Origin of the sequence: Streptomyces sp. Y20 (assembly GCF_043195475.1) — a bacterium.
Lineage (GTDB): Bacteria > Actinomycetota > Actinomycetes > Streptomycetales > Streptomycetaceae > Streptomyces.
Genome location: NZ_JBIDDP010000024.1, coordinates 1 through 52,157 on the forward strand (window position 1 = coordinate 1; position 52,157 = coordinate 52,157).

Sequence of the window (52,157 nt, forward strand, 5' to 3'; positions counted from 1 at the left end):
GTAGGCGGAGCCGGCACCCAGGAGCCCGACGCTCCCGAGCGCGACGACGAGGACGGCAGCCGTGCGAAGCTTGCGCATGTCATCTCCAGTGAATCGTGGGGGTGTGATCTGCGAACGATCGAGGCCGTGCGATCACCGAAGGACGTGATCCCGAACGGCCGGAAGGATCCAGCGGCGCGCCGGGAGAGAGTCCTCCCGACGTCGCGAGCGGACATCACCGGTCCCCGGCGCCGCGCCTCGGCCCGGCGCCGGGGACCATGTGTTGTCCGACGCCTCAGCGTCGTTCAGAGCCTCAGAAGGCGCTGTTGTTGCAGCCCTGGGTGGAGCCGATGTCGGTCGCCTGGGCGCCCGGGTTGCCCTCGCCGTTCAGCGCGTTGCCCAGCAGGCCGTTGAGGATGCCGACCTCGCCGAGGACGTCGACGTTCAGGTCGTGCGAGCGGCAGTTGCTGGTCTGCGTGACGCTGAAGTTGTCGCCGTGGTCGCCGCTCTTGCCGTCGCCCGCCTGGGCCGTGCCGCCCGCGAGGCCGATGGTGCCGAGCGCGGCGACGAGAACGGCAACGGTGCGAAGCTTGCGCATGTCATCTCCGATGAGTTAGTGGGTTCGGTCCGTGACAGACCGACTTCCTACAGTCACGGAGACTAGTACGAACCCATCCAAACCGGACAGCGACGCGCCGAGTGTGTTGATCGTGAAGCAGAAGCAACCGGGATCCGTATCGCCTGCGGACGCACTTCGCCGGCGCGCGATCCGCCGGCGGTCGGTGCCGGGCGTCGAGGCCGGCCGGCCGCTAACGCTGCTGCTGCGCGCCGGCGAGGGAGTTCGCCTGGCTGTTGGCCTGGGTGCAGTCGACGCCCTTGGTCTCGGACGCGGCGAGCAGGGCGATCGGGACGTTCGCGTCGAGCAGGGTCTGCGGGCTGCACTCCTGGTACGGACGGAACAGGTTGTACTGGTTCACCGGTCCGCCCTGCGCCGACTGCGGGGCCGGCGGAGAGAGTTGCGGAGAGAGCTGCGGGTTCAGCTGGGGGTTGATCTGCGGGGCCACCTCGGCGCCCCGCTGGGGCGCCGCCTGCGGCGTGGCCGCGGAGCCGTAGGCCTGCGTGGTCGCCTGGGAGGAGGCGGCCGAGTCGGCCTGGGCGTCCGACTGTGAAACGGGAGCCGGCGCCGTCCCGGTGTGGGCGGGGGTGACGGCGGAGCTGGGGCCGGCACCGACGGCGGACAGGCCGCCGGCTGCCGCGACGACGAGCGCGACCTTCTGAAGCTTGCGCATGGGATTCTCGGCCCTTCATTGACCTGTGCACGAAACCTGGCGAATTGCCGATGCTGCAACGCGGTTGTCGCTTCTTGCTGCCCTGCGACTGCGATGCCATCGCTCTCGGCCCGTGGGGAACGAGGTGAACGCGGACCCGGATACGGGCGCCCGGCCGCGGGTCACCCATTTGACGCAGGGGCGCGCGGGTCGCCACGCGCGCCGGTCGAGGCAAATGGGTGACGGGTATGCGGATGCCGTGACCACAGCGCGCGAGCCCTCGTTCCAACGGGGAGAAGGCAGCGACCGTTGACCTGTGGGTGAGGGAATGGGCTGCCGGTTCCGAAACACAGTCCGCGCGCTGCTCACGCATCACCGCTGCTGCCGTGCAGCGGCAGTACCCCACCGTCTGCACGCGTGACCGCACCGCATGCAATGTTTTCAGGTATCGAAGGGCCGAGGGTTTCATGCGCAAGCTTCACAAGGCCGCGCTCGTCGTAGCAGCGGCCAGCAGTCTCTCCGCCATCGGCGCCGGCGCCGGCTATGCCGACGCTCCGGTCGGATATGGCAGTCCCGCTCCGGCGCCGGCTCCCGAGCACCCGGCTCCGCAGGCCGCACCGCAGCAGCAGACCGCGCCGGCGTACGCGCAGCAGGCCGCGCCGCAGCAGGCCGCTCCGCAGCAGCAGACCGGCTATGCCGCCGCCTCGGCCTCGTCGCAGGGAGCGGGACAGGCCAGCACCACGCCGTACCCGCAGCAGGCCGCACCCCAGCAGCAGCCCGCACCGGCATACCCCCAGCAGGCCGCACCCCAGCAGCAGCCCGCGCCGGTGTACCCCCAGCAGGCCGCACCCGCGCAGCAGGCTGCCCCGCAGCAGGCCGCACCGCAGCAGCAGACCGGCTATGCCACCGCCTCGGCCTCGTCGCAGGGAGCGGCGCAGGCCAGCACCACGCCGTACCCGCAGCAGGCCGCACCCCAGCAGCAGCCCGCACCGGCATACCCCCAGCAGGCCGCACCCGCGCAGCAGCCCGCGCAGGTCATGCCGCAGGTCGCCCCGCAGGTCGCCCCCCAGGTCACCGTGCCGCAGGCGTTCGGCCCACAGCCCCCGATGTGGGTCGCCCCCCAGGTGAACCCGCAGGTGAACCCGCAGATCAACCCGCTCGTCAACCCGCAGGTCACACCCGAGAGCGTGCCGCAGGTGACGCCGGTCGGCCTCGGGCAGGTCGCGGCGCCTCCCGTGGGGCAGCTGGGACTTCCCCGACTCGGCTGACGCTTCCCTCGATCGTCCGCAATCCCCACTCGATCTGTTTCAACGGAGAACCCATGCGCAAGATGCACAAGGCAGTCCTCGTGGGCGCCATCCTCGGCAGCGTCGGCTCCCTCGCCGGCAGCACCGCCGCCTTCGCTCACGGTGAGCCGGGGCACGACCTCGACATCAACCAGGGCATCGAGTGCCGCTCGCACGACATGAACATCGAGGTGATCGGCGGCATCAGCGCCCTCACCGGCCTGGCGGGCAACCTGCTGAACGGTGAGGGCAACCCGGGCGCGCAGCAGAGCCATCTCGGTTCGAACATGGGCTGCAGCAACCAGGCGTTCTGACTTCGCCACCCTTCGCTCCGGGCACGCACAGATCATTCCGGCGACGCCCTCACCGCCCTCGTCCGCGGTGTGTGGCCTCGCCGGCGGTGCGTGCCCTTCGAGTTTCGCGGCGCCCGCGGGCGCCGGTCCGGGAACGGCAGCACGCCGGACCCGGGGGCGGCCGTAGCCCGAGCGGTCCGGACGCGCCAGCGGGCCCCGGGAGGGACCGCTCTCCCTGCGCCCGCCCGAAAGGAACGCGACTCCTCGACGACGCCGCGCCACCGGAGGTCACGCGGCGATCGGCCGCGCTGCCGGGCAACCGCCACGCCGGCCCCGCCCTCCTTCGGACATGGTTGAGCGCTGCGGGTCCGGGATGTCGCGACGGACCCGCAGCGCTCGTCGGCACCGGGGCACGCCCGGTGCCGGGTCAGCGGATGTGACCGGGGGTGTAGCGGCGGTACAGGATCGCACCCGCGACAATGAGCGCGGCGCTGCCGGCAAGAGCGGGGGCCGTGAGGTCCGCTCCGGTGTGGGCCAGCGAGGGCGCCGCGTGGCGCGGGATGTGCGGAGCGGGGTGCGCCCGGACGGCAGCCGGGGGCCTGGGGGCCCGCGGCTTGGGAACCGTGGAGTGCGAGGACCGGCTCGAGTGGTCGCCGGAGCCGTTGACCGACTCGTTGCCGAAGACCGCGTTGCCCACGCCGACCACGTTGACACTGTTGCCGGACACGTTCACCGGCAGGTGCACCGGGACCTGGAGGTCGTTGCCGGAGAGCAGCCCCGGCGAGTTCGCGGTGCTGCCGTGCGCCGACGCCCCTCCGGAAGCGGCCGATCCGTCGCGCTCGGTCCCGACGGCGGTGTGCGCCGCGGTGCCCTTCCTCGCACTCCGAGCCCGCGTCGAGTCGCTCTTCACGGCACCGTCGGCCTTCGCCGAGCCGCCGTTCACACAGGTGTTGCCCGCGGCCGGGTTGAGCAGCCCCACGACGTCCACGGTGTTCCCGCAGATGTTCACCGGCGCGTGCACAGGGACCTGGACGGAGTTGCCGGAGAGCACACCGGGGGAGCCGGCCGCCGTGGCGTTGGCGCCGGCTCCCTCGGCCGCGAACGCGGCGGACACCGGCAGGGCTACGGCCATCGCGCCGGACGCGGCCACGGCGATCACGCCGTATCGGGTAGTCCGTCTCATGAGTTTCCTGCCTTCCTGACATCATCACGGGCACTCACCCGCACCACAGCAAACGCGGATGGGCCCATCATGGTTATGCTGTGTGCCCCATCAATTACTCTCCGTCAAGTCCAGGTGAGCGACTCCCCGCCGGCCGACGGGTCCCCGCGAGGAGCGGCCGGCACACCCCTCCCGCGAGGGGATACCCCCCAGGGGTACACTGGCGGCATGGGGTGCTCGGGTACCCCACCTACCGCGCCACGCCTCGACGAGGAGTTACGACATGACCGCCCACACCGACACCCCGGGCTCCGTCACCAGCGTCTACCAGGTGACCGGCATGAGCTGTGGCCACTGCGAGGGCTCCGTCTCCGGTGAGATCTCCCAGATCCCCGGCGTCACCTCCGTGCAGGCCGTCGCGTCGACGGGCGAGGTGACCGTCGTCTCCGACGCCCCACTGGACGAGGAGGCCGTCCGCGCCGCCGTGGACGAGGCCGGCTTCGAGCTGGCCGGCAAGGCCTGAGAAAAGGTCCCCCTCTCCCCCGACCGGCCGCGCCGACCAGCTGATACTGGATCCGTTCGGTCGAGTCCGATGTCTGGAGTCCGGACATGACCAGCACCACCGCAGCGACAGCCATAACCACGGACGCGGCCCACGAGGTCGAGCTGCTCATCGGCGGCATGACCTGTGCTTCCTGTGCCGCCCGGGTGGAGAAGAAGCTCAACCGGATGGACGGCGTCAGCGCCACCGTCAACTTCGCCACCGAGAAGGCACGGGTCGCCTACGCCGACGGCGTCGAGGTCGCCGACCTCATCGCCACCGTGGAGAAGACCGGTTACACCGCCGAGGAGCCGCCGCCGCCGGACCCGGCACCCGAGGCCGCGGACGGGCCGAAGCCGCCCGGCCGGGACCCCGAACTCGGCCCCCTGCGGCACCGCCTGCTCGTCTGCGCGCTGCTCGCGGCGCCCGTCGTCCTGTTCGCCATGATCCCGGCATTCCAATTCGACAACTGGCAGTGGCTGTCGCTGACGCTGGCCGCGCCCGTGGTCGTCTGGGGCGCCGCCCCCTTCCACCGGGCCGCGTGGACCAACGCCCGGCACGGCGCCGCCACCATGGACACGCTCGTCTCGGTCGGCACGCTGGCCGCGTTCGGCTGGTCGCTGTGGGCGCTGTTCCTCGGTGACGCGGGCATGCCCGGGATGCACGACGAGTTCCGCCTCACCGTCTCCCGCACGGACGGCACCTCCACCATCTACCTGGAGGTAGCCGCCGGGGTCGTCGCGCTGATCCTGCTCGGCCGCTACCTGGAGGCCCGCTCCAAGCGGCGCGCCGGTGCCGCCCTGCGGGCCCTGATGGAGCTGGGTGCCAAGGAGGTGGCGGTCCTGCGGGACGGCCGCGAAGTGCGCGTACCGGTGTCCTCCCTGGCCGTCGGCGACCGGTTCGCCGTCCGGCCCGGCGAGAAGATCGCCACCGACGGCACGGTGGCGGAGGGCGTCTCCGCGGTGGACGCCTCCATGCTGACCGGCGAGTCGGTGCCGGTGGACGTCGGCCCCGGCGACCGGGTCACCGGCGGCACCGTCAACGCGGGCGGGCGGCTGGTCGTCGAGGCCACCCGGGTCGGCGCGGACACCCAGCTCGCCCGGATGGCGAAGCTGGTGGAGGACGCGCAGAACGGCAAGGCCGAGGTGCAGCGGCTCGCCGACCGGATCTCCGCGGTCTTCGTGCCCGTGGTCATCCTCCTCGCGCTCGGCACGTTCGGCGTGTGGCTCGGCGTCACCGGGGACACGGCCGCCGCGTTCACCGCCGCCGTCGCCGTCCTGATCATCGCCTGCCCGTGCGCACTGGGTCTGGCCACCCCGACCGCGCTGATGGTCGGCACCGGCCGCGGCGCCCAGCTCGGCATCCTGATCAAGGGACCCGAGGTGCTGGAGTCCACGCGCCGCGTCGACACGGTGGTCCTCGACAAGACCGGCACGGTCACCACCGGCCGGATGAGCCTCCAGGCGGTGTACGTCGCCGACGGCGAGGACGAGAAGGAGCTGCTGCGGCTCGCGGGCGCCCTGGAGCACGCCTCCGAACACCCGGTCGCGCGCGCGATCGCCGCGGGCGCCGAGGAACGCGCCGGCGCGCTTTCGGCGGCCGACCACTTCGAGAACGTGCCCGGACGGGGGGTACGCGGGCGCGTGGACGGCCGTGAGGTGGCCGTGGGCCGCCTCTACGACGACCTTCCCGAGGAGCTGGCCCGCGCGGCCCGCGAGGCCGAGCGGGAAGGCCGTACGGCCGTGGTGGCCGGCTGGGACGGGCGGGCACGCGGCGTACTCGCGGTGGCCGACACGGTCAAGGAGACCAGCGCCGAGGCGGTTCGCGCGCTGCGCGGGCTGGGACTCACGCCGGTGCTGCTCACCGGCGACAACCGGACGGTGGCCGAGGCCGTCGCCCGGACCGTCGGCATCGACTCCGCGGACGTCTACGCCGAGGTGCTGCCCGAGGACAAGGTGGACGTCGTACGGCGGCTCCAGCGCGAGGGCCGGTCCGTGGCGATGGTGGGCGACGGCGTGAACGACGCGGCGGCGCTCGCCACCGCCGACCTGGGCCTCGCCATGGGCACCGGCACCGACGCGGCGATCGAGGCCGGCGACCTGACCCTGGTGCGCGGGGACCTGCGGGTGGCCGCCGACGCGATCCGGCTCTCACGCAGGACGCTGGCCACCATCAAGGGCAACCTGGTGTGGGCCTTCGGCTACAACGTCGCCGCGCTGCCGCTGGCCGCCGCGGGACTGCTGAACCCGATGATCGCCGGTGCCGCGATGGCCTTCTCCTCGGTGTTCGTGGTGACCAACAGCCTGCGGCTGCGGACCTTCCGGTGAACCGGCTCGGCGGAACCGGCACAGATTGCCCGTGACCGAAACGGACATGCCCCTGGAGTCCGGCGCGCACCTCACATAAGCTCTTCACAAGGCTCGCGCATCTTCCTTACGCTTGGGACCCGATCGACGTATCGGGCCTCTTGCGCACCTAAAGGACATATGCAAGAGACGCACATCACAGTGATGCGAACGTAACCCTCGAAGGGCTTCGAAGGTCTAAGTTGGCGATGTCGGACCAGCGTCTTGGGGGGCGCTGACCGGCATCTGAGGATGTCTTGGGGGACTTCCTCAGAGTTGCGTTGCCGGGGCACGTACACCGGGGAGCTTTGAGCGGCCCTCCCAGCGTGCGTTGTCCCGGCAGACCGCACCGCATCACCGGAGCAGGACGGGCTGGGCCCGTCCTGCTCACAGACAGCGGTTCAGGCGCTGTCCTCTCCGAGCGCCCGGCCGGATCCCGTGGGGGGAATCCGCACCGGGACATGGGAAGGCGCCCTGGTCGTCGGCCCGTGGGGGGACCGGCGTCCTGGGGCGCCTTCCGTCTGTCTTACGGCTGTTCCCTCCCGCCGGTGACGCGGGGCCCGCCGGTCCGGCAGGCCCCGCCCGTCCGGTCGGTTCAGCGCTCCTCGACCGGCACGAAGTCGCGCTCGACGACACCCGTGTAGATCTGGCGCGGGCGGCCGATGCGGGAACCCGGCTCCTTGATCATCTCGGTCCACTGGGCGATCCAGCCCGGCAGGCGGCCGAGGGCGAACAGGACCGTGAACATCTCGGTCGGGAAGCCCATGGCCCGGTAGATCAGACCGGTGTAGAAGTCGACGTTCGGGTACAGCTTGCGCTCGACGAAGTAGTCGTCGGACAGCGCGTGCTCCTCGAGCTTCAGGGCGATGTCGAGCAGCTCGTCGTCCTTGCCCAGCGCGGAGAGCACGTCGTGGGCGGCGGCCTTGATGATGCGGGCGCGCGGGTCGAAGTTCTTGTAGACCCGGTGGCCGAAGCCCATCAGGCGGACGCCGTCCTCCTTGTTCTTCACCTTGCGGATGAAGGTGTCGACGTCGGAGCCGGAGTCGCGGATGCCCTCCAGCATCTCCAGCACGGACTGGTTGGCGCCACCGTGCAGCGGGCCCCACAGGGCGCTGATGCCCGCCGAGATCGAGGCGAACATGTTGGCCTGCGAGGAACCGACGAGGCGGACCGTGGAGGTCGAACAGTTCTGCTCGTGGTCGGCGTGCAGGATGAGCAGCTTGTCCAGCGCGGAGACCACGACCGGGTCCAGCTCGTAGTCGTCCGCCGGCACCGAGAAGGTCATGCGCAGGAAGTTCTCGACGTAGCCGAGGTCGTTGCGCGGGTAGACGAACGGGTGGCCGATCGACTTCTTGTACGCGTACGCCGCGATCGTCGGAAGCTTCGCGAGCAGCCGGATCGTGGAGAGGTCGCGCTGCTTCTCGTCGAACGGGTTGTGGCTGTCCTGGTAGAAGGTGGACAGCGCCGAGACGACCGAGGACAGCATCGCCATCGGGTGGGCGTCGCGCGGGAACCCCTTGTAGAAGTTCTTGACGTCCTCGTGCAGCAGGGTGTGCCGCGTGATGTCGTTCTTGAACGTCGTCAGCTCGTCGACGGTGGGCAGCTCGCCGTTGATCAGCAGGTACGCCACCTCGAGGAAGGTGGAGCGCTCGGCCAGCTGCTCGATGGGGTAGCCGCGGTAGCGGAGGATGCCCGCCTCGCCGTCGAGGTAGGTGATGGCGCTTTTATAGGCGGCCGTGTTGCCGTAACCGCTGTCCAGAGTCACCAGACCGGTCTGGGCGCGGAGCTTCCCGATGTCGAAGCCCTTGTCGCCGACGGTGCTGCCGACCACCGGGTAGGTGTATTCGCCGTCGCCGTACCGCAGTACTACAGAGTTGTCGCTCACGTCTTCCCTCACCGACGTAGTGCCTCATCTTCGAGGTGCCCTGACTGTCTCTACCATCCCCCATTTGGCTCAGGAGAGTGCACTCGGGGTCGACCATTGGGCCTATTGGCGGCACTCAGTGCCGTCAACCTGCTCATCCTGCCCCCTCCCCGGGGCATCCGGTAGTGCTCTGTGACCTTCGTGACTCATTTGATCGATCATTTTTTCCGAGAAGCCGGTGGTCCAGGGCCGTGCAGCGCCGTCCGGCCGACACCGTGCGCACCGCCTGGCCGATCGCCCGGCGCGAACCGACGAGGACGACCAGCCGTTTCGCCCGGGTGACCGCCGTGTAGAGGAGATTGCGCTGGAGCATCATCCATGCCCCGGTGGTGACCGGAATCACCACGGCGGGATATTCACTCCCCTGCGAACGGTGGATGGTCACCGCGTACGCGTGGGCCAGTTCGTCCAGTTCGTCGAACTCGTACGGCACCTCCTCGTCCTCGTCCGTCAGCACCGTCAGGCGCTGGTCGACCGGTTCGAGGGAGGTGACGACGCCCACGGTGCCGTTGAAGACGCCGTTCTTCCCCTTCTCGTAATTGTTGCGGACCTGGGTGACCTTGTCGCCGACGCGGAAGACCCGGCCGCCGAACCGCTTCTCCGCCAGATCGGGCCGCCCCGGCGTGATGGCCTGCTGCAACAGCCCGTTCAGCGCCCCCGCGCCCGCCGGCCCCCGGTGCATCGGCGCGAGCACCTGCACGTCCCGGCGCGGGTCCAGCCCGAACTTGGCCGGAATCCGGCGCGCAGCCACGTCCACGGTGAGCCGGCCGGCGGCCTCGGTGTCGTCCTCGACGAAGAGGAAGAAGTCCTTCAGCCCGTCGGTGAGCGGCTGCTGCCCCGCGTTGATCCGGTGCGCGTTGGTGACCACGCCGGACTGCTGGGCCTGCCGGAAGACCCGGGTGAGCCGGACGGACGGGACCGGGCTGCCGTCGGCGAGGAGGTCACGCAGGACCTCCCCGGCACCCACGCTCGGCAACTGGTCCACGTCCCCGACGAAGAGCAGATGCGCGCCCGGCGGTACGGCCTTCACGAGCTTGTTGGCGAGCAGCAGGTCCAGCATCGACGCCTCGTCCACGACGACCAGGTCGGCGTCCAGCGGCCGGTCCCGGTCATAGGCCGCGTCGCCCCCCGGCCTCAGCTCCAGCAACCGGTGCACGGTCGAGGCCTCCGCGCCGGTCAGCTCGGCCAGCCGCTTGGCCGCGCGGCCGGTCGGGGCGGCCAGCAGCACCTTGGCGCGCTTGGCCCGGGCCAGCTCCACGATCGAACGGACGGTGAACGACTTGCCGCAGCCCGGCCCGCCGGTCAGCACGGCCACCTTCTCGGTCAGCGCGAGCCGCACCGCGGCCTTCTGCTCGGGTGCCAGGTCGGCACCGGTGCGTGACGCCAGCCAGCCCAGGGCCTTGTCCCACTCGACGTCCCGGAAGGCGGGCATCCGGTCCTCGTCCGTCCGCAGCAGGCGCAGCAGCTGCGAGGACAGGGACAGTTCCGCCCGGTGGAAAGGCACCAGGTAGACCGCGCTGACAGGCTCCGGGTCGCCGTCGGGCCCGGGCACCCGCTCCCGTACCACCCCCGGATCGGCGCCGTCCTCCGGCTCCCGGCCCAGCTCCGCGAGGCACTCGATGACCAGCCCCGTGTCGACCTGGAGGAGCTTGACCGCGTCGGCGATCAGCCGCTCCTCCGGCAGGAAGCAGTGCCCCTGGTCGGCGGACTGCGACAGCGCGTACTGCAAACCGGCCTTGACCCGCTCCGGGCTGTCGTGCGGGATGCCGACCGACTGGGCGATCTTGTCGGCGGTGAGGAAGCCGATGCCCCACACGTCGGAGGCGAGCCGGTATGGATGGTCCTTCACCACGGAGATCGACGCGTCGCCGTACTTCTTGTAGATCCGCACGGCGATCGAGGTCGACACCTCCACGGTCTGGAGGAAGAGCATGACCTCCTTGATCGCCTTCTGCTCCTCCCAGGCGTCGGCGATCTTCGCGGTCCGCTTGGGCCCGAGCCCCGGCACCTCGATCAGCCGCTTCGGCTCCTCCTCGATGACCCGCAGCGTGTCCACCCCGAAGTGCTGGGTGATCCGGTCGGCGAACACCGGCCCGATCCCCTTGACCAGCCCCGAGCCCAGATAGCGCCGGATGCCCTGGACGGTGGCGGGCAGCACGGTCGTGTAGTTCTCCACATGGAACTGCTTGCCGTACTGCGGATGCGACCCCCAGCGCCCCTCCATGCGCAGGGACTCCCCCACCTGGGCCCCGAGCAGCGCGCCGACCACGGTGAGCAGCTCCCCGGCGCCTCTGCCGGTGTCGACCCGGGCGACCGTGTAGCCGTTCTCCTCATTGGCGTACGTGACGCGCTCCAGCACGCCGTCGAGCACGGCGAGACGCCGCTCACCCGTGGGGTTCCCCGCCTGGTTGGACATGATCCGACGGTACCGGTGCGCTCTGACAGCGGCCCACTGTTACTGTGCCTGCCCGTGATCGACTCCGGCACCCCCGACGCCCGCCAGGACTTCTACGACCGCATCGTGGCCGCCACCGCGGGCACGCGGTACCGGCCGCGCCGGACCGTGCCGGGCTTCGACCTGATCGTGGACGTCCCCGGGTCGCCCCTGGCCGCGCGGCGGATCAGCCAGGTGCACACCTACCGGGTCGTACTGCACCCGGAGGACCGGCGCTTCTCCATGACGGACATCGTCCGCACCGTCGAGTACGAGGCCGGCCTCGGCCAAGTGCGCACCAGCAAGACGGTGTCCTCCGGCCGGAACGTGTACGCCACCTGGAGCCGCAGCCTCGACGGCACGCAGCGCCACTCCTTCTCGTCCGCCGCCGGCCACCGCCTGATCCGGGGCGTGGCCCGGGAACTGGGCTGGCAGGAGATCCGCCCCACCAGCGCCAGGGCAGCTCTGGCCGCGGGCCTCTTCGGCGGTCTCATAGCCCTGGGCACGCTGATCGCCCTTGCCGTGGTCTTCCTGTTCTGAGGCTTCAGGAAGCCTTCAGCCCGTCGAGGAACGTGACGAAGACGGAGACCGGGAAGGTGAGGGTGGCCCGGGAGGGGGCCTTCGAGTCGCGGACGGCTATGCGGGTGGGGGAACTCGCTATCTCGACGCAGGCGTTGCCGTCCCCCTCGCCGGAGTAGGACGACTTCCGCCAGTTCTCGGGGGTGGTCATGGGATGCCTCACAACTCCTTCGCCAGCACGTGCAGGAAGTCGCGCGACCGGTCGGGCCCCAGCGACACGGCCTCCACCATACGGAAGCGGGTTCGATAGGCGGTGAGCTGCGCCTCCGAATCGACGAAGACCGAGCCATGGGGCGCGTCCCGCACGACCGTGTCCAGCCTGGGCAGCGGGCCACCCGCGTAGGTCATGGCACTCGAAGCCCTCGCGAAGCCGTCCAGGTCGAAGGGGATGATCCGCACGGTGATGTGATCCGCGTCGGAAAGCTGCAGCAGGCGGGTGAGTTGCGCCTTCGAGGTGGTGCGATCACTGACTCTGATACGTAGCGCCGCCTCATGGATCACTGCTTCGTACGGGATGGCGGCCTGCTGGCGTCTCATGCGGTGCTGGATGCGCCACTCCAGCTCCTCGGCCGTAAGCGCCGGCACGCGGGCCGAGAAAACGGCGCGTGCGTACTCCTCGGTCTGCAACAGGCCCGGCACGAAAAGCAGCGCGACCTCTCGGAGGAACCCGGCGTGGTGCTCCAGCTCGGCCAGATCCAGGAACGCCGTGGGCAGGAGGCCCCGGTACTCCTCCCACCAGCCGCGCGTACGCTCGGTGGCCATGGTGACCAGGGAATCGATGAAGTCCGCATCCGTGCAGTCGTAGTGGGATGCGAGACGACGCAATCGCTTCTCGCTGACGCCCGCGATGCCGGACTCGATCTGACTGATGACCGGGGCGGTGACGCCGAGCAGCCCGGCGGCTTCCCGGGCCGTGAGTCCCGCCGCCTCGCGGAGCCTGCGCAGCTCGACCGCCAGCCGCAACTGACGGGCGGTCGGCTCGCTCCTCAACGCCATCGCCGGCTCCTCCCAAGACCCCCGTGGGCACGACTCTTTCGGCGTCACATTACGCGACCGGCTTGCGGCGTTTAAACAATTAGCCCTACCGTCGGTGATGTAACGCGCACACAGCGGAAGCACATCGCTCCGCCCTGCCACGGCGGCCGCGACATGCCACCGCAACGCCCGAATCCCCCAACAGTGACCGGAGTTGATGACCCATGCCCGAAAGCGAGTCCTGGGACTACACCCTTTACATCCCGAACGACCTCAGAGCCGTCACCGTCTGCCGCCGCACCCTGCGCCTGATCCTGACGGTGCACGGACTGATCGGCCTGGTGGACACCGCCGAACTGCTCGCGGCGGAATTGGTGTCGAACGCCGTACGGCACACCGAGGGACCGGCCGCGCTACGGGTCCGCCGGTCACCGGAGGGCCCGGTGTGGATCGGGGCGTGGGACACGGACCCCGCGCCGCCTCCGCCACCCCGACCGCTGGAGCAGGCGGTGGACCTGGAGGAGGGGCGCGGGCTGGGGCTGGTGGTGGCTTGTGCGGAGTACTGGGGGTGGCAGCCGTCGGCCCGGTTCGGGGACCGGGGGAAGTACGTGTGGTGCGAACTTGTGGCGGCCTAGCTCGTTGATCACGTCGTACGGAAAGGAGAGCTGATGGTCGGCTCGTCGCACGAGGCACTGCACCGGATCTTCCAGAAGGATCCGGCCCTGCTGACGCGAGCGTTACAACGAGTGCTGCACGTACCGTTTCCCGAGCCCAGGGAGATCGCGGCGCTGAACGTGGACCTCACCGAGGTCGAACCGGTCGAACGCCGGGTGGACACGCTGCTCCGGGCGGAGACCGACGAGGGGACGTACCTCCTCGTGGTCGAGTCCCAGGGGAAGGTGGACGACCGCAAGCGGGGCAGCTGGCCGTACTACCTGTCGTACTTGTACGAGAAATACCGCTGCGAGCCCGTGCTCATCGTCATCACCCAGAGCAGCAACACCGCACGGTGGGCGTCCCGGCCGATCCGGCTGGGCTTCCGGGACTGGCACTCGCTGACGGTGCGTCCCCTGGTCATCGGCCCGGACAACGTACCGCTCATCACCGACGAGCGGCAGGCCGAACGGGACGTACCCCTCGCGGTGCTGTCGGCGATGACACACGGGCGTGGCCCGCAGGCGCCCGCCATACTGGAATCACTGGCATCCGCCCTGCGGACCATCGACCCCGACAGTGCCGCGGTCTTCGTGCAGTTCGTCGACTCCTGCCTGGCCGACGCCCAGGCGAAGCAGATGTGGAGGGACCTGATGACGGCAATCCAGTACTTCTGGCGCCACCCGCTGGCCGAACAGGTACGCGAGGAAGGCCGGGAAGAGGGGGTGGAGATCGGCCAGGAATTGGGCCGCATCACGGAACGTCGGCAGGCGGTCCTCAACACCCTCGAATGGCGCGACATCCCGGTACCCGACCCCGTCCGCGAACGGGTGAACTCCTGCACGGACCTCGACCAACTCCGGGTCTGGGCCCAGCGCGCCGTACAAGCCACCGACGCGGCGGAGTTGTTCGCCGGAGAGTGAAAGGCCGTCGGGCCGTGGCTCAGTCCGGCCACGGCCCTCGGAACGCGCGGACGCGGAGGCTCCGACGATGGCAATCCAGTACTTCTGGCGCCACCCGCTGGCCGAACAGGTGCGCAAGGAAGGGCGAGAACAAGGGCTGGAACAAGGGCGAGAACAAGGGCTGGAACAAGGGCGCATCGAGGAACGTCGACAGACGGTACTCAACGCCCTGGAATGGCGCGGCATCCCGGTACCCAGCCCCGTCCGCGAACGGGTGAACTCCTGCACGGACCTCGACCGGCTCGGGATGTGGGCCCGACGTGCAGTGCAAGTCACCGACGCCGCGGAGTTGTCCGCCGGGGAGTGAGGCGGGTTACTTCTTCTTCCCCTTCCCCTTCCCCGGCTTCCCCGGCGCCTCCTTGCCCTTCTCGGCCTTCTCCGGCTTGCCGGGCTTCTCCGGCTTGCCGGCGTGGACGTCGGCGGGCCGCGGCTCGGTCCTGGGCGGCGTTGCCGGGTGGGACTTCCTCGTGACCTGTGCGTTCGGTGTGCCGACGGTGGCGGAGTGCCGGGCGGCGGCCGGGGTGCCGGGGGCGTTCGTGTCGGCGGCCGGCTTCCGGCTCGTGGTGGGGTCGACGCTCCGGTCGAGCGCGGCGTTGCGGAGCCGTACGGCGGAGGTATCGCGGGTGGGGGACGTCGGAGCCGTGGGTCCGGGCGCGCTTCCGGCGGGGGACGCGTCCGGGTGCTCGGCCCGCGCGGAAGGGGTATCGGCGGCCCGTGTCGCTCCCGCGCCGCTTCCCTGATGCGAGAGGCCGTCGGAGACGGTGAACGCGGCGGCCGTGACAGCGGCGAGCGCGGCCACTCCACTGGCCACCATCCTGCGCCCCCGTGCGGGCGCGCCCTTCCGGCTGGGCGTGTCCTCGGCTTGCGGCGGATGCGGGTGCGTGACGTCGGCCCTCGCCGGCGCCTCGGCGGGCACCATGCTCGTGACGTCGGCCGGGAACGTGACGGGCCGCGAGTCGGCCGTACCGGCGACGGCGGCCAGTGTTCCGGCGCAGTCGCGTGCCGACGGCCGGTCCTGCGCCTCCAGCGCGGTCATGTCCCGCAGCAGGGAGGCGAGTTCGTCCGGCAGACCGCCGGGCAGCTCGGGCGGGCGGTGGAGTCGCGCGATCGCGGCCTCCAGGGGGCCACCGTCGTATTCGAGCCTGCTGGTGAGGCACTCCAGGAGGACCAGTCCGAGGGCGTAGACATCGGCGGCCGGGCCGACGGACTGACCGAGCACCTGCTCGGGCGACAGGTAGGCGGCCGTGCCGATGAGGGTGCCGGTCGCGGTGCGGGTGGTGGCGTCGAGCAGCCGGGAGATGCCGAAATCGGTCAGGTGGGGGCGCCCGGACGCGTCCAGGATGATGTTCGAGGGCTTCACGTCGCGGTGGACGACCCCCGCCTCGTGCGCGTGGGACAGGGCCAGGGCGAGATCGGCACCGAGCGCGGTGGTCTCGGCGGGGGCCACGGGGCCCGCGGCGATGCGCGCCTTCAGCGTGGGGCCTTCGATCAGCTGCATGACCAGGTAGGCGCGGCCGTTGTGCCGTCCGGCGTCGTAGACGGTGACCAGGCCGGGATGGTGCAGCCGGGCCAGGATCACGGCCTCGCTGTCGAGGCGGTCCTCCATGCCGAGGTCGGCGTCGGTGCGGAAGACCTTGACCGCCACCGGCCGCTTCAGGCGCAGGTCGTAGCCGCGGTGCACGTCGCCCGCGCCGCCCGAGCCGATGACCGCGTCCAGACGGTACCGCCCGCCCAGCACCTCCGTGGCGCACCGGGACAGCGCCAGGGCCGGCCGGCTGAGCCTCATGTCATCTCCCTCTGTGTCGCGTACCGGGGCGGGCGTCCTCACCGGGAGGGGCCCGAGCCCGCGTACCCGCGAGAGGCCGGCGTACCCCTGTGTCGATCCTCCCGCATCTCCGGCCGGGCTGGTCACGATTGGGTTTCGGCCATCCCCACCCCCTTGCTCCGCGATCGTGTAATCGATTCCAATGCTCCCCACAGCAGTCGTGTAAACGATTCCACGAGGAGGTGGAGGCGGCTCATGGCGAGCATCAAGGACGTCGCCGCCGCGGCCGGGGTGTCCGTGGCCACGGTGTCGCGGGTCCTGAACGCGCACCCGTCGGTCAGCGCGGACGCACGGGCGCGGGTGCTGGCCGCCGTCGACGCCCTCGGCTACCGGCCCAACGCGGTCGCCCGGTCCCTGCGCACCGACCAGACCCACACCCTCGGGCTGGTGATCAGCGACGTGCTGAACCCCTACTTCACCGAGCTGGCCCGTTCCGTCGAGGAGGAGGCCCGCGCGCTCGGCTACAGCGTGATCATCGGCAACGCCGACGAACGGCCCGAGTTGCAGGACCACCACGTGCGCAACCTGCTGGACCGGCGCATCGACGGGCTGCTCGTGTCGCCGACCGACGGAGGGTCGCCGCTGATGCTGGACGCCGTCCGCGCGGGGACCCCGATGGTGTTCGTCGACCGGTGGATCCCGGGCGTGGACGTGCCCGTCGTGCGGGCCGACGGGCGGGCGGCCGTCCGGGACCTCGTGGCGCATCTGTACGGGCTCGGGCACCGCCGGCTCGCGATCATCGCGGGGCCGGCGGCCACCACCACCGGCAGTGAGCGGGTCGAGGCCTTCCGGGCCGCCCTCGCCGAGTACGGGGTTCCACTCCCGGACTCCTACATCGGCCAGGGCGACTTCCAGGCGGAGAGCGGGCGGCGGGTGACCGAGGGGTTCCTGGATCTCCCGCAGCCGCCCGAGGTCGTCTTCGCGGCCGACAACCTGATGGCGCTCGGCGCGCTGGACGCCGTACGCGCGCGTGGGCTGCGCGTGCCGGACGACATCGCGCTGGCCGCGTTCGACGACATCCCGTGGTTCGTGCACACCGACCCGCCGGTGACCGCGATCGCCCAGCCGACCGGCGAACTGGGGCGCGCCGCCGTACGCGCGCTGGCCGACCGGATCGAGGGGCGCGCCCCCCGGTCCGTCACCCTGCCCGCCCGGCTCGTCGTGCGCCGCTCGTGCGGTGCGCCGGCCCGGCCCCCACAGTCCCCCTCCCCAGTGCGAAGGAGCACGTCAGTGCAGAGGAGCACGCCGTGAGCGACCCGGACGAGTTGCTGCGCATCGAGGGCATACGCAAGACCTTCCCCGGCGTGGTCGCGCTCGACGGCGTCGACTTCGACCTGCGCCGGGGCGAGGTGCATGTGCTGCTCGGTGAGAACGGCGCCGGCAAGAGCACCCTCATCAAGATGCTCTCCGGTGCCTACACGCCCGACGCGGGCCGGATCCACGTCGGCGGCCGGGAGGTGCGCATCCAGGGCGCCCAGGACGCCGAGCGGCTCGGGATCGCCACCATCTACCAGGAGTTCAACCTGGTCCCGGACCTGACCGTGGCCGAGAACATCTTCCTGGGGCGGCAGCCGCGCCGCTTCGGGATGATCGACCGCAAGCGGATGGAGGCCCGGGCGGGCGAGCTGCTGGAGCGCGTGGGCGTCGACGTCTCGCCCCGCGCGCGGGTGCGGGACCTCGGTATCGCGCGGCTCCAGATGGTCGAGATCGCCAAGGCGCTCAGCGTCGACGCGCGCGTGCTGGTCATGGACGAGCCGACCGCCGTGCTCACCTCCGAGGAGGTGGAGAAGCTGTTCGCCATCGTGCGCTCGCTGCGCGCGGACGGTGTCGGCATCGTGTTCATCACCCACCACCTGGAGGAGATCGCCGCCCTGGGCGACCGGGTCACCGTCATCCGGGACGGCAGGAGCGTCGGGCAGGTGCCCGCCACCACGGCCGAGGACGAACTCGTCCGGCTGATGGTGGGGCGGTCCATCGAACAGCAGTACCCGCGGGAACGGCCCGAGCGGGGCGCCCCGCTGCTGTCCGTGGAGGGGCTCACCCGGGACGGGGTCTTCCACGACGTGAGCTTCGAGGTGCACGCCGGCGAGGTCGTCGGGGTCGCGGGGCTCGTGGGCGCAGGCCGGACGGAGGTCGTGCGGGCCGTCTTCGGTGCCGATCCGTACGACCACGGGGTGGTGCGCGTGTCGGGCGGGCGGCTCAGGCGGCACGACGTGAACGCGGCGATGGCCGCCGGGATCGGGCTCGTGCCGGAGGACCGCAAGGGCCAGGGGCTGGTGCTGGACGCCTCCGTCGAGGAGAACCTCGGGCTGGTGACGCTGCGCTCCGCGACCCGGGCCGGGCTGGTGGACCGCAAGGCGCAGCACGCGGCGGCCGGGCGGATCGCCGGGCAGCTGGGCGTGCGGATGGCCGGGCTCGGGCAGCAGGTGCGGACCCTGTCCGGCGGCAACCAGCAGAAGGTCGTCATCGGCAAGTGGCTGCTGGCCGACACCCGGGTCTTGATCCTCGACGAGCCGACGCGCGGTATCGACGTCGGCGCGAAGGTCGAGATCTACCAGCTGATCAACGAACTGACGGCCGCCGGGGCCGCCGTCCTGATGATCTCCAGTGACCTGCCGGAGGTGCTCGGCATGAGCGACCGGGTGCTGGTCATGGCCCAGGGCCGGATCGCCGGTGAACTCGCCGCCGGCGAGGCCACCCAGGACGCCGTCATGGCGCTCGCCGTCTCCGCTCCCACCCCCACCTCCACCCCCGAGACCGAGAAGGAGGCCACCCGTGGCCACTGACACGCTCAGAAGCACGACGGGCGCGAGCAGCGCCCCGGGCGGCCTGCGCCGGCTGCTCCTCGACAACGGCGCGCTCACCGCGCTGATCGTCCTCGTCGTCGCCCTGTCGGCGCTGTCCGGCGACTTCCTGACGACGGACAACCTGCTGAACATCGGTGTCCAGGCGGCCGTCACGGCGATCCTCGCCTTCGGTGTCACCTTCGTGATCGTCTCCGCGGGCATCGACCTCTCCGTCGGCTCGGTGGCCGCGCTGTCGGCGACCGTGCTGGCCTGGAGCGCGACGCAGCACGGCGTGCCGGTGGTCCTCGCGGTCGTCCTCGCCGTCGCCACCGGCGTCGCCGCCGGGCTGGTGAACGGTTTCCTCATCGCCTACGGCAAGCTGCCGCCGTTCATCGCGACGCTGGCCATGCTGTCGGTGGGACGCGGTCTCGCCCTGGTGATCTCGCAGGGCTCCCCCATCCCCTTCCCCGGCTCGGTGTCCCACCTCGGCGACACCCTCGGCGGCTGGCTGCCGGTGCCGGTGCTGGTCATGGTGGCGATGGGGCTGATCGCCGCCCTGGTGCTCGGACGGACCTACATCGGCCGGTCGATGTACGCGATCGGCGGCAACGAGGAGGCCGCGCGGCTGTCGGGGCTTCGGGTGCGCAAGCAGAAGCTCGCGATCTACGCCCTGTCCGGGGTGTTCGCCGCGGTCGCCGGTGTCGTGCTGGCCTCCCGGCTGTCCTCGGCGCAGCCCCAGGCCGCCGACGGCTACGAGCTGGACGCCATCGCCGCGGTCGTCATCGGCGGCGCCTCCCTGGCGGGCGGCACCGGCAAGGCATCCGGCACGCTGATCGGCGCGCTGATCCTGGCGGTGCTGCGCAACGGCCTGAACCTGCTGTCGGTGTCGGCGTTCTGGCAGCAGGTCGTGATCGGTGTCGTGATCGCGCTGGCGGTGCTGCTGGACACCGTGCGCCGCAAGGCCGGGGCGACCCCGGTGGCGGCCGGGACGGGCGGGCCCAAGGGCAGGCAGGCGGTGACGTACGGGCTCGCGGCCGTGGTGACCGTGGCGGTGGTCGGCGCGACCTCCTTCCTGCACGGCGGCTCCCCGTCCTCGGCGGAGCCGCGGATGGGCCTGTCCCTGTCGACGCTGAACAACCCCTTCTTCGTGCAGATCCGGGCGGGCGCCCAGGCCGAGGCGAAGAGGCTGGGCATCGACCTCACCGTCACCGACGCCCAGAACGACGCCTCCCAGCAGGCCAACCAGCTGCAGAACTTCACCAGTTCACGACTGGGCGCGGTCATCGTCAACCCGGTGGACTCGGACGCGGCCGGCAACTCGGTCAAGGCCGCCGACCGCGCGGGCATCCCGGTGATCGCCGTGGACCGGGGCGTCAACAAGGCGTCCGTCGACGCCCTGGTGGCCTCCGACAACGTCGCCGGCGGTGAGCTGGCCGCGAAGACGATCGCCGAGAAACTCGGCGGCAACGGCAGGATCGTCATCCTCCAGGGGCAGGCGGGCACCTCCGCGGCCCGGGAGCGCGCGCAGGGCTTCGCGAACGGGCTGAAGGCCTACCCCGGCATCCGGGTGCTGGCCCAGCAGCCCGCCGACTTCGACCGCACCAAGGGCCTGGACGTGATGTCGAACCTGCTCCAGGCCCACCCCGACGTGCAGGGCGTCGTCGCCGCGAACGACGAGATGGCCCTCGGCGCGATCAAGGCACTGGGCTCCAGGGCCGGCCGGTCCGTGCAGGTCGTCGGGTTCGACGGCACCCCGGACGGACTGACCGCGGTCAAGGACGGCACGCTGTACGCGTCGGTCGCCCAGCAGCCGGCCCAGTTGGGGCGGACCGCCGTGGACAACGCGCTGAGGGCGGTCCGGGGCAAGAAGGTGGAACCGATGGTGAAGGTGCCGGTGAAGGTGGTCACGAAGCACAACGTGGCCGGCTTCGGCGGCTGACACGGACGCGGGGGCGGACGGCCGTGCCGGGCGAGGAGCCCGGACGGCCGTCCGCCCTACAGCCATTCACAGGGGAGTCAACAGATGTACGACTACGACCTCCTGGTCGTGGGATCGGCCAACGCCGACCTGGTGATCGGTGTCGAGCGGCGGCCGGCCGCCGGCGAGACGGTGCTCGGCGGCGACCTCGCCGTCCACCCGGGCGGCAAGGGCGCCAACCAGGCGGTCGCCGCCGCCCGGCTCGGCGCCGCCACGGCCCTGCTGGCGCGGGTCGGTGACGACGGGCACGGCCGGCTGCTGCTCGACTCCCTGCTCAGGGCCGGGGTCGACACGGTGGGTGTCCTGGTGGGCGGCGCGCCGACGGGTGTCGCGCTCATCACCGTCGACCCCTCCGGCGACAACAGCATCGTGGTGTCGCCGGGCGCCAACTCGCGGCTCACGCCCGGGGACGTCCGGGCGGCCACGAGCCTCTTCCACGCGTCCCGGGTGGTCTCGGCGCAGCTGGAGATCCCGCTGGAGACGGTCGTGGAGGTGGTCCGCGCCCTGGCGCCCGGCAGCCGCTTCGTGCTGAACCCCTCTCCCCCGCGTGAGCTGCCCACGGAGGTGCTGGCGGCCTGCGATCCGCTGATCGTCAACGAGCACGAGGCGCGGGTGGTCCTCGGTGACGCGTGCGTGAGCGAGGACCCCGCGGACTGGGCCCGGCTGCTGCTGGCCAAGGGCCCTCGCTCGGTGGTGGTGACGCTGGGCGCCGAAGGTGCGCTGGTGTGCGACCGCTCCGGGGTGACACGGGTGCCGTCGGTGCGGGTGGAGGCGGTGGACACGACCGGTGCGGGTGACGCCTTCACCGCGGCCCTGGCCTGGAGGCTCGGCACGGGTGCCGCACCGGCAGAGGCCGCGGCCTACGCCGCCCGGGTCGGCGCGGCGGCAGTGACACGGCGGGGCGCGCAGCAGTCCTACCCCACGGCGGAGGAGGTCGAGGCCCTGTGAAGAAGGCCGGCATCCTCAACCGCCACCTGTCCGGAGCCCTCGCCGAACTGGGGCACGGGGACGGGGTGCTGGTGTGCGACGCGGGCATGCCCGTCCCGGACGGCCCGCGGGTGGTCGACCTGGCGTTCCGCGCCGGAGTGCCGTCGTTCGCCGAGGTCCTGGACGGCCTGCTGGCCGAGCTGGTGGTGGAGGGCGCGACAGCGGCGGAGGAGGTTAGGGAGGCCAACCCGGCGGCGGCGGCGCTGCTGGAGTCCCGCCTCCCCGGCCTGGCCCTGGTCCCGCACGAGCGGCTGAAGGAACTGTCGGCGCGGGCCCGCCTGGTGGTGCGCACCGGCGAGGCCCGGCCGTACGCCAACGTGCTGCTGCGCTGCGGCGTGTTCTTCTGAGGGGCTGCCCCAGGGCCGCCGTTCAGTCCGGCCGGCCCAGGCGCGCGCCCCTGCTCTCCGCGACGCGCCTGACATCGCGCAGGGACTCGCTGAGCCGCCGGGCCAGGTAGTGCAGCTCCTCACCGGTCAGCCGATGTGCGGCGAGGAGTTCGGCGGCGTGTTCCAGCAGCGCGTCCGCCATGCCGAGCTGCACGCCCTCGATCTGGTCGGCGAGCCGGGAGACGTACCCCGTGCCGTCGCCCAGGAGATAGCAGGGTTTTCCCTCCGTGCCGGTCCAGGGGAGCAGGCGCCCGCTCGTCGCGGGATCGGGCATCAGGTCGTTCACGCGCAGGTCTCCACGCGATCGAGGTAGGGGCGGACCAGCGGGCTGTCCTCGCCGCGCAGGGGGGCCTCGCCCCTGCGGTACGCCGTGGGACCGCCGACGTACCGGCACGAGTACGGGTACGCGTAGGCCGACGGGGGCGGTGCGGGTGCCCCCCGGCGCCGTCGCCCTCGGGCGGGCAGGAGCAGCCGGAACAACGGCTCCAGCAGCCGGGCCAGGAAATGCGTCATGACAGCCTGCTCTCTCACCTGCGGTGACTGCGTTCTGTGGCGAATCACTCACAGCGTGGGGTCGGCGGTGGCTAGGCTGCCAGGGGCGGGGAGTTGACATCGGGCCTGTCAGCAAGGGAGTTGGCCGTATGAGCGAGGACCACAGGCCGCGAACGCCGCGCGAGAAGTACGGGGAGGAGTTGCGGCTGCGCCGGACGGCGGCCCGGCTCACGCAGGAGAAACTGGGCGACCAGGTGGTCTGCTCGCCGACCCTGATCAGTCACTACGAGGCGGGCAGGCGGCTGCCCAAGCCGGACGACGCCCGGCGTATCGACCAGGCGCTCGGGACGGACGGGTTCTTCGCCCGGTGGCTGGAGGATCTGGAGACGAAGTACACCGACCACTTCGCGGTCGTTGCCGAGCTGGAGCAACAGGCCGCCGTCATCCAGCAGTTCGCACTCACGCTGGTTCCGGGCATCTTGCAGACCGACGACTACGCGAGCGCCCTCTTCCGCGCCTACAGGCCGAACTACACGGCCGCGGAACTTGACGAGTTCGTCGTCATCCGAACAAACCGTCGCCGTGTTCTGGAGAGGCCGGCACGGCCGGTCGTCTGGACGCTGCTGGACGAGGGTGTCCTCCGCCGCCGTGTCGGCGGCCCCCGGGTCATGGCGGAGCAGCTGCGGCGTATCGCCGACATGGCCGACGCGGGGCAGTTGCGCCTTCACGTCCTGCCGTACGAAGTCGGCGCACACGCCCTCTTGCAGAGCCTGCTCACACTGATGGCTTTCGAGGACTCGGCGCCGGTCGCCTACGTCGAAGGTTTCGTGACGGGGAACCTGATGGATGATCCGGCCCTGGTGACAGCCAGCCAGACGGCCTACGCTCTGGCCCTGAGCGACGCATTGTCGCAGCGGGAGTCACTGGCCCTGGTCAGGGCAGCAGCGGAGGAACACGCACATGGTCAGCACTGAGCACGCCGTCGTCGACTCGTCCACTCTCACCGGGTGGTACAAGTCGAGCCGCAGTGGCGGCGACCAGGGCGAGTGCCTCGAAGTCGCCCGTGGCCACGCCGCCGTGCCCGTGCGCGACAGCAAGGCGGGACCCTCCGGTCCGGCGGTGCTCTTCTCCGCGGGCGGCTGGGCGAACTTCGTGGCCGCCGTGAAGCGGGGGCAGCTCCAGGAGGGCTGACGCGTTGCCAGGCCGCGCCGGTAAAGCCGTTGAACCGCCCGACCCGCTCCAGGCATGCTCCACCCTGTGCATACCTACCTGGAGACCGAGCGACTGACGCTCCGCCGCTTCACCACCGACGACGCCGACCTGCTGATCGAGCTGGACGGTGACGCCGCGGTGATGCGCTATCTGACCGGGGGCCACCCGACCGACCCGGACGTCGTCCGCGAGCGCCACCTGCCGAACATCATCGCCGGCTACGAGAGATGGGGCGGCGACCTCGGACTGTTCGCCGCGCACGAGAAGGACGGCGGCGCGTTCATCGGCTGGTTCTGCCTGCGTCCCGAGCCGCAGGGCCCGCTGGACGAGGTCGAACTCGGCTACCGGCTGCGGCGGGCGGCTTGGGGCAAGGGGTATGCCACCGAAGGCTCGCGGGCCCTGCTGGGCAAGGCGTTCACGCAGCTGGGTGTGCGCATGGTCTGGGCTGAGACGATGGCCCTGAACCACGGTTCGCGCAACATCATGGAGAAGCTCGAGATGACGCTCGCGGGCACCATCCCCACTCCCCCCGACATGGAGATGGTCGAGGGCTCCGAGCACGGGGGTGTGCGGTACGAGATCACCCGGGAGCAGTGGCTCCTCACCGTGTCCGGCGGCACCGCACTCAGGTGACGTGGGTGACGAAGCGTGCCGCCGTCTCGGCCAGCACCTCCCGGCCGTCCCGGGCCCACAGGCCGTCGTTGAAGAGTTCGACCTCGATCGGGCCGGTGTAGCCGGCGGCCTCCACGTGACCCAGCCACTCGCGCATGTCGATCGCGCCGTCGCCGAGCTGGCCGCGGCCGTTGAGGACGCCCTCGGGCAGGGGCGTGGTCCAGTCGGCGAGCTGGAAGGCGTGGATGCGGCCCGCCGCGCCGGCGCGGGCGATCTGTGCGGGGGCCCGGTCGTCCCACCAGACGTGGTAGGTGTCCACGGTCACGCCCACCTGATGCGCGGGGAAGCGTTCGGCTAGGTCCAGGGCCTGGGCGAGGGTGGAGACCACGCAGCGGTCGGCGGCGTACATCGGGTGCAGGGGCTCGATGGCGAGGCGCACACCGTGGCCCTCGGCGTACGGGCCGAGTTCCGCCAGGGCGTCGGCGATCCGCTCCCGCGCGCCGTGCAGGTCCCTGGAGCCGGCCGGGAGGCCGCCGCAGACCAGCACCAGGGTGCCGGTGCCGAGGACGGCGGCCTCCTCGACCGCCCGGCGGTTGTCGGCCAGGGCCGCCGCGCGGGCCGCCGGATCGATCGCCGTGAGGAAGCCGCCCCGGCACAGGGTCGTCACCGTCAGACCGGCGTCGCGCACCAAGCCGGCCGCCGCCTCGACCCCGTACGCCTGGACGGGTCCGCGCCACAGGCCCACCTGGGAGACGCCCGACTCGGCGCAGGCCGCGACGAGTTCGGGGAGGGTCAGCTGCTTCACGGTCATCTGGTTGACCGAGAAGCGTTCGAGGCCGCTCGTCGTGCTCACCGGTCCACCCCGTACAGGGAGAGAAGCGTCTTCATGCGCTCCTCGGCGAGCCACGGGTCGGGGAACAGGCCGAGACCGTCGGCGAGTTCGTAGGCGCGGGCGAGGTGCGGCAGGGAGCGGGCCGACTGGAGGCCGCCGACCATCGTGAAGTGGGACTGGTGGCCCGCGAGCCAGGCGAGGAGGACGACGCCCGTCTTGTAGTAGCGGGTGGGGGGCTGGAAGAGGTGCCGGGCCAGCTCGACCGTGGGGTCGAGGAGCGCGCGGAACCCGGTCACGTCCCCGGTGTCCAGTACCCGTACGGCCTGCGCGGCCAGCGGGCCCAGCGGGTCGAAGACGCCCAGCAGGGCGTGGCTGAAGCCCTGGCCGTCGCCCGCGATCAGCTCGGGGTAGTGGAAGTCGTCGCCGGTGTAGCAGCGCACCCCGTGCGGCAGCCTGCGCCGCAGGTTCGTCTCGCGTCGCGCGTCGAGCAGGGAGACCTTGACGCCGTCGACCTTGTCGGGGTGGGCCGCGATCACCTCCAGGAAGGTGTCGGTGGCCGCGTCGAGGTCCGCCGCGCCCCAGTAGCCCTCAAGCGCCGGGTCGAACATCGGGCCCAGCCAGTGCAGGACGACCGGCTCGGCACACTGGCGCAGGAGGTGGCCGTAGACCTCCAGGTAGTCCTCGGGGCCGGTGGCGGCCGCGGCCAGTGCCCTGGACGCCATGAGGATGACCTGGGCGCCCGCGTCCTCGACGACGGCGAGCTGTTCCTCGTAGGCCGCGCGGATGCCGGCGAGGGTGCCTTCCGTGATCTGGTCGGTGCCGGCTCCGCAGGCGATGCGGCCGCCGGCCGCCTTCGCCTCCGCAGCCGACCGGCGGATCAGCTCGGCGGCGCCCGCCCAGTCCAGGCCCATGCCGCGCTGGGCGGTGTCCATGGCCTCGGCGACACCGAGGCCGTGGGCCCACAGGTGGCGGCGGAAGGCGAGGGTGGCGTCCCAGTCGACGGCGGCGGGCGCGTCGGGCGGGATGTCGGCGTACGGGTCGGCGACGACATGGGCCGCGGAGAAGACCGTACGGGAGGTGAAGGGGGTGCCGGGGGTGACGGCGAGGGGTGCGGTGCGCGGCTCGTACGTCCGCAGCCGCCCCTGGGCATCGGGGAGCCGGATGGTCACAGGGAGACCTCCGGCACCTCGATGCGGCGTCCCTCGGCCGAGGATCTGAGGCCCAGTTCGGCGAGCTGGACGCCGCGGGCGCCGGCCAGGAGGTCCCAGCGGTAGGGGGCGCCGGCGTAGACGTGCTTGAGGAACAGCTCCCACTGGGCCTTGAAGCCGTTGTCGAACTCGGTGTTGTCGGGGATCTCCTGCCACTGGTCGCGGAAGACCTCGGTGGCGGGGACGTCGGGGTTCCAGACGGGCTTGGGGGTGGCACTGCGGTGCTGCGCGCGGCAGCTGCGCAGGCCGGCCACCGCCGAGCCCTCGGTGCCGTCGACCTGGAACTCGACCAGTTCGTCGCGGTGGACGCGGACCGCCCAGGAGGAGTTGATCTGGGCGACGGCACCGCCCTCCAGTTCGAAGACGCCGTAGGCGGCGTCGTCGGCGGTGGCGTCGTAGGGCTTGCCCTGTTCGTCCCAGCGCTGCGGGATGTGGGTGGTGGCCAGGGCCTGGACGGACCTCACCCGGCCGAACAGCTCGTGCAGGACGTACTCCCAGTGCGGGAACATGTCGACGACGATGCCGCCGCCGTCCTCGGCGCGGTAGTTCCAGGAGGGGCGCTGGGCCGGCTGCCAGTCGCCCTCGAAGACCCAGTACCCGAATTCGCCGCGGACGGAGAGGATCCGGCCGAAGAAGCCGCCGTCGACGAGCCGCTTCAGTTTCCGCAGACCCGGCAGGAAGATCTTGTCCTGGACGACGCCGTGCCGGATGCCCCGGGCGTGGGCGAGACGGGCGAGTGCGAGGGCGCCGTCCAGGCCGGTGGCGGTGGGCTTCTCGGTGTAGACGTGCTTGCCGGCGGCGATCGCCTTCCCGAGGGCTTCCTCGCGGGCGGAGGTGACCTGGGCGTCGAAGTAGATGTCGACGGACGGGTCGGCGAGCACGGCGTCGATGTCGGTGGAGACCTCGGTGAGGCCGTGCCGGCCGGCGATCTCCCTCAGGGCGTGCTCGCGGCGGCCGACCAGGACGGGCTCGGGCCAGAGCACGGTGCCGTCGCCGAGGTCGAGGCCGCCCTGTTCGCGCAGGGCGAGGATCGACCGGACGAGGTGCTGGCGGTAGCCCATGCGCCCGGTCACGCCGTTCATGGCGATACGCACCGTCTTGCGTGTCACGTCAGTCCCCTCCGTGGGCGCCGCGCGCCCCGATCAGTCCGGTCAGTCCGGGAAGCGCGTGCCGCCACCGCGCAGCAAGCGCTTTCTACGCTGAGAAGCTAGCCCCTGGAGGTGGCCCGTACAAGACCGTGTCCGCTTCGAGTTGTTCGAGGGGGCGAACAATCCGGCCCCTTGGCCTTAGGGTCTGCTCGGAACCAGGACATCCACCTGGATGTCTACGAGGGCGTACGACGACGCGCGCGACCGGAGGACGACGATGACGGTGACCCTGGCGGACGTGGCGGCCCGCGCCCAGGTCTCCCCAGCGACGGTGTCGCGCGTGCTGAACGGCAACTACCCGGTGGCCGCCTCCACGCGCGAACGGGTGCTGCGGGCCGTGGACGAGCTGGACTACGTCCTCAACGGACCCGCCAGCGCGCTCGCCGCGGCCACCTCCGACCTGGTCGGCATCCTCGTCAACGACATCGCCGACCCCTTCTTCGGGATCATGGCCGGCGCGATCCAGGCCGAGATCGGCGGTCCCGGCGGGCGGGCGGGCGGCGAACGGCTCGCGGTCGTCTGCAACACGGGCGGCTCCCCGGAACGCGAACTGACCTACCTGACGCTGCTCCAGCGGCAGCGGGCCGCGGCCGTCGTACTGACCGGCGGAGCCGTGGAGAAGGCGCCGCACGCGGCGGCCCTCGCGGCGAAACTGCGGAAGCTGGCGGACGCCGGTACCCGGGTCGTGCTGTGCGGGCGCCCGCCCGCGGCCGACGCCGACGCCGTCGCCCTCACCTTCGACAACCGGGGCGGCGCCCGCGCGCTGACCGACCACCTCGTCGGCCTCGGCCACCGCCGGCTCGGCTACATCGCCGGCCCTCAGGAGCGCACCACCACCCGGCACCGCCTGGAGGGCCACCGCGCGGCCCTGACGGCGGCCGGCGTCGAGGACGACCCGCGCCGGACGGTGTACGGCCGCTACGACCGCCGGTCCGGGTACGAGGCCACGCTGGAGCTGCTGCGCCGCGACCCCTCCCTGACGGCCGTCGTGGCCGCGAACGACTCCGTCGCCCTCGGCGCCTGCGCCGCCCTGCGCGATTCCGGCCTGCGCATCCCCGGGGACGTCTCGGTCGCCGGCTTCGACGACCTCCCGTTCAGCGTCGACACGCTGCCCTCACTGACCACGGTCCGGTTGCCGCTGGCGGAGGCGGGAGCCCGGGCGGGCCGCATCGCGATGGGCCGCGAGGAACCGCCGCCCGGCGGGATCGCCTCCGTGCGGGGGGAGTTGATGGTGCGGGGCTCCACGGGGGTGCCCCGGACGCCGTGAGCGGCGGGGCGCCCCCGGCGCGGGCCGCGGGCGCCCGGCGGGCGCGCGGCCCGGGCGGGAGCCGCGGAGCCGCCGGTGCCGCGCCGGCGCGTACGGTGTCCTCGCGGTGCGGCCGGCTCCCCGAGGTGTCGCCCGGGTCCGGTGTCCGGGGCGCCCGGCGCGGGCAACGGCGGCCCGGCCCGGCGATGAGTTTCGCGGCGGCCGGCTGTCTGCACTGCCGTACGGACCACGGACCGGAAAACAGGAACGGGAGCACCCCATGCGTGTCGTCGTCACCGAGTTCATCAGCCTCGACGGAGTCGTGCAGGCCCCCGGCGGGCCCGAGGAGGACACCGACGGAGGGTTCGCGCACGGCGGCTGGTCGCATCCCTTCTTCGACCCGGAGGCCCTCGGCGGCGCCTTCGCCGCAGGTTTGGAGAAGGCCGAGGCGCTGCTGTACGGGCGGCGGACCTACCTGACGATGGCCGCCGCCTGGCCGGAGCGGGCCGGGGACCCCTTCGCCGACCGGCTGAACTCCCTGCGCAAGTACGTCGTGTCGGACACCCTCGGGGACGAGGACCTGACCTGGGACAACACCGTGCGCGTGCCGGGCGCGCAGGCGCTGGACAAGGTGCGGGAGCTGCGCGCCGCCGACGGTGGCGACGTGGCGATGATGGGCAGTCCGACGCTGGTGCGGGCGCTGATCGCCGCGGACCTGGTGGACGAATTGCAGCTCGTGGTCATGCCCGTGATGCTCGGCGGCGGCAAGTCGGTCTTCCCGGCGGACGGGGCCCTGCGGACCTGGGAGCTGGTGTCGTCACTCACCGCGAAGACCGGCGCCCAGATCAACGTGTTCCGGCCGGCACGTGGGGTGCGGAGCTGAGCGGTCCGGGCGGTCGCGGCGTCGCCGTGCCGTCGTGCGGGGCATGAGGTCGGCGGCTGGGGGGTACGTTCCGTGACCATGAAGCTGGCGTTCTCCACTCTCGGTGTCCCCGGTCTGCCCGTCCCGGAGGTCCTGGCGCTCGCGAGCGCCCACGGCTACCACGGGGTCGAACTGCGCGCCCACCCCGAGGAGCCGGTGCATCCAGGCCTCTCCCCGGCCGGCCGCGCCGAGGTCGCGGCCCAGTTCCGGGGCGCCGGGATCGAGGTGCTGGGGATCGCCGGGTACGCCCGGGTGGCGGCCCCCGGCGACGACGGCCCCGTGCTGGAGGAGATCCGCGGACTGCTCCGGCTGGCCCACGACCTCGGCGCGCCCTACGTCCGCGTCCTGCCCGGCGCCGACGCGGAGCAGCCCCGGGAGGAGTCCGACGCGATCGCAGCCCGGCGGCTCGGCACCGCCGCGGAGGACGCCGCAGCGCTCGGCGTCCGCGTCCTGCTGGAGACCCACGACTCCCATCCCACCGGAGCCGACGCGATCCGCGTCATCGGCCCGGTCGGCCACCGGCAGGTGGGCGCGGTGTGGGACGTGATGCACACCTGGCTGGGCGGCGAGGAACCGGCCGAGACCTACGCGGCCCTCGCGCCGCACCTGGGGTACGTGCAGGTGAAGGACGTCGCCTCGGCCGAGGACACCGCCCCGCTGCCCCTGGGCGCGGGCGTCCTGCCGCTCGCCGAGTGCGTGGACGTCCTCGCCCGGAACGGCTGGGACGGCTGGCTGTGCTGGGAGTACGAGAAGCGCTGGTACGAGGAGGCCGCCCCGCTCGCCGGGCTGCTGGACGAGGGCCGCGACCACCTGACCCGGCTGCTGGGCGAGGCGGCGTAGACCGACGCGCTCGCCGAGGGCGCTTCCGGGGGTGTCCGAGGGGCGTCAGCCCGCGGTGGGCAGCGCCGCGAACGCGTCGTGGAAACCGGGGAACGTCTTGCGCACGCAGCCGGGGTCGTCGTACGTCAGACCGGGGGTGCGCAGGGCGGTGACGGCGAACGACATGACGACGCGGTGGTCGCCGAAGGACTTGATCTCGACGCCGGACGCGGGCGTGCCGGGCCGGATCTCGATGCTGTCGGGGCCGGTCACCACGTCGACGCCGAGCCGCCGCAGGTTGTCCGCGCAGGCCTCCAGGCGGTCGCACTCCTTCACCCGCGTGTTGGCGACGTCCTCGATGCGGACCGGCCCTGAGGCGAACGGCGCGATCGCGGCCAGCGTCGGCATGGTGTCGGAGATGTCCCGCATGTTCACGGTGAGCCCGCGCAGCTCGCCCGTGCCGCGTACGGTCGTGCGGTCCCGCGCGACCGTCACGTCCGCGCCCATCCGCCGCAGCACCTCCACGAAGCGCAGATCACCCTGGAGCGCGTCCGTGCCGAGGCCGGGCACGGTGATCTCGCGGCCCGGGGTGACGGCCGCCGCGGCGAAGAAGTAGCTCGCGGTGGAGGCGTCGGGTTCGATGGCGTAGGTGGTGGCCCGGTAGCCGCCGGGCGGGACGTCGTACACCGTGCCGTCCCGGACGACGTCGGCGCCGAACGCGCGCATCATCGCGAGGGTGATCTCCACGTACGGCGCCGACACCAGGTCGGTCACCCGGATGCGCAGGCCGGTGCGGGTCAGCGGGCCCAGCAGGAGGAGCGCGGTGAGGTACTGGGAGGACTGGCCGGCGTCCAGCAGCACCTCGCCGCCCTCGACGCCGGCCGCGTGCACGGTGAGCGGGTGGTGGCCCTCCGCGCCTTCGTGCCGCAGGTCGACGCCGAGGTCGCGCAGAGCGCGGGTGAGCGGGCCGAGGGGGCGGCGGCGCATCTGCGGGGAGGCGTCGAAGCGGTAGGTGCCGTGTCCGGCGGCGGCCAGGGTGGGCAGGAAGCGGGCGGTGGTGGCGCCGTCGCGGCAGAAGACCTCGGCCTCGGCGCGCGCCGGACCCTGCGGGCGGCCGTCGATCTGCCAGGTGCCGGGGGTGCGTCCGACCCGGTAGCCGAGCCGGGTCAGACCTTCGGAGAAGCCCTCGGTGTCGTCGGAGCGCAGCGGCCGGACCAGTGTGCTGACGCCGTCGGCGGCCGCGGCGAGGAAGAGCGCGCGGGCGGTGATGGACTTGGAACCGGGGATGTCGACTGCGGGCATGGCCGCATGATGACGGCTCGCCCGGCATCCGGTCACGTGATGTCCAGGAGCTGGACGCGCCCGCCGGAATGCGTCGGCGGCGGCCCTCCCGTGGTTACTGTGCATTCCCTTGACGGAAAGAAACTTCCCGGATATTGGTGACTCCTCGGAAGTTTCCTTCAGCGGTTCTCCTCTGGAAGGAGCGCACGTGCACGACACCAGCACGGGAAGCACGGGACACACGGGAAGCGCCGCACGGCCGTCCAGGCGCGCCCTCCTCGCCGCCACCGCCGGCCTCACCGCCGGCCTCACCGTCCCGGCGACCGCCCGGGCCGCCGGCCGCTCCGCCGTCCACGACCGCCGGCTGCGCGCCCTGATCTCCCGGATGACGCTGGAGGAGAAGGTCGGCCAGCTGTTCGTGATGCGGGTCTACGGCCACTCCGCCACCGCCCCCGACAAGGCCGACGTCGACGCCAACCTCCAGGAGATCGGCGTCCGTACCGCCGCCGAGTTGATCGGCAGGTACCGGGTCGGCGGCATCATCTACTTCACCTGGGCCCACAACACGCGCGACCCGCGGCAGATCGCGGACCTGTCCGACGGCATCCAGCGGGCCTGCCTGGAGCAGCCGCGCGGACTGCCGGCGCTCATCGCCACCGACCAGGAGCACGGCGCCGTCTGCCGGATCGGCAGGCCGGCCACCCTGTTCCCGGGTGCGATGGCGGTCGGCGCGGGCGGCTCCCGCGCCGACGCCCGCGCCCTCGGCCGGATCTCCGGTGCCGAGCTGCGCGCGATGGGCGTCAACCAGGACTACTCCCCCGACGCCGACGTGAACGTCAACCCGGCCAACCCCGTCATCGGCGTCCGCTCCTTCGGCGCCGACCCGGAGGCGGTGGCCGCTCTGGTCGCCGCCGAGGTGAGGGGCTATCAGGCGGCCGGGGTCGCGGCGACCGCCAAGCACTTCCCGGGCCACGGGGACACCGCCGTCGACAGCCACTACGGCTTCCCGGTCATCACGCACAGCCGGGAGCTGTGGGAGAGGCTGGACGCGGTGCCGTTCCGGGCCGCCGTCCGGGCGGGCATCGACTCGGTCATGACCGCGCACATCCAGTTCCCGGCCCTGGACGACTCCGGTGACCCGGCGACCCTGTCCCGTCCGATCGTCACCGGCATCCTGCGCGGCGAACTCGGTTACGACGGGGTGGTGATCACCGACTCGCTGGGGATGGAGGGGGTCCGCACCAAGTACGGCGACGACCGGGTACCGGTGCTCGCGCTCAAGGCCGGCGTCGACCAGCTGCTCAACCCGCCGTCCCTGGACGTGGCGTGGCACGCGGTGCTGACGGCCGTGCGCGAGGGCGAGCTGACCGAGGCCCGCCTGGACGAATCGATCCTGCGCATCCTGCGGCTGAAGGCCCGGCTCGGGCTCTTCGAGGACCCCTACGCCGACCCGGCGGGCATCGGCCGCACGGTGGGCACGCGCGCGCACCTGGCCGCCGCCGACCGCATCGCCGAGCGCACCACCACGCTGCTGGTCAACGAGGGCGGCACCCTGCCGTTCGACCCCCGCCGGGAACGCGGGGTCCTGGTCGTCGGCGCCGACCCGGCCTCGCCGTCCGGCACCACCGGCCCGCCCACCGGCGTCCTGGCCGCCGCCCTCACCGGGCTGGGCTTCACCGCCACGGCCCTGTCCACCGGCACCACCCCCTCCACCGCGGCCGTCACCGAGGCGGTCGCGGCCGCTCGGGACGCGGACGCGGTGGTCGTGTGCACGTACAACGTGACGGCCTCCAGCGCCCAGCGGACCCTGGTGGACCGTCTGCTGGAGACCGGGAAGCCGGTGGCCGTGGTGGCGGTCCGCAACCCGTACGACGTCGCGCAGTTCCCCTCCGTCCGGGCCTGTCTGGCCACGTACTGCTGGACGGACGTCGAACTGCGCGCCGCCGCACGGGTGATCGCCGGCCGGGTGGCACCGCGCGGGAAGCTGCCGGTACCGGTGCAGCGGGCGGACGACCCGGCCCGGGTGCTGTACCCGATCGGACACGGGCTGACCTACTAGCGGCCGGGCCACCGGGGCGTTCAGGGACGCAGCGCGCGTTCCCGCTCCGTCTCCTCCGCGTTCCTGGCGTCCAGCCGGGCGTCGTACCGGGCGAGCGGCTTCGCCCGGGCCACGGTGGCCGGTGAGAGGCCCGCCCAGTCCAGGACGCGGGCGGTTGCGAGGTCCCGCTGGTCCGGGACCAGGCCCGCCACGTTCGCGCCGTGGTTCAGGCCGGGCGCCGTGAAGACGTACGCGTCACGGGCGCCCGCGCCGAGCCGGAAGCGCTCCGCCCCCCAGGGGTCGTTCTCGCCGTAGACGAAGAGCATGTGCGTGGCGTGGTGCCGCACCCAGGTGTCCACGTCCCGCATGGCCCGCGGCCGGAAGCGCATCGGGATGGAACGCGGCACGAGGTTGCGCGGCGGCTGGTAGCCGTAGCGGACCAGGTGCTTGCCGAGGTACGGGAAGTGGATGGTCGGCGCGCCCAGCTGGGTGCCCGCCTGGTAGTAGTACGGCGTGTACGTCTCGAGGCCCTGGTCGGTGTAGGCGGAGAAACCGGAGATGGTGTCGACCGAGTCCCAGATCGCGTCGTCGCTCGCGGTGGCCGCGTCCGCCGGGACGGTGTCGCAGTCCTTGAGCAGGCTGTACTGCCAGAAGCCCCACACGTAGTCCAGGACGACGGCCTCGTACGCCCGGTCCAGGCTGCCGATGGTGCCGAAGGTGTAGCCGTTGTCGGCGGCGTACCGGGCGTACCGCTTCTCCAGCGGCTCGCGGCGCACCAGCGCCTGCCGCTGGACGGCGTTCAGCCGGTCCCGGCACGCCTTGGTGCCGACCCGGGTGAAGAAGCGGTCGTACGCCGAGTCCTCGTCATTGACGACGTCATTCGGGGCGACGTACGCCACCACGCCGTCCATGTCGCGCGGGTAGAACCGCTCGTAGTAGGTGGCCGTCATGCCGCCCTTCGAGCCGCCCGTGGCCAGCCAGTTGGCGGAGTAGACCGTTTTGAGGGCCTGGTAGACGCGGTGCTGGTCGCTCGCCGCCTGCCAGATGTCGAGCTTGGACCAGTCGGCCGGCTCGGGACGGGACGGGGTGAAGAAGCGGTACTCCAAGGAGACCTGGTTGCCGTCCACGATCTGGGTGGGCTCGCGGCGCGAGGGGGTCGTGGAGACGTTGTAGCCGCTGGTGTAGAAGACCGTGGGACGGCTGGTGTCCTTGTGCAGCACGGTGATCCGCTGCTGGAAGGAGCCCCGGCCGGGGTGGCGGTGGTCGACCGGCTGGGTGTAGTTCAGGACGAAGTAGCGGTAGCCGGGGTACGGCTTCTCCTGGACCAGGCTCATGCCGGGTATCGACAGCAGCCGGTCCTTGATGTCGGTGGGCTCGGGCTCGGCGGCGGTGGCCGCCCCGGCCGCCGTGCTCAACGTGCCCAGGAGCACCGTGAGCGCCAGCAGCCATCTGAGCGCCTTGCGCATGCGCACTCTCCCCTGTGAGACAGATGTGCGCCGGAAGCTATCCCAGCAACTGCCGTCGCACCAGAGGAAATTGCGCGACCCCGCGCGGCCGTTCAGCCGTTCAGCCGTTCAGCCGTTCAGTCGTTCAGCACAGGATCCAGCCGGAGCTGATCGAGTACCGGTCCACCGTGCCCTTGATCCAGACGCAGCGGTGGCCGGCGTGCACGGTCACCGGGCCGGCGTGGTGCCGGTAGCGGCCCCGGTCGACGACCGGCCGGTTGCCGCGGGCCTGCACGCTGACCGACATCGTCTGGGCGGCGCCGGAGCGCCGGGCGACGGTGACGGCGCAGACGTAGCCGTCCCGCTTGTAGACGTGGGTGACGCCGGTTCTGAACGGCAGGGTCCGCACCTCGTGCCCGGCGCAGCCACCACCGGCCGGGGCGGCCTGCGCGGCCCCCGTCACCGAGAGGGTGAGCGCCCCCGACACGGCCAGCACGGCCGCGCCCGACGCCAGTCGCCGGCGTATCGCACCACTGTCCACTCGTCGTCCTCCCCGCACCACGTTCACACTCCTCTGTGCCCGTACTGATGTACGGACGCACACGTGTGCCGGATGGTTGCACGACCGTCAGCGACACGCGTGGCCGGGGGGGCGGACACGGACTACTAGGGGGTTGAGAAACATCGGAACGAAAACCGGCGCTAAGCCCCTGGAGGGCGGGCCTGGTCCTCAACACCCTCGTACTCTTCAACACCCGCTACATGGACGCCGCGGTCAACCAGCTGCGCGGACGGATTCGACGTCCGCGACGAGGACGTCGCCCGCCTCTCCCCGTTCGTGCGGCACCACATCAACATGCTCGGCCGCTACTCCTGCCAACTGCCGGAGCTACCCGGCGGAAGCGGCCTCTGCGCGACCCGTATGCCGCCGAGGACGAGTGACCGGCCTCTTAGCCGCCTCCCACTCCGCGTCAGTACTGGTCAGTGGCCTGGAGCGGGTACAGCGTCTCCTCACGAGTGACAGCTTTGCGTACCCGCTCCGTCCGGGCAGGCCCGGTGGGCTTTCGTGCCCCGAGTTGCGCGCTCAGCTGACCGCAGCGCCGAACCACCGGGGAAGCCGGTCGAGCAGATCCTGCTGATCGTCACCAACCCACGCCACGTGGCCGTCCGGCCGCAGCAGCACCGCGGGCGCGTCCAGTTCCTCGCTGATGTCGGCGACGTGGTCGACTCGATCTGCCCAGCCTGCCACCGAGAGGCGGCCAGTCTGGTCGAGCAGCAGCCCGCGGCCGTCATGCATCAGCTCATAGAGGCGACCCCGCTTCAGCCCCACGTCCCGCAACCGTCGGCCGAGCAGTTCATGCCCCTCACCGAAGTCGTAGCGGACCCCGATCGCAGTGATCTTCTCCATCAGGTACCGGTTCACCTCCCCGAAGTCCATCAGTTCCGACACCAGCCGACGCACTGCTTGGGGACCCGGCTCGACGGACATCAGCTCCATCTGCGCGCGGGTGTTGTCCAGCACATCGGCGGCCACCGGGTGCCGTTCGGTGTGGTAGCTGTCCAGCAGTCCCTCCGGTGCCCAGCCGTTGACTTCGGCGGCCAGCTTCCAGCCGAGGTTGAACGCGTCCTGGATGCCGAGGTTGAGCCCCTGCCCGCCGGTCGGCGGGTGGATGTGAGCCGCGTCGCCGGCCAGCAGCACCCGGCCGGTCCGGTAGCGCTCGGCCAGCCGGGTGGCGTCGCCGAAGCGGGAGAGCCAGCGCGGTGAGTGCACGCCGAAGTCGGTGCCGGCGAGCTTCCGCACCTGCCGCTTCAGCTCGTCCAGGGTCGGCGGGACCGTGCGGTCCTCGGCCACCCCTTCGGCGGGCGCGACGAGGCGGTACACCCCGTCGCCGAGGGGCATGGCGCCGAACCACTTGTGGGTCTTGCGCACTTCGGCCATCACGGCGTTCAGCGTGTCCGGCGGCGCGGTCACCTCCACCTCGCCCAGCAGCGTGTCGACCCTGGAGGGCTCGCCGGGGAAGCCGACACCGAGCAGCTTGCGCACCGTGCTGCGGCCGCCGTCACAACCGACGAGGTAGCGCGAGCGCAGCCGCGTGCCGTCGGCAAGTTCGGCGGTCACCCCGTGTTCGTCCTGGCTCAGCCCGACGAGTTCGCAGCCGCGCCGGATCTCGACGCCGAGTTCGGTGGCGTGCTCGGCAAGCAGGCGATCGGTGGTGGTCTGCGGAATGCCGAGGGTGTACGGATGCGCGGTGTCCAGCTGGTCCGGCGCTGGCTTGTTGATGGCGGCGAAGAAGCCACCGACCGGGTGTTGCTTGCCGAGCGCGAGGAACCGCTCCAGCAGACCGCGCTGGTCCATCACCTCGACGCTGCGCGCGTGCAGGCCGAGCGAGCGGACGATCCTGGTCGGCTCCGCCTCCTTCTCCAGCACGAGCGCGTGCACGCCGTGCAGCCGCAACTCGCTGGCCAGCATCAAACCGGTCGGTCCGCCGCCAGCAATGATTACATCAATCATGAACCCCCCACTCAACAAGGTTGCATTTCGGCCAGCTGCTCTACGCCGTCCGGCGGCGCGCACACCCGGACCTCCGCGCCCCGTGCCCGCAACCACACCGCGAGTCCCACCAGCGGTTTCACGTCCCGCAGAACCCACAGTCGATAAAGGCGCACGTACTTCGCGAATCCCTGATTTCCCCAAGCTCTGGCCTCGGCCGACGATTCTGCGCCACGACCCGGGCCTTGCCGCAAGACCCCCCGTGCGCTATAAGCTGAGAGTGGCAAGGAGTAGGTAACCTCCTTGCCCTTTGTTTTTTGCCGTCCCTGCGGATGGACAAGCCCCTCCCGCATCGGGGCCCGCGACGCGCGGTCGGCAGCCGAGGTGTGGTCGCCGAAGGCGGCGGTCCTCGCCCATACCCCACCGTGTATGAGGGTCGGCGTTCCGGCTGACTGGGTGGATCAACGCCGCGCGTCGCCGGGTGCGAGCAGGCTGGTGACTTCGGCGATTGCCTCGGCCGAGGGCTTGAAGTAGCGGCGGAGGTTCTCCGGCTTCTTGTGCCGGGACTTGGCCATGAGCATCAGCAGCGAGACGCCCTGCTCACCGAGGTGAGTCAGGGCGGAGTGGCGGTACTCGTGCAGGTCCCAGCCCGTTCCGGGACCACGCACCGCGGTGTGCTCGTCCAGCAGGGCGCGGGCCTGTCCGTAGGAAAGCCGGGCCAGCCCGGTATCCGGGCAGACGTCACGGGGGCTGACGACCTTGCCCGGCCCCGGACGGCGGTGCGTGACGAACACCGGCCCGCGGGTTCGTCCCTTGAGCAGCCGGGGCAACAGCCGGGCGGTGCCGGCGTCCCAGTAGACGGTCTCCCCTACGAAGTCCTCGCGCGCCTGGCCCCGGCGGCGGGCCTTGGCACGGGCGCCCTTCGCCTTGACCCGGCAACGACGCCCGGCGAAGTCCACGCCGCCCGACGGGCGTTCCAGGTGTTCACTGCCGCGGTGCTCCACAGCAGTTCCAGGGCCTCGCCGATCTCATCGTCCGCCACCGGCGCCAGCGGCCGAGCCTCGCCGAGCCGTTCGGCGGTCTTACCCACCCCGATCCCATAGTTCCGGACCGTGTTCGGGTTGCCGAGCAAGTCGAGGAACACGTCTGCCGCCGCCCGGACAGTCAGTGCCTTCCCGGTCGGCAGCTCTACGACGGTGGGCACCACTTCCCCCCTTACCGCAGATAACAGGGCCGCTTCACGCAGCGGCCGTAGAACGTCACCGATATTGGGGTGTTATCCGTGGGACGACTTCAGACCGGTCCGCCCGCCGACGCTCCGTCAGCCGCCCACTAGGGGCGACGGAGGCTTAGCGCCGGTTTTCGTTCCGATGTTCCTCAACCCCCGACTAGCGGGACACGCCGACCGGCTCCTCGGGTTCGGACCGGCCGACGAAGGTCCGCCACAGTTCGGCGTACCGGCCGCCGCGGGCCAGCAGCTCCTCGTGGGTGCCGTCCTCGGCGACCCGGCCGCGGTCCATGACCACCACCCGGTCGGCGCGGGCCGCGGTGGTCAGGCGGTGGGCGACGACCAGCGTGGTGCGGCGGCCCGCGAGGCGGTCGGTGGCCTGGTTGACCTGTGCCTCGGTGGCCAGGTCGAGGGCGGCCGTGGCCTCGTCCAGGAGCAGGACGTCCGGGTCGACCAGTTCGGCGCGGGCGAGGGCGATCAGCTGGCGCTGGCCCGCCGAGAGGTTGCGGCCGCGCTCGGCGACCTCGTGCAGATAGCCGCCCTCCAAGGTGGCGATCATCTCGTGGGCGCCTACCGCGCGGGCCGCGGCCTCCACCTCGGCGTCGGTGGCGCCCGGCCGGCCGTAGGCGATGGCGTCGCGGACGGTGCCCGGGAAGAGGTACGCCTCCTGCGGGACGACGCCGAGCCGGTGCCGGTACGAGGTGAGGTCCAGGGCGCGCAGATCCGTGCCGTCGGCCGTGACCCGGCCGGCGGTGGGGTCGTAGAACCGCGCGACCAGCTTCACCACCGTCGACTTGCCGGCGCCGGTCTCGCCGACGAACGCGACCGTCTGCCCGGCCGGGATCCGCAGGTCGATGCCGGACAGGGCCTCCTCCTCGTCGCCGTACGCGAAGTGGACGTCCTCGAAGGCGATGTCACCGCGCAGCGACAGCACCTCCAGGGGCTCGCCGGCGGACTCGGTGGACGTCGGCTCGCGCAGCAGTTCCTGGATGCGGCCCAGCGAGACCGTGGCCTGCTGGTAGCCGTCGAAGACCTGGGACAGCTGCTGGACGGGGGTGAAGAACAGGTCGATGTAGAGCAGGTAGGCGACCAGGGCGCCGGTGGTGAGCGTGGCCGCCTCGATCCGGCCGGCACCCGCGATCAGCACGGCCGCCGCGGCGACCGAGGACAGCAGCTGCACGAACGGGAAGTAGACGGAGATCAGCCGCTGGCCGCGGACCCGGGCGCGCCGGTATGCGTCGCTGCGCTCGGCGAACCGCCGGCCGCCGTCCCCCTCCCGCCGGAAGGCCTGCACGATCCGCAGCCCGGCCACGGTCTCCTGGAGGTCGGCGTTGACCGTCGAGACGCGCTCGCGGGCGAGTTCGTACGCCTTCACGCTCGCCCGGCGGAAGAAGAAGGTGGCCACGACCAGCGGGGGCAGGGTCGCGAAGACGACAAGGGCGAGCCGTACGTCGAGGACCAGCAGGGCGACCATGATGCCGAAGAAGGTGACGACCGAGACGAACGCGGTCACCAGGCCGGTCTGGAGGAACGTGGACAGGGCGTCGACGTCGGTCGTCATCCGGGTCATGATCCGGCCGGTCAGCTCGCGCTCGTAGTAGTCCAGGCCGAGCCGCTGGAGCTGCGCGAAGATCTTCAGCCGCAGGGTGTACAGCACGCGTTCGCCGGTGCGTCCGGTCATCCGGATCTCGCCGGTCTGCGCGGCCCACTGGACGACGACGGTCAGCAGGCCGAGCAGGGCCGCCGACCAGACCGCGCCGAGCGCCGCCTTGGTCACGCCCGAGTCGATGCCGTGTCGGATCAGCACCGGCAGCAGCAGGCCCGCGCCCGCGTCCACGGCGACCAGCAGCAGGCTGACCAGCAAGGGCAGCCGGAAGCCGCGCAGCAGGCGGCGCAGTCCGTAGGAGTCCTCGGGCAGGACGGCGCGGCCCTCGTCGATGTCCGGGGTGTCGGTGGCGGGGGGCAGCGCCTCGACCTGGGCGAGGAGTTCCGGGGTGGCCGGGGTGCCGGACAGGGCCTGGTCGCGGGGTTCGCGGTCGCCGGTCCACAGCCGCGGGGTCACGCCCCGCTCGGCGTCGAACTCGGCGTCCAGTTCGTCGCGGACGGAGGTGTCCTCGCTCGGTCCGGCGGGCACGGCGTGGCCCGGGGAGACCCGGCCCAGCTCGTCGGGGTCGGTGAGCAGGCGGCGGTAGAGCGCCGAACGCTGCTGGAGTTCCTCGTGGGTGCCGAGGTCGGCGAGCCGGCCGCCGTCGAGGACGGCGATGCGGTCGGCGAGGTTGAGGGTGGAGCGGCGGTGGGCGATGAGCAGGGTCGTACGGCCCCGCATCACCTGCTTGAGCGCCTCGTGGATCTCGTGCTCCACGCGGGCGTCGACGGCGGAGGTCGCGTCGTCGAGGACGAGCAGGCGGGGGTCGGTGAGCAGGGCGCGGGCGAGCGCGACGCGCTGGCGCTGGCCGCCGGAGAGGGTGAGGCCGTGCTCGCCGACGGTGGTGTCGTAGCCGTCGGGCAGCTCGGCGATGAAACGGTCCGCCTGGGCGGCGCGGGCGGCGGCCTCGATCTCCTCGGCGGTGGCGTCCGGGCGGCCGTAGGCGATGTTGTTCCGGACGGTGTCGGAGAAGAGGAACGAGTCCTCCGGGACCAGTCCGATCGCGGCCCGCAGCGAGTCCAGGGTCAGCTCGCGCACGTCGTGGCCGCCGATGAGGACGGCGCCGTGGGTGACGTCGTAGAACCGCGGCAGGAGCAGGGAGAGGGTGGACTTGCCGGAGCCGGAGGAGCCGACGACGGCGAGGGTCTCACCGGGTCGTATCTCGAAGCTGAGCCCCTGCAGGACGGGGGTGCCGCCGTACGCGAAGGACACGTCGTCGAACTCGACGGCCGCGGGCGCGTCGGCGGGGAGGGGCCTGGTGCCGTCCGTCAGACCGGGCTCGGTGTCGATCAGTTCCAGGACGCGTTCGGTGCCGGCGCGGGCCTGCTGGCCGACGGTGAGGACCATCGCCAGCATGCGGACCGGGCCGACCAGCTGGGCGAGGTAGGTGGAGAAGGCGACGAACGTGCCGAGGGTGATGTGGCCGCGTACGGCGAGCCAGCCGCCGAGGGCCAGCATGGCGACCTGGCCCAGCGCCGGGACCGCCTGGAGCGCGGGGGTGTACCTGCTGTTCAGGCGGATGGTGCGCAGCCGTCCGGCGAAGAGCCGGCGGCCGACCTCGCGCAGCTTGCCGGTCTCCTGCTCCTCCTGCCCGAAGCCCTTCACGACGCGGACGCCGCTCACCGAGCCGTCCACGACGCCCGCGACGGCGGCGGCCTGCGCCTGGGCGTACCAGGTGGCGGGGTGCAGCCTGCTGCGGCTGCGCCGGGCGATCCAGCCGAGGGCCGGGGCGACGGCCAGCGCGACCAGGGTCAGCGGCAGCGACAGCCACGCCATGATCACCAGGGACAGCAGGAAGAGCAGGACGTTCCCGATGGTCATCGGGAGCATGAAGAGCAGGCCCTGGATCAGCTGGAGGTCGCTGGTGGCCCGGCCGACGACCTGCCCGGTGGACAGCTCGTCCTGGTGGCGGCCGTCCAGCCGGGTGATCGTGGCGTACATCTCGGTGCGCAGGTCGTGCTGGACGTCCAGGGCGAGCCGGCCGCCGTAGAAACGACGGACGTAGGTGAGGCCGTACACCAGGAGGGCCGCGCCGACCAGGGCGCCGGCCCAGGGGGCCATGGCGCGGGTGCGGGCGCCGATCACGTCGTCGATGATGACCTTGGTGATCAGCGGGACGAGGGCCATGACGGCCATGCCGGCGAGGGAGGAGCCGAGGGCCAGCACGACGTCCTTCGGATACCGCCAGGCATATCCCGCCAGCCTTCGTGCCCATCCCCGTCGCGGTGCCACACCGGTGCCTTCCGTCAGAGCCGATCTACCGCAAGGCTGCAACGCCGCCGGATGCGGATTTCATCCCTCCGCAACAATCGGGGTCACCGGCCGGCAGGGGTGCACCTCGCGTTCGACGCGCGGCAGCAGCTCCGGGACGCAGATGTCCCGGATGGCCGCGCCGGAGCCGTGGGCCTCCCAGTGCGCGCGGTCGGCCCACCGTTCGACCAGGACGAAGCGGGCCGGGTCCGCCTGCGACCCGTACTCCTCCCAGGCGACGCAGCCGTCCTCCGCCAGGCACAGCGGGCGCATCCGGGCCAGGGCGCCGGCTACCGCCGCGATCTCACCCGCCTCGCGGACCCGCATGATCACCACCAGGTCGAACATCAGCGCCCCCCGGGCGAGCCGGACCGCTCCGCCACGGTCCGGGCCAGCTCGGGCAGCCACTCGGCGGCCGGTGTGAACCGGTGGCCCAGGTCCGCCGCGCGCCCGGTCGCCATGCCGAAGTCGGGGGGGCAGGAGAACGGGGACAGGTCCGGGTCGCCGGCCGCGTCCGCCTTCTCCACCACCCGGGCCGTGCGCCCGGTGACCGCCTCCACCGCGCGGCACACGTCATGGACGTCGACGGGGTCGGGCGAGGCGACGTTGGCCGCTCCGGTGACGCCGGAGACGGCCGCGGAGGCGAGGAAGCCCGCGACGTCAGCGGCGAGCGCCAGGGAGGTACGGCCGGGGCGGGCGTGGGCGACCACGGGCCGCCCGGCCCGGATCCGGTCCACGTGGCACCGGAAGCGCCCGATGCGGTCGTCCTCCGCGGCCAGCACGTGCGCCACCCGGGCCAGCACCACCGGTACACGCGCCTGGTCGACCAGCACGGCCTCGGCCTGCCGCTTGCCCTCGCCGTAGTTGGCGTCCGGGTAGGCGGGATCCGCCCAGGGCAGCGCGGTGTCGCAGGGGTGGTCCGCCGCGTCCAGCTCGTCCTCGCGGGCGAAGGCGCTCATCGTGCGACGGGCAGGACCGCACCTGACCGCGGGCGGCCGTCGGGGCGCGTCGGAGAAGCGGTCGAGCTGGACGCGGGGCGAACAGACGTGACCGGGGCGGGCATCGGCGACGGCCGGCCCCACGGTGAGGCGGGTGGCCGCCGCCAGGCCGGCGGCGAGAAGGGCGAGTGCGGTTCTCGGGCGCATGGCGGTCACCGCAGGACGGGACGGTGCCCGGCGGGAGACCGTCCCGTGGAGCCGCGGCCCCGGATCAGCTCCGCGGCGGTACGGCGACGAACGCCTCGCGCGGCCGAGTGGTCGGGGTGTAGCGCGTGACGCCGGGGGTGGCCGGCACCAGGTCCTTGTGGATCGCCGTGGCGACGTTCTGGATCGTGGCGACGCCGTAGTCCATGGTGCTGTCGTCCTGCGTCAGCACGGTGACCATGTAGTCGTGGCCGGCGCCGTTGAAGGTGCCGAGGCTGTGCACGCGCCAGCCGTGCGTGGAGCGCTGGAGCCAGCCGTTCTTGACGTGCACGGAGACCGAGGACGGCGCGCCGGCGGGGGTGCCCCAGCGCTGGTCCGCGACGACCTGGCCCATCAACTTCAGGATGTAGGCCCGGGAGTTGTCGCTCAGCACGCTGTTCTTCGCGGTGACCAGCTGGAGCAGCTTCTGCTCGTCGATGACGTTCTCCTGGGTCAGACCCCAGTAACCGTCCGCGCCCGGCACGGTCCTGGTCATGCCGGCGGCGGTCAGGAAGTCCTGGATCCTCGCCGCACCGAGCTGCTTCCACAGTTTGCTGGTCGCGTCGTTGTCCGACTGGGTGATCATGGCCGTGGCGAGGTCGGCCTCGGTGTCGGTCAGGTACCGGTTGTGCTTCCTCGCGTCCCACAGCAGCGTGGCGAGCACGGTGACCTTGACGGTGCTGGCCGAGTCGAAGGCGGTGGTGGCGTTCAGCGTGCAGGTGGTGCCGGTGGAGCGGTCGTACAGGCCGACGGCGACGGTGCCCTCGCGGTTCGCGAGCGCGGCCGTGATGTCCTTCTTCAGCTTGTCGGCCAGCCCCGCCCTGGCGGACGTGCAGGTCACGGTGGCCGTGGGCGCCGCCGCGGCCGGAAGCACGGTGGCGCAGACGAGCAGTGTGGCGCCGAGAGCGGTCGTGAGTGCCCCGGCTCGGCGGGATATCCGGTGGGTCATGTGTAGCGTCCCCCTGGTACGTCGTTCGGGCGTCCTGCGGTCGGTCACCGTCGGCCGTGTCCCCGCACCGCCTGCCGCGACGCCGGGACGGACGACGGCTGTACGCATGTTCGCAGGCACGGGAGTTCGGCGGATCAGGGGGATGACCACGGGGCAGAAAGCCGTCGGCGTGGGCCGGGCGGCGGGGCGACACCCGTACGGCAGCGGCCCGTTCCGGCCGAGCGGCGCCCGTGTGCATTCGTGCGCCCCGCCGCGCCTCTTTCGCGATCCCGGCCCGCCCCACGAGGCTCGGCGCCACGGCCGCCGTCCCTTCCCGGGGCGGGGCACGAACAGGGAGGGGAAGACGATGAGGACCACAACCGGCAGACGCCGCGCCGCGGTCGGAGCCGTCCTCGCGCTGCTGGCGGGGCTCGGCGCCGTCGCGGCTTCGGGGAGCCCGGCGGCGGCGGCCACCGGGGATGTGCTGATCGTGCAGAAGGGCAGCTCGGGCAACCTGGTGACCGTGCAGACCTTCGTGTTCCTTCCCGGCATCGCCGAGCAGGGTGACGGCGTCCAGGCCGGAGCCACCCAGTTCGCGGTCACGAATCTCACGAACCGGGTCCTCACCCTGACGGAGAGGACCCCGGCGGGCACGGCTGTCCACAGCGGCACGGTCGCCGCCGGCGGGTCCGGCACCTTCGCCGTGACGAGCGGCGACACGGTCGCGCTCACGGTACCGGCCGACTAGGGACCGTCCGACACGGCCCCGGACTCCCAGCTCTGCCCCCAGGGGCAAAGTAACCGGCGGGTAGCTTTCAGATAGTCAGATGACCCGTTTCCTTGCCCCCGGGCGCCTCGTTGGGCCGTCCGAGTGAAGCCTGGGGCAGGCGAGGGAAGGGGCGGGTGTGCGGCAAGAGTGGTCGCCGGAAGAGCTGTTGGCGAGCTGGACGCTGGTGGACGGCGACTGGGACCTGGTGGCGAACAAGAGCGGATCGACACGGCTCGGCTTCGCACTGATGTTGAAGTTCTTCGAGTCGGAGGGCCGGTTCCCGGATCTGTTGGAGGAGGTTCCGCAGTCCGCAGTGGAGTACGTCGCCGGACTGGTGAAGGTGCCAGCCGCCGACTTCGCCAAGTACGACCTGACCAGCCGGTCGGCGAAGAACCACCGCAAGCAGATCCGCGAGGCTCTCAAGTTCCGGCCCGCCACCCGGGCGGACGAGGAAAAGCTGATCGAGTGGCTCGCCGATGAGGTGTGCCCGGTCGAGCTGGTGGAGGACCGGCTGCGCGAGGCCCTACTGGTGGAGTGCCGGGAGAGGAGCATCGAGCCGCCGGGCCGCATCGACCGCATCGTCACCGCGGCCCAGACCCGGGCGGAGAAGGCGTTCTGCGCGCGGACCATCGAGCGCCTGGGCGGCGGGGTGGCCCGGCTTCTGGCGCTGGTGGCCGAGGACAACGAGGACGGCGCGGCCCTGCTGGCCGCGCTCAAGCGCGACCCGGGTGCGGTCGGCCTGGACTCCCTGCTGGCGGAGATCATCAAGCTGAACGACGTGCGGAAACTCGGCCTGCCTGACGGGCTGTTCGCGGACTGCTCGGAGAAGCTGCTGGCCGCGTGGCGGGCGCGGGCGATCAAGATGTACCCCTCGGACTTCCGGGACACCGCCGAGGACGTACGGATCACGCTGCTTGCGGCGCTGTGCTCGTCCCGGCAGACGGAGATCACCGATGCCCTGGTGGATCTGCTGGTCGCCCTGGTGCAGAAGATCAACGCCCGTGCCGAGCGCCGGGTGGAGAGGCAGCTGACGGCGGAGCTGAAGAAGGTCCGCGGCAAGGAAGGCATCCTCTTCAGGCTCGCCGACGCCGCGATCGGCAAGCCGGACGAGATCGTGCGCACGGCTCTGTACCCCCGGTCGTCGGCGAGAAGACGCTGCGCGACCTGGTCGCCGAGGCGAAGGCGAATGAGAAGGTCTTCAAGGCCAAGGTCCGCACCACGCTGCGCTCGTCGTACAGCTCGTACTACCGACAGATGCTGCCGCCGCTGCTGAACACGCTGGGCTTCAGGTGCAACAACACCGCCTACCGGCCGGTGATGGACGCGCTGATTCTGTTGGCCAAGTACGCCGACGTCGACGGTAAGACCCGCTTCTACGACGCTGGTGACGCGGTGCCGATGGAGGGCGTCGTGCGCAAGGACTGGCGCGAGGCGGTCGTCGACGACAAGGGCAAGGTCGAGCGGATCCCGTACGAGCTGTGCGTCCTGGTCGCGCTGCGGGACGCGATCCGCCGCCGCGAGATCTACATTGAGGGTGGGCTGCGCTGGCGCAACCCGGAGGACGACCTGCCCGGCGACTTCGAGGCCACCCGCACCGTGCACTATGCCGCGATCCGCCAGCCGATGGACCCGCAGGCGTTCATTACGGACCTGAAGCAGCGCATGACGGCCGGCCTGGACCGGCTGTCGGCAGCGCTCGCGGACGGCTCCGCGGGCGGGGTGAAGGTCACCACCCGGCACGGCGAGCCGTGGATCACGGTCCCGAAGCTGGATAAGCTGGACGAGCCCACCGGCCTCCAGGCGCTCAAGGACGAGGTCGTACGACGCTGGGGCGTCCTCGACCTCCTGGACGTGGTGAAGAACGCCGACTTCGCCACCGGCTTCACCGACGAGTTCGCCTCCGTCGCCGCCTACGAGCGCATCGACCGCGCCGTCCTCCAGCGTCGGCTGCTGCTCGCCCTGTTCGCTCTCGGTACGAACATGGGCATCCGCGCCATCGTGGCGACCGGCGAGCACGGCGAGACCGAAGCCGCGCTGCGGCACGTGCGCCGGCACTTCATCACCGTCGACAACCTCCGCGCCGCCGTGACGAAACTGGTGAACGCCACCTTCGCGGCCCGCGACACCGCATGGTGGGGGCAGGGCACGGCATGCGCGTCGGACTCGAAGAAGTTCGGGTCCTGGTCCTCGAACTTCGTGACCGAATACCACGCCCGCTACGGCGGCAACGGCGTGATGATCTACTGGCACGTGGAGCGGAAGAACGTCTGCATCTACTCCCAGCTGAAGTCCTGTTCGTCGTCCGAGGTCGCGGCGATGATCGAGGGCCTGCTGCGGCACTGCACGGACGCCGAGATCGAGTCGAACTACGTCGACACCCACGGCGCCTCCGTGGTCGGGTTCGCCTTCACTGAGCTGCTCAACTTCCGCCTGCTGCCGAGGCTGAAGAACATCGGCAGCGTCCGCCTGTACCGGCCCGACGACGACCCGCCCGGCTGGCCGGCGCTCGGCGGCTCCCTGACCCGCTCGATTCGCTGGGACCTGATCGCCCAGCAGTACGACCAGATGGTCAAGTACGCCACCGCCCTGCGCCTGGGTACGGCAGAGGCCGAGCAGGTGCTGCGGCGCTTCACTCGCGGTGGCCCCAAGCACCCCACCTACGCCGCGCTCGAAGAACTCGGCCGCGCGGTACGCACGATCTTCGCCTGCGACTACCTCGCCAGCCCCGGCCTGCGCCGCGAGATCCACGGTGGGCTCCAGGTCGTGGAGAACTGGAACAGTGCGAACACAGTGCTCCACTACGGCAAGGACGGCGCCCTGACCGGCCCGGACAAGGAGCACGCCGAGACCTCCATGCTCGCCCTGCACCTCCTTCAGTCGAGCCTCGTGCACATCAATACCCTGCTGCTCCAGCAGGTTCTCGCCGAGCCCGCCTGGGCGAAGAAGCTGAGTGCCGAGGACCGGCGTGGGCTGACCGCGCTGTTCTGGTCGAACATCAACCCGTACGGCACGTTCCGCCTCGACATGGACAAGCGGCTCGACTTGGGGCTATCGATCACAGTCCCCCGGCCGCGTTTCCCTGAGCCCACCGCGACGATGCCCAGCTGAGTGTTCGGCGCCGTCGACGAGAGTGCCCGAAGCCAGCTCCAACGGCTTCGGGCACTCTCGCCGTGGCTGGCATTGCAAGGCTCCGGTGATCCGGGCCTTACCGGGCCCGTGTGCCGCCGTCGGTGTCCGAGTGCATCTGTCCCAGGGTGGGTCTCAGATCCAGGTGGGCACGTGCCCCTCGGTGTAGCGGGCGCCGAAGCCGCCCTGAGGCAGGATCTCGTCGATGGCCTTGAGGTCGGTGTCGGTGAGGGTGAGGTCGGCGGCGCCGGCGTTTTCCTGGATGCGTTTCGGGCTGCGGGTGCCGGGGATCGGCACGACGTGCTCGCCCCGGGTCAGGAGCCAGGCCAGGGCCAGCTGGGAGACGGTGGCACCCTTGGCCGCCGCGAGCTCGGCGAGCCGGTCGACGGCTTCGACGTTCTTCTCGAAGTTGCCCGGCTGCCAGCGCGGGTCGACGGTACGTATGTCGGTGGCTTCGTACCGGCCGGCGGGCTTGGCGGTGCCGGTGATGAACCCGCGGCCGAGGGGGGAGTAGGCGACGAAGCCGATACCGAGTGCGTCCAGGGCGGGGAAGAGCTGCTCGACGTCCCGTTCGAACAGGGAGTACTCGGTCTGCAGGACGGAGACCGGCTGCACGGCGTGCGCCTTGCGGATCGTCTCGGGCCCGGCCTCGCTGAGGCCGAAGTACTTCACCTTGCCCGCGTCGATCAGCTCCTTGACGGTGCCAGCGACCTCCTCGATGGGCACCTCGGGGTCGACGCGGTGCTGGTAAAAGACGTCGATGTGCTCCACGCCGAGGTAGCGCAGGCTGTTGTCGGCGACCTTGCGGATGTTGTCGGGCCGGCTGTTGAGGACGCTGCCGATCCGCTCGGGAGGCACGGACATGTCGACACCGAACTTGGTGGCCAGGACCACGTCGTCACGGAAGTCCCTGACCGCCTTGCCGAGAAGGATCTCGTTGGACCCGGTGCCCCAGCCGTACATCTCGGCGGTGTCGAAGAAGGTGACACCCCGGTCGTGGGCGCGGCGGACGGCGGCGACACCGGCCTCCTCGTCGGTGGGCCCGTAGGCCATCGTCAGGCCCATCGCGCCGTAGCCGATCGCCGAGACCTCAAGGCCCTGGCTTCCCAGTGTCCGGTGTTGCATGACGCACTCCTCTGAAAGAAGTCAGGAAGGCAATTTCTGGCGAACCGTTGTGTCAGTGCGCTGCCGCGGTCAGTCCGGCGCGGTGGATGCGGGTGTGCTCGGCGACGCGCCGGCCGAGATGGCGGGCGGTGTTCAGGTCCGCGTCGTGGACCGCGGGGGTGTCGTTGAAGCTCTGCGCGCCAGCACCGAGGTAGAAGCCGAGGCGGTTGTCGTCCTGGGGGCTGGAGGTGGTGGTGTTCCAGCCCGGCAGGAGGTTCAGGCTCACCCAGAGCATTCCGTGCTGGGCCGCCAGGAGCGCCAGGTACTGCAGGGTGTGCAGTTTGTCGCCGCTCATGGAGCCGGAGTTGGTGAATCCCGCCGCGAGCTTGTCGCTCCAGGCACGGGTCATCCACCGCTTGCTGCTGGCCTCGGCGAAGGCGTGGAACGCTCCCGACGCGGTGCCCATGTAGGTGGGGGTGCCGAAGATGATGGCGTCCGCGGCGTCCATCAGTTCCCAGTCGGCGTCGCTGAGGGAGGCGACGTCCACGCGGTGAACGTGCGTGCCGGCGATGGAGCGCGCGCCGTCGGCGACGGCAGTGGCAATCTGCGCGGTGTGGCCGTAGCCGGAATGCGACGCGATGACGATCGAGATATCGGACACGGGTGTTCCTATCCTGCCGCGATGCGGCGTGTTCGGTGGTGTGCTGGCAGACGATGAACTGCCCGGTGCGGCGGTCGGCCGCACTGTTCCAAGAGTGGGGACCGACGTCCCGGGCCGGGGTGCGGGGCATGCCCAGGTGTCGCGGGCCGGCGCCGACCACCATCAGCATGGATCGTCGTTCCGCTTTAAAAAGTAGCACCGATAAGGCGGCGATACGCAATATGGGATATCGTTGTTCCATGAACGAGGGACGACGCGCCGCGCGACGCCAGGTACTGCAGGTGGCCGCCAAGCTTTTGGAGGAGGGCGGCAGCGAAGCGGTCTCCACGCGCGCGGTCGCCGCAGCCGCGGGCATCACGGCCCCCGCGCTCTACCGGATGTTCGACGACAAGGACGGACTCCTGGCCGAGCTGGCCGCCTACGGGTTCGAGATGTACCTGGCCGAGAAACGGGAGGCACTGGCGCTGACCCCGGACGACCCGGTGGCCGACCTCTACCGCGGCTGGGACCTGCACGTCGACTTCGGACTGCGGCACCCCGCGTTTTACGTGCTCATGTATGGCACTGCGCGGCCCGGGCGCCGGCCCCCGGCCGCGGACGAGGCGCACGCCCTGCTGGTGAGACTGCTGGGCCGGGCGGCCGAGGCCGGGCGCCTCCGGGTTCCGGTGGAGCAGGCGACCCGCGTCATCCATGCGGCGACGACGGGTGCCACGATGGCGCTGATCGGCGAAGAGCCCTCGCGGCGGGACCTGACCACTTCGGCGCGGCTGCGGGACACCGTCATGGCCTCGGTCACCACGGACTCGCCCGCCTCATCCGGGTCCGACCTGGCCTCGCACGCACTCGCCCTCGATGCCGCACTTGAAACCGCCCTCAGCGCCGGGGTACCTCTGCGACACACGGAGACGGCTCTGCTGCGCGAATGGCTACAGCAGTTGGCAGACTGAAGGGGTCGCCTACTCCGCAGGCGGTGGGCGCAGTCGGTTACGCCGGCCGTCCAGAACTCGATGTGCGTGTCGGCAAACGACGGCGAGCTCAAGCGGTCAGCGCATCACTGCTGTTCAGGAGGTCAGCGTAGACCTCTGCCGGAGTGCGGTAGCCGTGGGTCTTGCGCGGACGGTGGTTGAGTTCGTGAGCGATGGCGTCCAGGTCGGC

47 protein-coding genes and 3 pseudogenes are annotated in these 52,157 nt (G+C 71.6%); 25 read left to right on the plus strand and 25 right to left on the minus strand.

What is annotated here, in order from left to right; genetic code table 11:
* Positions 1 to 292: 292 nt before the first annotated feature.
* Positions 293 to 577 (minus strand): hypothetical protein, encoded by a 285-nt coding sequence (locus ACGFT1_RS35320; protein ID WP_373913083.1) that lies wholly within the window; start codon positions 575 to 577, stop codon positions 293 to 295.
* Positions 578 to 788: 211 nt separating this feature from the next.
* The gene (locus ACGFT1_RS35325; protein WP_373913084.1) at positions 789 to 1,268 is read right to left on the minus strand and encodes a hypothetical protein; all 480 of its coding nucleotides are present in this window, start codon (positions 1,266 to 1,268) and stop codon (positions 789 to 791) included.
* 446 nt (positions 1,269 to 1,714) lie between these two features.
* Between ACGFT1_RS35325 and ACGFT1_RS35330 the strand changes: the two genes are divergently transcribed.
* Both ACGFT1_RS35330 and ACGFT1_RS35335 read left to right on the plus strand, forming a co-directional pair.
* Complete coding sequence (locus ACGFT1_RS35330) at positions 1,715 to 2,515, plus strand: hypothetical protein (RefSeq protein WP_373913085.1); 801 nt, start codon at positions 1,715 to 1,717, stop codon at positions 2,513 to 2,515.
* A 53-nt stretch (positions 2,516 to 2,568) separates the two neighbouring features.
* Positions 2,569 to 2,847, plus strand: a complete 279-nt coding sequence (locus tag ACGFT1_RS35335) for a hypothetical protein (protein ID WP_373913086.1) — start codon at positions 2,569 to 2,571, stop codon at positions 2,845 to 2,847.
* Positions 2,848 to 3,253: 406 nt separating this feature from the next.
* Here the strand turns inward: ACGFT1_RS35335 and ACGFT1_RS35340 are convergent, their stop codons facing one another.
* Positions 3,254 to 4,009, minus strand: a complete 756-nt coding sequence (locus tag ACGFT1_RS35340; RefSeq protein ID WP_373913087.1) for a chaplin — start codon at positions 4,007 to 4,009, stop codon at positions 3,254 to 3,256.
* Between the two features lie 262 nt (positions 4,010 to 4,271).
* Here ACGFT1_RS35340 and ACGFT1_RS35345 point away from each other — a divergent pair, with 262 nt between their 5' ends.
* Positions 4,272 to 4,511 (plus strand): heavy-metal-associated domain-containing protein, encoded by a 240-nt coding sequence (locus tag ACGFT1_RS35345; protein WP_373913088.1) that lies wholly within the window; start codon positions 4,272 to 4,274, stop codon positions 4,509 to 4,511.
* Between the two features lie 86 nt (positions 4,512 to 4,597).
* The gene (locus ACGFT1_RS35350; protein ID WP_373913089.1) at positions 4,598 to 6,856 is read left to right on the plus strand and encodes a heavy metal translocating P-type ATPase; all 2,259 of its coding nucleotides are present in this window, start codon (positions 4,598 to 4,600) and stop codon (positions 6,854 to 6,856) included.
* Positions 6,857 to 7,469: 613 nt separating this feature from the next.
* Here ACGFT1_RS35350 and ACGFT1_RS35355 read toward each other — a convergent pair.
* On the minus strand, positions 7,470 to 8,759 hold the full coding sequence (locus tag ACGFT1_RS35355; RefSeq protein WP_356816484.1) for a citrate synthase: 1,290 nt from the start codon (positions 8,757 to 8,759) through the stop codon (positions 7,470 to 7,472).
* Between the two features lie 133 nt (positions 8,760 to 8,892).
* Positions 8,893 to 11,214, minus strand: coding sequence for an ATP-dependent RecD-like DNA helicase (locus ACGFT1_RS35360; RefSeq protein ID WP_373913090.1), 2,322 nt, complete (start codon positions 11,212 to 11,214; stop codon positions 8,893 to 8,895).
* A gap of 54 nt (positions 11,215 to 11,268) precedes the next feature.
* Here ACGFT1_RS35360 and ACGFT1_RS35365 point away from each other — a divergent pair, with 54 nt between their 5' ends.
* Entirely contained in the window at positions 11,269 to 11,772 is a 504-nt protein-coding gene (locus ACGFT1_RS35365; protein WP_373913091.1) for a hypothetical protein, read from the plus strand.
* A 4-nt stretch (positions 11,773 to 11,776) separates the two neighbouring features.
* On the opposite strand, the gene ACGFT1_RS35370 is transcribed toward ACGFT1_RS35365, so the two are convergent.
* On the minus strand, positions 11,777 to 11,962 hold the full coding sequence (locus ACGFT1_RS35370) for a DUF397 domain-containing protein (RefSeq protein ID WP_373913092.1): 186 nt from the start codon (positions 11,960 to 11,962) through the stop codon (positions 11,777 to 11,779).
* An 8-nt stretch (positions 11,963 to 11,970) separates the two neighbouring features.
* A complete protein-coding gene (locus ACGFT1_RS35375; RefSeq protein ID WP_373913093.1) occupies positions 11,971 to 12,807 on the minus strand; it encodes a helix-turn-helix domain-containing protein in 837 nt (278 codons plus the stop codon).
* A 203-nt stretch (positions 12,808 to 13,010) separates the two neighbouring features.
* On the opposite strand from ACGFT1_RS35375, the gene ACGFT1_RS35380 reads away from it, so the two are divergent.
* The 3 genes from ACGFT1_RS35380 (at position 13,011) to ACGFT1_RS35390 (ending at position 14,709) form a co-directional block, all read left to right on the plus strand.
* Positions 13,011 to 13,421, plus strand: coding sequence for an ATP-binding protein (locus ACGFT1_RS35380; protein ID WP_373913094.1), 411 nt, complete (start codon positions 13,011 to 13,013; stop codon positions 13,419 to 13,421).
* A 33-nt stretch (positions 13,422 to 13,454) separates the two neighbouring features.
* Positions 13,455 to 14,363, plus strand: a complete 909-nt coding sequence (locus tag ACGFT1_RS35385; RefSeq protein WP_373913095.1) for a hypothetical protein — start codon at positions 13,455 to 13,457, stop codon at positions 14,361 to 14,363.
* A gap of 67 nt (positions 14,364 to 14,430) precedes the next feature.
* Positions 14,431 to 14,709 (plus strand): hypothetical protein, encoded by a 279-nt coding sequence (locus tag ACGFT1_RS35390; RefSeq protein WP_373913096.1) that lies wholly within the window; start codon positions 14,431 to 14,433, stop codon positions 14,707 to 14,709.
* A gap of 6 nt (positions 14,710 to 14,715) precedes the next feature.
* Here the strand turns inward: ACGFT1_RS35390 and ACGFT1_RS35395 are convergent, their stop codons facing one another.
* Positions 14,716 to 16,188 (minus strand): protein kinase, encoded by a 1,473-nt coding sequence (locus tag ACGFT1_RS35395; protein ID WP_373913097.1) that lies wholly within the window; start codon positions 16,186 to 16,188, stop codon positions 14,716 to 14,718.
* A 234-nt stretch (positions 16,189 to 16,422) separates the two neighbouring features.
* On the opposite strand from ACGFT1_RS35395, the gene ACGFT1_RS35400 reads away from it, so the two are divergent.
* The 5 genes from ACGFT1_RS35400 to rbsD all read left to right on the plus strand — a co-directional run bounded on the left by ACGFT1_RS35400 (position 16,423) and on the right by rbsD (position 22,325).
* Positions 16,423 to 17,478, plus strand: coding sequence for a LacI family DNA-binding transcriptional regulator (locus ACGFT1_RS35400; RefSeq protein WP_373913098.1), 1,056 nt, complete (start codon positions 16,423 to 16,425; stop codon positions 17,476 to 17,478).
* Positions 17,475 to 19,013, plus strand: coding sequence for a sugar ABC transporter ATP-binding protein (locus tag ACGFT1_RS35405; protein ID WP_373913099.1), 1,539 nt, complete (start codon positions 17,475 to 17,477; stop codon positions 19,011 to 19,013). Before ACGFT1_RS35400 ends, ACGFT1_RS35405 begins: the two co-directional genes overlap by 4 nt.
* Positions 19,003 to 20,952: a substrate-binding domain-containing protein gene (locus ACGFT1_RS35410; protein ID WP_373913100.1), complete on the plus strand. Its 1,950-nt coding sequence runs from the start codon at positions 19,003 to 19,005 to the stop codon at positions 20,950 to 20,952. The genes ACGFT1_RS35405 and ACGFT1_RS35410 overlap by 11 nt, the downstream gene beginning before the upstream one ends.
* A gap of 84 nt (positions 20,953 to 21,036) precedes the next feature.
* Positions 21,037 to 21,939, plus strand: coding sequence for a ribokinase (locus tag ACGFT1_RS35415; RefSeq protein ID WP_373913101.1), 903 nt, complete (start codon positions 21,037 to 21,039; stop codon positions 21,937 to 21,939).
* Entirely contained in the window at positions 21,936 to 22,325 is a 390-nt protein-coding gene (gene rbsD / locus ACGFT1_RS35420; RefSeq protein ID WP_373913102.1) for a D-ribose pyranase, read from the plus strand. The genes ACGFT1_RS35415 and rbsD overlap by 4 nt, the downstream gene beginning before the upstream one ends.
* Before the next feature lie 22 nt (positions 22,326 to 22,347).
* On the opposite strand, the gene ACGFT1_RS35425 is transcribed toward rbsD, so the two are convergent.
* A complete protein-coding gene (locus ACGFT1_RS35425; RefSeq protein ID WP_373913123.1) occupies positions 22,348 to 22,638 on the minus strand; it encodes a hypothetical protein in 291 nt (96 codons plus the stop codon).
* 8 nt (positions 22,639 to 22,646) lie between these two features.
* Positions 22,647 to 22,877, minus strand: coding sequence for a hypothetical protein (locus tag ACGFT1_RS35430; RefSeq protein ID WP_373913103.1), 231 nt, complete (start codon positions 22,875 to 22,877; stop codon positions 22,647 to 22,649).
* 128 nt (positions 22,878 to 23,005) lie between these two features.
* Here ACGFT1_RS35430 and ACGFT1_RS35435 point away from each other — a divergent pair, with 128 nt between their 5' ends.
* From ACGFT1_RS35435 to ACGFT1_RS35445, 3 genes are all read left to right on the plus strand, one after another.
* Positions 23,006 to 23,830 (plus strand): Scr1 family TA system antitoxin-like transcriptional regulator, encoded by an 825-nt coding sequence (locus ACGFT1_RS35435; RefSeq protein ID WP_373913104.1) that lies wholly within the window; start codon positions 23,006 to 23,008, stop codon positions 23,828 to 23,830.
* Positions 23,817 to 24,047, plus strand: coding sequence for a DUF397 domain-containing protein (locus ACGFT1_RS35440; protein WP_373913105.1), 231 nt, complete (start codon positions 23,817 to 23,819; stop codon positions 24,045 to 24,047). Before ACGFT1_RS35435 ends, ACGFT1_RS35440 begins: the two co-directional genes overlap by 14 nt.
* A 66-nt stretch (positions 24,048 to 24,113) precedes the next feature.
* Positions 24,114 to 24,701, plus strand: coding sequence for a GNAT family N-acetyltransferase (locus ACGFT1_RS35445; protein ID WP_373913106.1), 588 nt, complete (start codon positions 24,114 to 24,116; stop codon positions 24,699 to 24,701).
* On the opposite strand, the gene ACGFT1_RS35450 is transcribed toward ACGFT1_RS35445, so the two are convergent.
* Genes ACGFT1_RS35450 through ACGFT1_RS35460 form a run of 3 tightly spaced genes read right to left on the minus strand, consistent with a single transcriptional unit; the run spans position 24,694 to position 27,829 of the window.
* A complete protein-coding gene (locus tag ACGFT1_RS35450; protein ID WP_373913124.1) occupies positions 24,694 to 25,491 on the minus strand; it encodes a sugar phosphate isomerase/epimerase family protein in 798 nt (265 codons plus the stop codon). The two genes, ACGFT1_RS35445 and ACGFT1_RS35450, sit on opposite strands and share 8 nt — an antisense overlap.
* 38 nt (positions 25,492 to 25,529) lie before the next feature.
* Positions 25,530 to 26,681 (minus strand): dihydrodipicolinate synthase family protein, encoded by a 1,152-nt coding sequence (locus ACGFT1_RS35455; RefSeq protein WP_373913107.1) that lies wholly within the window; start codon positions 26,679 to 26,681, stop codon positions 25,530 to 25,532.
* On the minus strand, positions 26,678 to 27,829 hold the full coding sequence (locus ACGFT1_RS35460; RefSeq protein WP_373913108.1) for a Gfo/Idh/MocA family protein: 1,152 nt from the start codon (positions 27,827 to 27,829) through the stop codon (positions 26,678 to 26,680). Before ACGFT1_RS35460 ends, ACGFT1_RS35455 begins: the two co-directional genes overlap by 4 nt.
* A gap of 256 nt (positions 27,830 to 28,085) precedes the next feature.
* Here ACGFT1_RS35460 and ACGFT1_RS35465 point away from each other — a divergent pair, with 256 nt between their 5' ends.
* The 3 genes from ACGFT1_RS35465 (at position 28,086) to ACGFT1_RS35475 (ending at position 30,876) form a co-directional block, all read left to right on the plus strand.
* Complete coding sequence (locus tag ACGFT1_RS35465) at positions 28,086 to 29,135, plus strand: LacI family DNA-binding transcriptional regulator (RefSeq protein WP_373913125.1); 1,050 nt, start codon at positions 28,086 to 28,088, stop codon at positions 29,133 to 29,135.
* Positions 29,136 to 29,394: 259 nt separating this feature from the next.
* Positions 29,395 to 29,997, plus strand: coding sequence for a dihydrofolate reductase family protein (locus tag ACGFT1_RS35470; protein WP_373913109.1), 603 nt, complete (start codon positions 29,395 to 29,397; stop codon positions 29,995 to 29,997).
* 78 nt (positions 29,998 to 30,075) lie between these two features.
* Entirely contained in the window at positions 30,076 to 30,876 is an 801-nt protein-coding gene (locus tag ACGFT1_RS35475; RefSeq protein ID WP_373913126.1) for a sugar phosphate isomerase/epimerase family protein, read from the plus strand.
* Between the two features lie 45 nt (positions 30,877 to 30,921).
* On the opposite strand, the gene aroA is transcribed toward ACGFT1_RS35475, so the two are convergent.
* A complete protein-coding gene (gene aroA, locus ACGFT1_RS35480; protein WP_373913110.1) occupies positions 30,922 to 32,157 on the minus strand; it encodes a 3-phosphoshikimate 1-carboxyvinyltransferase in 1,236 nt (411 codons plus the stop codon).
* Between the two features lie 187 nt (positions 32,158 to 32,344).
* On the opposite strand from aroA, the gene ACGFT1_RS35485 reads away from it, so the two are divergent.
* The gene (locus ACGFT1_RS35485; RefSeq protein WP_373913111.1) at positions 32,345 to 34,195 is read left to right on the plus strand and encodes a glycoside hydrolase family 3 protein; all 1,851 of its coding nucleotides are present in this window, start codon (positions 32,345 to 32,347) and stop codon (positions 34,193 to 34,195) included.
* A gap of 20 nt (positions 34,196 to 34,215) precedes the next feature.
* Here the strand turns inward: ACGFT1_RS35485 and ACGFT1_RS35490 are convergent, their stop codons facing one another.
* Both ACGFT1_RS35490 and ACGFT1_RS35495 read right to left on the minus strand, forming a co-directional pair.
* The gene (locus ACGFT1_RS35490; protein ID WP_373913112.1) at positions 34,216 to 35,640 is read right to left on the minus strand and encodes a S28 family serine protease; all 1,425 of its coding nucleotides are present in this window, start codon (positions 35,638 to 35,640) and stop codon (positions 34,216 to 34,218) included.
* A gap of 124 nt (positions 35,641 to 35,764) precedes the next feature.
* The gene (locus ACGFT1_RS35495) at positions 35,765 to 36,160 is read right to left on the minus strand and encodes a hypothetical protein (RefSeq protein WP_373913113.1); all 396 of its coding nucleotides are present in this window, start codon (positions 36,158 to 36,160) and stop codon (positions 35,765 to 35,767) included.
* Between the two features lie 179 nt (positions 36,161 to 36,339).
* On the opposite strand from ACGFT1_RS35495, the pseudogene ACGFT1_RS35500 reads away from it, so the two are divergent.
* Positions 36,340 to 36,561 (plus strand): annotated as a pseudogene (locus tag ACGFT1_RS35500) (Tn3 family transposase); the annotation flags it as partial.
* A 142-nt stretch (positions 36,562 to 36,703) separates the two neighbouring features.
* On the opposite strand, the gene rox reads toward ACGFT1_RS35500, so the two are convergent.
* From rox to ACGFT1_RS35530, 6 genes and pseudogenes are all read right to left on the minus strand, one after another.
* Positions 36,704 to 38,131, minus strand: a complete 1,428-nt coding sequence (rox, locus tag ACGFT1_RS35505) for a rifampin monooxygenase (protein ID WP_373913127.1) — start codon at positions 38,129 to 38,131, stop codon at positions 36,704 to 36,706.
* A gap of 440 nt (positions 38,132 to 38,571) precedes the next feature.
* Positions 38,572 to 39,314: pseudogene (locus tag ACGFT1_RS35510) on the minus strand (site-specific integrase).
* Positions 39,315 to 39,498: 184 nt separating this feature from the next.
* On the minus strand, positions 39,499 to 43,215 hold the full coding sequence (locus ACGFT1_RS35515) for an ABC transporter ATP-binding protein (protein ID WP_373913114.1): 3,717 nt from the start codon (positions 43,213 to 43,215) through the stop codon (positions 39,499 to 39,501).
* A 60-nt stretch (positions 43,216 to 43,275) separates the two neighbouring features.
* Positions 43,276 to 43,581, minus strand: coding sequence for a putative quinol monooxygenase (locus tag ACGFT1_RS35520; RefSeq protein ID WP_373913115.1), 306 nt, complete (start codon positions 43,579 to 43,581; stop codon positions 43,276 to 43,278).
* Complete coding sequence (locus ACGFT1_RS35525; protein WP_373913116.1) at positions 43,581 to 44,378, minus strand: hypothetical protein; 798 nt, start codon at positions 44,376 to 44,378, stop codon at positions 43,581 to 43,583. The genes ACGFT1_RS35520 and ACGFT1_RS35525 overlap by 1 nt, the downstream gene beginning before the upstream one ends.
* 64 nt (positions 44,379 to 44,442) lie before the next feature.
* On the minus strand, positions 44,443 to 45,363 hold the full coding sequence (locus tag ACGFT1_RS35530) for a serine hydrolase (RefSeq protein ID WP_373913117.1): 921 nt from the start codon (positions 45,361 to 45,363) through the stop codon (positions 44,443 to 44,445).
* A gap of 346 nt (positions 45,364 to 45,709) precedes the next feature.
* Here ACGFT1_RS35530 and ACGFT1_RS35535 point away from each other — a divergent pair, with 346 nt between their 5' ends.
* From ACGFT1_RS35535 to ACGFT1_RS35545, 3 genes are all read left to right on the plus strand, one after another.
* Complete coding sequence (locus ACGFT1_RS35535; protein ID WP_373913118.1) at positions 45,710 to 46,090, plus strand: hypothetical protein; 381 nt, start codon at positions 45,710 to 45,712, stop codon at positions 46,088 to 46,090.
* 157 nt (positions 46,091 to 46,247) lie between these two features.
* Positions 46,248 to 47,384, plus strand: a complete 1,137-nt coding sequence (locus tag ACGFT1_RS35540; protein WP_373913119.1) for a DUF4158 domain-containing protein — start codon at positions 46,248 to 46,250, stop codon at positions 47,382 to 47,384.
* Positions 47,276 to 49,219, plus strand: a complete 1,944-nt coding sequence (locus ACGFT1_RS35545) for a Tn3 family transposase (RefSeq protein ID WP_373913128.1) — start codon at positions 47,276 to 47,278, stop codon at positions 49,217 to 49,219. The genes ACGFT1_RS35540 and ACGFT1_RS35545 overlap by 109 nt, the downstream gene beginning before the upstream one ends.
* A gap of 153 nt (positions 49,220 to 49,372) precedes the next feature.
* Here ACGFT1_RS35545 and ACGFT1_RS35550 read toward each other — a convergent pair whose 3' ends face one another.
* Positions 49,373 to 50,362: an aldo/keto reductase gene (locus ACGFT1_RS35550; protein ID WP_373913120.1), complete on the minus strand. Its 990-nt coding sequence runs from the start codon at positions 50,360 to 50,362 to the stop codon at positions 49,373 to 49,375.
* A gap of 52 nt (positions 50,363 to 50,414) precedes the next feature.
* Positions 50,415 to 51,002 (minus strand): flavodoxin family protein, encoded by a 588-nt coding sequence (locus tag ACGFT1_RS35555; protein WP_373913121.1) that lies wholly within the window; start codon positions 51,000 to 51,002, stop codon positions 50,415 to 50,417.
* A gap of 239 nt (positions 51,003 to 51,241) precedes the next feature.
* On the opposite strand from ACGFT1_RS35555, the gene ACGFT1_RS35560 reads away from it, so the two are divergent.
* Positions 51,242 to 51,949 carry a TetR/AcrR family transcriptional regulator gene (locus ACGFT1_RS35560; RefSeq protein ID WP_373913122.1) on the plus strand — a complete coding sequence of 236 codons (708 nt, stop codon included), beginning with the start codon at positions 51,242 to 51,244 and terminating at the stop codon, positions 51,947 to 51,949.
* Positions 51,950 to 52,037: 88 nt separating this feature from the next.
* Here ACGFT1_RS35560 and ACGFT1_RS35565 read toward each other — a convergent pair.
* Positions 52,038 to 52,157, minus strand: a pseudogene (locus ACGFT1_RS35565) (IS30 family transposase); the annotation flags it as partial.

Coding starts and splice junctions, on each gene's coding strand:
- ACGFT1_RS35320 (WP_373913083.1), bottom strand. CDS start 577: ATGCGCAAGCTTCGCACCGTTGCCGTTCTCGTCGCCGCGCTCGGCACC.
- ACGFT1_RS35325 (WP_373913084.1), bottom strand. CDS start 1,268: ATGCGCAAGCTTCAGAAGGTCGCGCTCGTCGTCGCGGCAGCCGGCGGC.
- ACGFT1_RS35330 (WP_373913085.1), top strand. CDS start 1,715: ATGCGCAAGCTTCACAAGGCCGCGCTCGTCGTAGCAGCGGCCAGCAGT.
- ACGFT1_RS35335 (WP_373913086.1), top strand. CDS start 2,569: ATGCGCAAGATGCACAAGGCAGTCCTCGTGGGCGCCATCCTCGGCAGC.
- ACGFT1_RS35340 (WP_373913087.1), bottom strand. CDS start 4,009: ATGAGACGGACTACCCGATACGGCGTGATCGCCGTGGCCGCGTCCGGC.
- ACGFT1_RS35345 (WP_373913088.1), top strand. CDS start 4,272: ATGACCGCCCACACCGACACCCCGGGCTCCGTCACCAGCGTCTACCAG.
- ACGFT1_RS35350 (WP_373913089.1), top strand. CDS start 4,598: ATGACCAGCACCACCGCAGCGACAGCCATAACCACGGACGCGGCCCAC.
- ACGFT1_RS35360 (WP_373913090.1), bottom strand. CDS start 11,214: ATGTCCAACCAGGCGGGGAACCCCACGGGTGAGCGGCGTCTCGCCGTG.
- ACGFT1_RS35370 (WP_373913092.1), bottom strand. CDS start 11,962: ATGACCACCCCCGAGAACTGGCGGAAGTCGTCCTACTCCGGCGAGGGG.
- ACGFT1_RS35375 (WP_373913093.1), bottom strand. CDS start 12,807: ATGGCGTTGAGGAGCGAGCCGACCGCCCGTCAGTTGCGGCTGGCGGTC.
- ACGFT1_RS35380 (WP_373913094.1), top strand. CDS start 13,011: ATGCCCGAAAGCGAGTCCTGGGACTACACCCTTTACATCCCGAACGAC.
- ACGFT1_RS35385 (WP_373913095.1), top strand. CDS start 13,455: ATGGTCGGCTCGTCGCACGAGGCACTGCACCGGATCTTCCAGAAGGAT.
- ACGFT1_RS35390 (WP_373913096.1), top strand. CDS start 14,431: ATGGCAATCCAGTACTTCTGGCGCCACCCGCTGGCCGAACAGGTGCGC.
- ACGFT1_RS35395 (WP_373913097.1), bottom strand. CDS start 16,188: ATGAGGCTCAGCCGGCCGGCCCTGGCGCTGTCCCGGTGCGCCACGGAG.
- ACGFT1_RS35400 (WP_373913098.1), top strand. CDS start 16,423: ATGGCGAGCATCAAGGACGTCGCCGCCGCGGCCGGGGTGTCCGTGGCC.
- ACGFT1_RS35415 (WP_373913101.1), top strand. CDS start 21,037: ATGTACGACTACGACCTCCTGGTCGTGGGATCGGCCAACGCCGACCTG.
- ACGFT1_RS35425 (WP_373913123.1), bottom strand. CDS start 22,638: ATGCCCGATCCCGCGACGAGCGGGCGCCTGCTCCCCTGGACCGGCACG.
- ACGFT1_RS35430 (WP_373913103.1), bottom strand. CDS start 22,877: ATGACGCATTTCCTGGCCCGGCTGCTGGAGCCGTTGTTCCGGCTGCTC.
- ACGFT1_RS35435 (WP_373913104.1), top strand. CDS start 23,006: ATGAGCGAGGACCACAGGCCGCGAACGCCGCGCGAGAAGTACGGGGAG.
- ACGFT1_RS35440 (WP_373913105.1), top strand. CDS start 23,817: ATGGTCAGCACTGAGCACGCCGTCGTCGACTCGTCCACTCTCACCGGG.
- ACGFT1_RS35450 (WP_373913124.1), bottom strand. CDS start 25,491: ATGACCGTGAAGCAGCTGACCCTCCCCGAACTCGTCGCGGCCTGCGCC.
- ACGFT1_RS35465 (WP_373913125.1), top strand. CDS start 28,086: ATGACGGTGACCCTGGCGGACGTGGCGGCCCGCGCCCAGGTCTCCCCA.
- ACGFT1_RS35470 (WP_373913109.1), top strand. CDS start 29,395: ATGCGTGTCGTCGTCACCGAGTTCATCAGCCTCGACGGAGTCGTGCAG.
- ACGFT1_RS35475 (WP_373913126.1), top strand. CDS start 30,076: ATGAAGCTGGCGTTCTCCACTCTCGGTGTCCCCGGTCTGCCCGTCCCG.
- aroA (WP_373913110.1), bottom strand. CDS start 32,157: ATGCCCGCAGTCGACATCCCCGGTTCCAAGTCCATCACCGCCCGCGCG.
- ACGFT1_RS35490 (WP_373913112.1), bottom strand. CDS start 35,640: ATGCGCAAGGCGCTCAGATGGCTGCTGGCGCTCACGGTGCTCCTGGGC.
- rox (WP_373913127.1), bottom strand. CDS start 38,131: ATGATTGATGTAATCATTGCTGGCGGCGGACCGACCGGTTTGATGCTG.
- ACGFT1_RS35520 (WP_373913115.1), bottom strand. CDS start 43,581: ATGTTCGACCTGGTGGTGATCATGCGGGTCCGCGAGGCGGGTGAGATC.
- ACGFT1_RS35525 (WP_373913116.1), bottom strand. CDS start 44,378: ATGCGCCCGAGAACCGCACTCGCCCTTCTCGCCGCCGGCCTGGCGGCG.
- ACGFT1_RS35530 (WP_373913117.1), bottom strand. CDS start 45,363: ATGACCCACCGGATATCCCGCCGAGCCGGGGCACTCACGACCGCTCTC.
- ACGFT1_RS35535 (WP_373913118.1), top strand. CDS start 45,710: ATGAGGACCACAACCGGCAGACGCCGCGCCGCGGTCGGAGCCGTCCTC.
- ACGFT1_RS35550 (WP_373913120.1), bottom strand. CDS start 50,362: ATGCAACACCGGACACTGGGAAGCCAGGGCCTTGAGGTCTCGGCGATC.
- ACGFT1_RS35560 (WP_373913122.1), top strand. CDS start 51,242: ATGAACGAGGGACGACGCGCCGCGCGACGCCAGGTACTGCAGGTGGCC.